Genomic DNA, 57,671 nt, shown 5'->3' on the forward strand with positions numbered 1-57,671 from the left:
ACGCCATCGCGGACGCGGCCGCCGGGCTCCCTGACCAGCTGGGCGACGCGTGGCGGGCCCTCGCCGCCGCGTGGGACGTCGCCACCCGGGCCGGTGCGCCCCTGGCCGGGTGCCTGCGCGACCTGGCCGCCGCGTTCCGGGAGCTCGGCCAGCTGCACCGCGACCTGACCGTGGCCCTCACCGGCCCGCGCGCCACGGCCCGGCTGGTGATGGTGCTGCCCCTGGTGGCGCTGCTGTTCGGCAGCCTGATGGGCTTCGACACGCTGCGCACCCTGTTCCACACCGGCCCAGGGTTGGCCTGTCTCGCCGCGGGGTGCCTCCTGATGGTCGGCGCCGCCCGCTGGAACCGGCACCTGGTTGCCGCCGCCGGCCGCCAAGGGCCCGCGCCGGGACTGGAGCTCGACCTCACCGCCATCGGTATGGCCGGTGGCGGGTCGCTCGACCGGGCCCGCGCCAGCGCGCGGCGCAGCGCCGAACGGTTCGGCCTGCGCGCGATCGGTGCGACCGACTCCGCCGATGTGGTCATCGAGCGAGTGCTCGACCTCTCGGCCCGAGCCGGGGTGCCGGCCGGTGAGCTGTTGCGCAGCGAGGCCGCGCAGGCCCGGCGGGATGCCCGCACTGCGGGCCACCAACGCGCCGAAACCCTTGCCGTGACCCTGATGATCCCGCTAGGGGTGTGTGTGCTGCCCGCGTTCATGCTTGTCGGTGTCGCCCCACTGCTGCTCAGCGTGCTCGCCGCCACCCTCGGCAGCGTCGAGTGACGGCGCTCGGGTGCTCCCGCCCTGGTGAACTCGGGCGCTCCTCCACAGGCTGCCGTTTCGAACTTTTATGTACCGATCGGCTGCCGTCGTTGATGCGCCGGGTGTCGCCGCGACAGGCTGGCTGCACTCGCGCCGCTTGCACCGCGTCTTGTACGCGAAAGGAGATCCATCATGACCACCCTCAGCAGCCCGCCCGCCCCGCCGACAGAGCATCACCCGCAAGCCGAGGAGAGCACCGGAAGCGCGGCGGCCGCCGACCGTGCCGCCGCTCCGCTACGGCACGATCCCAGCGCGGGAACCGGAATACCCAACGCACTCGTGCGCACCCGCGCGGTGCGGTCCAACAGCATTCGCGCCCTCCTGCGGTTGCGTGACGATCGCGGGGCGGCCACCGCCGAGTACATCGTGGCTACCATGGCGGCCGTCGGGTTTGCCGGCTTGCTCATCGTCATCCTGCGCGGTGACGAGGTGCGCGGCATCCTCACCGAACTGGTGCGCAGTGCGCTCACGGTGGGGTGACCGAGCCGCGGCACGGCTGGCATACCGACTCCACCGGGACCGGGGCAGCGTCACGGCCGAGTTCGCGGCCGTGCTGCCCGCCGTGCTGGTAGTGCTGGCCTGCTGCCTGGGTGCCGTGCAGGTGGTCGGGCAGCAGGTACGCATGACGGATGCCGCCGCCGACGTGGCCCGGCTGCTGGCCCGGGGCGACGACGCGGGTCCGGCATCCGGGCTGCTGGCCGCGGTGGCGCCCGGCACCGCGCTCACCGAGGAACGCCAGGGGGAGTTCGTCTGCGCCCGGCTCAGCGCGCCGAGCGCCTTCGCGCCGTTCGCCGCCGCGGGCCTCACTCTCGCCGCCCGGTCCTGCGCTCTCGCCAGCGCCACTGCGAGTGACGACCCGTGACGCGCGCACCCATCCGCCGGCCTACCTCTGCTCGCGAGCGGGGATCCGGTTCGGTGCTCGCGGTCGCGCTGCTCGGCGCCCTCGTCACGATGACCGCCGTGCTCGTGCCGCTGCTGGCCCTGCTGCCGGTCAGTCAGTCCGTGCAGGGTGCGGCGGATGCGGCGGCGCTCGCCGCGGCCGACGTCGCCTCCGGCCTCATGCCGGGCGTGCCCTGTGTCACGGCGGCGCGGGCGGCGGAGCTGAACGGCGCCCGCCTGGTCACCTGCTCGGTGGACGGCCTGATCGCCACCGTGGCGGTGTCCCGCACGGTGGGCGCATTCCCGATCGGTTCCCGGGCGCGGGCCGGCCCGGCGCCCTAGCGATGGTCAGGCCAGTGTTCGAGCTCGCCGCCAGAAGTGCAGCATCCCCGATCGCCGGGCTAAGTGGTCGCCGGGGGAGTGTCGAAGAGCGCCTCGAGGTAGCGGTAGTCCACGGCGGAGGGCTTGTCGGGATGCTCGGTGGAATCGAACTCGAGACCGGCGGCGCGTGCATAGAGGTACCGCTTGCCGGCTGCGTCGGCGGGTATCTCGATCCGCGGCCGGGGATCCCCGGATTCGAGGAACTCGGTGGTGACGGTTTTTCCTTCGAGGGGGCCGTCCGTCAGTTTCGCGGTGTACGTGCCCTGCGCTGCAGTAACCATGTCTCTATTGTGCGGCTGTGCTCCGCGGAGGCAACCCCTAATCCGCAAACCGAGGCTCACCGGTCGCGTGTCGGGCGATGCCGCCGCGAATTCCGCGAACACATGTGCACACTCGTTTCAGCCTTGCCCTGCGCCGTGAGCGAGCTACCGTGGAGTCAATTCGGGGCACTCCCGCGCCGTCACCGTCGGCGCGCACTCGATTCCTGTGTGTATGGTGTGGCTTGGTCGTTTCACAGACCGTTACCTATAAAGAGGAGTCTGGTGCCAGGCACTAAGAAGCTGGTCATTGTCGAGTCGCCGACCAAGATGAAGTCGATCGCCGCCTATCTGGGCGACGGATACGAGGTTTTGTCGTCGGTCGGGCACATCCGAGACCTGATCGAGCCCAAGAATCTGCCGCCGGAACTCAAGAAGGGCCCGCTCGGCAAGTTCTCCGTCGACGTCGATAACGGCTTCGAACCGTATTACGTGGTCTCCGACGCGAAGAAGAAAACCGTCAGCGACCTCAAGCGGGCGCTGAAGAACGCCGACGAACTCCTCCTCGCAACTGATGAGGACCGCGAAGGCGAGGCCATCGCGTGGCACCTCCTGCAGGTCCTGCAGCCCAAGGTTCCGGTCAAGCGGATGGTGTTCCACGAGATCACCAAGGACGCCATCATCGCGGCCACCCAGAACACCCGCGACCTCGACACCGCCCTCGTCGACGCGCAGGAGACCCGGCGCATCCTGGACCGCATCTACGGCTACGAGATCTCTCCCGTGCTCTGGCGCAAGGTGGGCCCCGGCCTGTCCGCCGGCCGCGTGCAGTCCGCCGCCACCCGCCTCGTCGTCGACCGCGAACGTGAACGCCTCGCGTTCGTGTCCGCCGGCTACTGGGACCTCATCGCCCAGCTCGTTCCCGGCGCCTCCGCCGAGAACGGCTTCCAGGCCAAGCTCGTGCGCCTCGGCGGCGAACGCATCGCCACCGGCAGCGACTTCGACGACACCGGCAAGCTCAAGCCCAAGGTCGTCGCGGCCACCCTCGACGAGGCATCCGCCCTCGCCCTGGCCGACGCCCTCAAGGTGCCCGGCGTGCCGATCACCGTCACCAAGGTCGCCTCCAAGCCCTACCGCCGCAGCCCCGCCGCGCCGTTCACCACCTCGACCCTGCAGCAGGAGGCCGCGCGCAAGCTGCGCTTCACCGCCCGGCAGACCATGAGCGTGGCCCAGTCGCTGTACGAAAACGGGTACATCACCTATATGCGTACCGACTCGCCGTCGCTGTCGCAGCAGGCGATCACCGCCGCCCGCAAGCAGGCCGCGTCGCTGTACGGCGCCGAGACCGTGCCCGCGAACCCGCGCCTGTACAAGGGCAAGAGCAAGAACGCGCAGGAAGCCCACGAGGCCATCCGCCCGTCCGGCGACACCTTCCGCACCCCGTCCTCGCTGTCCAGCTCGCTGCGCGGCAACGACTTCAAGCTCTACGACCTGATCTGGAAGCGCACCGTCGCCAGCCAGATGGCGGATGCGACCGGTTCGACCGCGTCGGTGACCATCGCCGCGGGCCCCACCGGCCAGGCCGCGCACCCCGCCGCCTCCGAGGCACTCGCCGAATTCGCCGCCAGCGGCACCGTCATCACCTTCCGCGGTTTCATGCTCGCGTACGAGGAGTCCAGGGACGAGGAGCGGAACGCCTCCACCGACCCCACCGAGTCGAAGCTGCCGCCGCTGGAAGAGGGCCAGACGCTGACCCTCGTCGAGGTGGAGGCCAAGGGCCACGAAACCACCCCGGCCGCCCGGTACACCGAGGCCAGCCTGGTGAAGAAGCTCGAAGAGCTCGGCATCGGCCGCCCCTCCACGTACGCGTCGATCATCTCCACCATCACCGACCGTGGCTACGTCACCCCGCGCGGGCAGGCCCTGATCCCCAACTGGATCGCCTTCTCCGTGGTGCGGCTGCTCGAGGAGTTCTTCACCGACCTGGTGGAATACGACTTCACCGCCGAAATGGAAGACGACCTCGACCGCATCGCCGGCGGCACCGCCGACCGGGTGGACTGGCTGACCAGCTTCTACTTCGGTTCGGAGAAGCACCGCGGCCTGCGCCAGGTCGTCGACAACCTCGGCGAGATCGACGCCCGCTCGATCAACTCGATCCACATCGTCGATGACATCACCCTGCGCATCGGCAAGTACGGCCCCTACCTCGAGGTCGCCGACCCCACCGCCGACCCGGATGCCACCCCCCGCCGGGTGAACATCCCGCCGGACCTGGCACCCGACGAGCTCACCCCTGCCAAGGCCCGTGAACTCGTGGATGCCCCGGTCGTCACCGACCGCGTCATCGGCGTGAACCCGGACAACGGCAAGGAGATCGTCGCCAAGGACGGCCGCTTCGGCCCGTACGTGACCGAGCTCGAGCCGCCCGCGGACACCGACGGTCCCGGCGAGTCCATCGACCCGCTCACCGGCGAGGTCACCTCGCTGGCCGACGCCGGAGCCCCGGCCGCCGCACCCGCTGCCGCCGCCAAGCCCAAGCGCAAGACCCCGGCCAAGAAGGCCGCCGCCGCGGTGAAGCCGCGCACGGCGTCGCTGTTCAAATCCATGGACCTGGCCACCGTCGACCTCGACACCGCGCTGGCGCTGCTGAACCTGCCGCGCGTGGTGGGCCTGGACCCCGAGACGCAGACCGAGATCCTCGCCCAGAACGGCAAGTTCGGCCCGTACCTCAAGAAGGGCGTCGATACCCGGTCGCTCACCAGCGAAGACCAGATCTTCGAGATCGACCTGGCCGGCGCCATCGAGTTGTACGCGCAGCCCAAGTACGGCGCCCGCCGTGCCTCCAGCGCGCTCAAGGACTTCGAAGAGCCCGACCCGGAGAGCGGCAAGGCCATCAAGATCAAGGACGGCCGGTTCGGCGCCTACGTGACGGATGGCATCACCAACGCAACCATCCCCAAGGCCGAGAGTGTTGACGAGGTCGACTACGAGCGCGCCGTGCAGCTGCTCGCCGACAAGCGGGCCAAGGGCCCGGCGGTGAAGAAGTCGCCGGCGAAGAAGGCTCCTGCCAAGAAGCCGGCGGCGAAGAAGCCCGCCGCGAAGAAGGCCCCGGCCAAAAAAGCCGGCGCAGTGAAGGCCGGTGCGGTGACCAAGACCGCAGTCAAGCGGGCCCCGGCCAAGAAGACCGGCACGTCTGCGGCCACCCCCGGCGTGCGCGCCGAGCGCACCCCGGAGCAGAAGGCCGCCACCGCCGCGAAGGCCGCAGCCACCCGGGCGGCCAACGCGGCCGCGAAGGCAGCGCAGGCGGCCGCGCAGTCGTGACGGATGCCGTGACGGATGTTGTGAAGCCCGGCCTGTTCATCACCCTCGAGGGTGGCGACGGGTCGGGCAAGAGCACCCAGGCGCAGTTGCTCGGCGAGTGGCTGCAGGCCCAGGGTCGCACCGTGGTGCGCACCCGCGAGCCCGGCGGCACCGAGGTGGGCGTCGCCATCCGCGAGATCGTGCTGCACCACCGCGGTGAGGTCTCGCCCCGTGCGGAAGCCCTGCTGTACGCCGCCGACCGGGCCCAGCACATCGGCACCCTGGTGCGCCCGGCGCTGGCCCGCGGTGAAATCGTCATCCAGGACCGCTACCTCGACTCCTCCGTCGCCTACCAGGGCGCCGGCCGGGTGCTCGGCGGCACCGAGGTGCGCGACCTCTCGCTCTGGGCGGTCGAGGGCCTGCTGCCGCACCTCACCCTGCTGCTCGACCTCGACGAGACCGCCGCCCGCGGCCGCCTCGACGCCGCCGACAAGGTCTTCGACCGGCTCGAGGCCGAGAAGGGCGAGTTCCACGCCCGGGTGCGCGCCGCGTTCCTCGACCTCGCCGCGGCCGAGCCCGACCGTTTCCTGGTGCTGGATGCGTCGCTGCCGGTCGACGAGCTTGCCGCGCTCATCCGCGCCCGCGTCGCCGCCCTGCTCTAGGGCGTCCCGCACACATACCCGCCCCGACTTGCCGCAAAACCCCCTTTCGCCCGCCAGGAAGGGGCATCTTGCGGCAAGTCGGGAGATTCAGCATCCGTGACTTGCGTGAAAAGTCCCTTGTGGCGGCGGCCAGGGGGCGTTTTGCGGCAAGTGGGCGGATGTGCGGTGCCGCGAGATGCCCGTTGACGCCCGTTGGAAGGCATCCACGGGGCCTCAACTGGCAACTCGATGCGGAGCACCTGTGTGCGATGCACCGTTGGTGCTGCTTCACGGGCATCCAGTGGGCGTCAACTGGCAACTCGGCGGGGGAGGCACCCGCACCCGGCTGTCACCGGCTCCGGGTAGCCTTGACGAATGGCAGTGTGGGACGACCTGACGGGTCAAGCAGATGCGATCGCCATCTTCCGTGCCGCCGCAGAGCGCCCGGGAGCGGTCGCCACACTCGAGCGCCCCGACGCCGACACCCATGCCGCCCAGTCGAGCGCTACCGCTACGGATGCCGCCACCGCGACGAGCGCCGCCGCCCGCAGCACCTCCTCCTCAATGACCCACGCGTGGCTGATCACCGGCCCGCCCGGCTCCGGCCGCTCCAACCTCGCCTTCGCCTTCGCGACAGCGCTGCTCAGCCCCGGCACGCCGCAGGGCGACGAGTCCACCCAGAGGCTTGTCGACGCGCGCACCCACCCCGACCTCACCGTGCTCAGCACCGAGGGCGTCATCATCAAGATGGATTCCGTCAAGGAAGCCGTGGCCCGCTCGCAGTACTCCCCGTCGGTGGGTCGCTACCGCGTGGTGGTCGTCGAAGACGCCGACCGCATGGTCGAGCGCACCTCCAACGTGCTGCTCAAGGCGCTGGAGGAGCCGCCGGAACGCACGGTGTGGATCCTCTGCGCCCCCAGCGAGGCCGACCTGCTGCCCACCATCCGCTCCCGGGTGCGCACCGTGCGTCTGCGGGTGCCGAGCATCGACGCGGTGGCCGAGCTGCTCATCCGTCGCACCGGCGTGGAGCCGGCCGTCGCCGAACGGGCCGCCCGTGAGGCGCAGAGCCACATCGGCATGGCCCTGCGGCTCGCCACCAACGCCGAGGCCCGCGCCCGCCGTGAGGAGACCCTCCGCGCCGCCCTCGGCCTCACGGGGGTGTCCACCGCGGTCAACGCCGCTGCCCGACTGCTCGCCATCGCCGGCGATGACGCCAAGGCGATCACCATCGAGCGGGATGCGGCCGAACGCGAGGGTGTGCTGCGCTCGCTCGGCGTGGAACCCGGCCAGTCGGTGCCGCCCGCGCTCCGCAGCCAGATCAAGAACCTCGAAGACGACCAGAAGCGCCGCGCCACCCGCAGCCTGCGCGACGGCATCGACCGCATCCTGGTGGACCTCACCTCGCTGTACCGCGACGTGATGATGATGCAGCTGGGCCGGGACAGCACCATCATCAATCTCGAGCTGCTGCCCGAACTGCGCCGCGCCGCCGGGGCGTGCCCGCCGGCGACCACCGTCGCGACGATGGATGCGATTGCCCTGGCCCGGCAGAGAATTGAAGCCAACGTGGCACCGGCGCTGGCCCTCGAGGCCATGCTGGTGTCGATGATCCGACGGTGACGGCAGTCGCCGCACATGCACAGGATTCACCAGAGAAGAGGAACCCAGTGACCCAGCGCACTCGCGTATTCACGACCATGGCGGCCGCGGTGGCAGTGACGCTCGGCCTGACCGGCTGCGTGACGTGGTTCATGCCCCAGCCCGCACCGTCGACCTCCACGCCCACCGGCGAAAAGGTCGATGCGCCGCTGGATCCGTTCTACAGCCAGGTGCTGCAGTGGTCCGACTGCGACAACGGCATGCAGTGCAGCACGGTGTCGGCTCCGCTGGACTGGGAGGACCCGGCCGCCGGCTCGGTCGACCTCGCCCTGGTGCGCCAACCCGCCACCGGCGACCGGCTCGGGTCGCTGCTGCTCAACCCCGGCGGGCCCGGCGGTTCCGGCTATGAATTCGTCAAGGCATCCGTCGACTACGCGACCGATGCGGCCCTGCAGGAACGCTACGACATCGTCGGGTTCGACCCGCGCGGGGTCGGCAAGTCCTCGGCCGTGGCCTGTTACGAACCGGCGCAGATGGACGAATACCTCTACGGGATCGCCGACGCCGAGCGCGGCAGCGACGCGTGGGTGCAGGAACTGGAGGCCAGCGCCACCGACTTCGCCGCATCCTGCAGCGATGAGACCGGGGCCCTGCTCGGCCAGGTCGACACCCGCAGCGCCGCCCGCGACCTCGACCTGATGCGCTCGGTGCTCGGCGACGCCCAGCTCAACTACCTGGGCTTCTCCTACGGCACCTTCCTCGGTGCCACCTACGCCGAGCTGTACCCCGACAAGGTCGGCCGGCTCGTGCTCGACGGCGCCCTCGACCCGTCCACCAGCAACTTCGAGGTGACCAGCACCCAGGCGCTGGGCTTCGAGAACGCCCTGCGCGCCTACCTCACCGACTGCCTGGCGGGCTCGGCCTGCCCGTTCGACGGCACCGTCGACGACGCCATGGCCACCATCTCAGCGCTGCTGGCGTCGGTGGATGCCAGCCCGATCACCGCCACCGATGGCCGCCAGCTCGGCGCGAACGCGTTGCTCACCGCGATCATCTACCCGCTCTACCAGGCGACGGCGTGGACCAACCTCAGCGACATGTTCGAGGGCGTGCTGCAGGGCAGCGCCGACGGGGCCATGCAGTTCGCCGACGGCTACAACGGCCGCAACCCCGACGGCAGCTACCGCGACAACTCCACCGAGGCCTTCACGGCCATCAACTGCCTGGACTACGCCTACAACGACGACCTCACCTCCATGCGCGCCGAGGCCGCCCAGATCGAGCAGATCGCCCCCACCATCGGCAAGTACATGGCCTACGGCGACATCTCCTGCTCCAGCTGGCCGCACGCCTTCGCCGGGGAGCGCCAGGCCATCCACGCCACCGGCGCGGCCCCGATCCTCGTCGTGGGCACCACGAACGACCCGGCCACCCCCTACGTGTGGGCGCAGAACCTGGCCGAGCAGCTCGACAGCGGGCAGCTCGTCACCTACGAGGGTGAGGGTCACACCGCGTACAACAAGTCCAACGACTGCGTCAACGACACCGTCGACAGTTACCTGATCGACGGCATCGTGCCCGCGGCCGACCCGATGTGTTGACAGATGGGCGCAGCTGACGAACCGGGCCTGCGGGAACGGAAACGCCTGGCCACCCGCCGGGAGATCCAGCGTGCCGTGCTCACCCTCTGCGCCCAGCGGAGCATCGACAAGGTGACCGTCGAGGAGATCAGCCGGGTCGCCGCCATCTCGCCGCGCACGTTTTTCAACTACTTCGCCTCCAAGGATTCCGCCCTGGTCGGCGACGAGCTGGAGTTGGCCTGCGACGAGGACATCGAGCGGTTCGTCGCCGGCGGACCCTCCGACGTGATGACCGACCTGGCCGGGCTGATCAGCCGGAGCCTGCAGAACACCGACGGCGACCGGGAGATCCACGAGCTGCGCCGCGCGGTGATGAAAGAGAACAGCTACCTCTTCACGATGCGGATGGCCACGCTGCGCAACTTCGAAGCCGGCCTGCAGCACATCGTCGAGCGCCGGCTCACCGCCGACGCCCCGCACCTCGCCGAGGACCCGCGGGCCCTCGCCCAGCGGGCGCTGCTGGTGACCCTGATCGCCATGGCTGCCACCCGGCATGCCTGGCGGTGCTGGGCCGAAGCGGATGACTGCACCCCGTTGTCGGCCTGGGTCGCCAAGTCCTTCCGTGAGCTGTACACCGTGACCTCCCCGATCGACTAAGCTTGGATGCTGTGTCGCCGCGCGTCTTTCTTCGGGAAGTATTCGGTCTCACGCCGCCTTAGCTCAGTTGGTAGAGCGATTCACTCGTAATGAATAGGTCATCAGTTCGATTCTGATAGGCGGCCCTCTCTTTCTCCGCAGCTCCCTCCCATCCGTTGGTCGCGCTTGTCGAGACCCCGCGACCCGGTCTGCGGAACGTCGGCGCACCCGCGACCGCTCACGGCGCCTCCTGTGGCGCGTCGCGCCCGCTATAGCGGGCGCGAGAGGCGGCAGGAGGTGCGGTGACGAGGGCGAGTGCTGGGCCGGCGCCAATCCCGCAGGCTCTCAACGCCCATGCTGCAATCTGGGTCAGATTGCACGGTCCAGTTCGGGGCCCAAGACCGGGCAGAGCGCGAGCCGGATGCTGCAATCGTGCCGGAGTGTTCGCCTAGGGGGTCGTTGTCGCGACCTGCACCACGCGCATCCAGACGATGGCGACCGGCACCGACCACCACGGTTCAACAGCGATAGGGTCGAGGCGTGCCGAACTGGACCGAACACGTGATCTGGTGGCACGTGTATCCGCTGGGCTTTGTCGGTGCCGACACCACCGGGCAAGACCGCTCGCCCACGCACCGGTTGCGGCAGATCGAGTCCTGGCTGGACTACCTGCTCGATCTCGGCGCGAACGGCCTGGCCCTCGGCCCTGTCTTCGCCTCCCGCAGCCACGGCTACGACACCACCGACTACTTCGAGGTCGACCCGCGGCTCGGCGACACCGCAGACCTCGACCACCTCATCGCCGAGTGCCAGCGGCGCGGCATCCGGGTGATGCTCGACGGTGTGTTCAACCACGTCGGCCGGGATTTCACGCCGCTGGTCACAGCCCTGGCCGACCCGGCCGCGCCCGAGAACGCCCTGTTCCGCCGCACATCGGCCGGTGAGCTAGTGGCCTTCGAGGGGCACGACGCCCTGGTGACGCTCAACCACGACAACCCGGCCGTGACCGAGCTCGTCACCGACGTGATGGCGCACTGGCTCGACCGGGGGATCGACGCCTGGCGCCTCGATGCCGCATACGCGATGCCCGCCGCGTTCTGGGCCGGCGTGCTGCCGCGGGTGCGCGAGCGGCACCCCGAGCTGTACGTGATGGGCGAAGTGCTGCACGGCGATTACGCCGGCTTCGTCGCCGCATCCGGGGTGGACACCGTCACCCAGTACGAACTCTGGCAGGCGATCTGGCACGCGCTGAACGAGCGCAACTTCTTCGAACTGGACTGGGCGCTCACCCGGCACACCGCGTTCCTCGGCGCATTTGTGCCGTACACCTTCATCGGCAACCACGACGTGACTCGGCTGGCCAGTCAGATCCAGGACGAACGCCACCACCCGCACGCCTTGGTGCTGCTGCTCACCCTCGGCGGCACCCCGGCGATCTACTACGGCGACGAGCGTGGGCTGCGCGCCGTGAAGGAGCAGCGCGCCGGCGGCGATGACGCCATCCGCCCCGCCTACCCCGCGAGCCCCGCCGACCTGCCGTCCGCCGATCAGGATCCCGTCGCCGCGGACACCTTCGTGCTGCACCAGACGCTGATCGGGCTCCGGCGCCGGCACCCCTGGCTGCACACGGCCACGAGCCGGCCGCTCACCCTGACCAACACGGGGTACGTGATCGAGGTGACCGACGGCACCCAGCGTCTGGTGGTGGCGCTCAACCTCGGTGACGAGACCCTTGCGGTCGCCACGGATGCGGCCGAGCGGCTGGCCGGCGCGGCGGATGCCAGCCCGGCCGGCCACACGGTGCCGCCGCACGGTTGGGCGATCTTCGGTTGATCACATTCACCGGCCCGCACCCGCTCGGGCCGACTCTGACCGACTCGGTCTGCGCGGTCGCGGCACACTTTAGTTCTGGTGGCGCGCCCTATTCCCCGTGGCACAGCTTCTAACCCGGGCCGCGAGGAACAACCCGGGCCGCGAGGAGCAACCCGGGCCGCGAGGAACGACCCGGGCCGCGAGGAACAACCCGCGCCACGAGCATCCGTGGGCCGGGCGGCCTCGGCACCCCCACCCGCGTGGTTGACTTTGGTCATGGCTGACACAGGGCGCGAACGGGTCGAAACGGATGCGCGGGCGCGCGGACTCGACATCGACATCGTCGAGCGCCCCGCCGCCGACAGCCTTGAGAGCGCTGCCCGGCTGCTGGGGCTGGAGCCGGCCGGCATCGTCAAGTCGCTCGTGGTGAAGCGCCACGACGGGGATTACATCTTCGTGCTGGTGCCCGGCGACCGGCAGATCAGCTGGGCCAAACTGCGCGCCCTGGTGGGCGTGAACAAGCTGTCGCTGCCGCATGAAGACCTCGCCCTGGCCGCGACCGGGTATTCGCGCGGCACCATCACCCCGCTGGGCAGCAGCACCGCCTGGCCCGTGTTCGCCGACGAGCGGATGCGCGGCGCCCGGGTGGCGATGGGCGCAGGGGAGCACGGCTACTCCGCGTTCGTCGACGCCGACGCGCTCATCGCCGCCTACGGGGCCACGGTGGCCGACATCACCGACGAGATCAAGCCCCGCACCTAGGGCCGCCCCTCTCGCGAACTGTCAGAAAAGCCCCGAAAAATCGCCTCGGCTGGTGCTTTTCTCACGGTTCGTGGGCTTGCGGCGGGCTCCTAAGCTGGGTGCATGGCAGAACAGCGCACCCCGACGAGTCCGCCCGCCGCAGGGCGCCGTCGGCGCCTGGTGCTGCTGGCCGCACTTCTGGTGCTCGTGATCGGTGGCATCGCCGCGGTGGTGGCAGCCGTGGTCGGCGCGGGCGCCGCATCCACCGCGTCACTGGTGCCCACCTTGCCCCGGGCGACGCCGGCGCCCACCGCATCCGCCCCGCCCACCGCGTCAGCTGCACCCACGGACTCGCCGACGTCACCGACCGACCCCGCCGTCGCCGTGTTCCTCGGCGATTCGTACACCCAGGGCTGGGGCGCCTCGAATCCGACCATGAAGTGGACGACCGTCGTGGCCTACGCCGCCGGTTGGACCGAGGTCAACGAGGGCCAGGGCGGCACCGGGTACGTCACCATGGCAGGGGTCGCCAGCTGCGGCCAGGACGACTGCCCCGCCTACCCGGACCGGGTGGCCGACATCGTCGCCGCCGCCCCCGACGTCGTCGTGATCGCCGGTGGCCAGAACGACCGGTGGGCGCTCGCCACGGACCCGGAGTTGGTGCAGGCCGCCGTCGACAAGACGTTCAGCCTTCTCCGGGAGGGCCTGCCGAACGCCCGGCTCATCGCGGTGGGGCCGTCGACCGCCGAGCCGGCCACGGCCATGATCACCGATCTGGATGGCTGGGTGCGCGCCGCCGCCGAGTACGTGAGTCTGCTCGACCCCGTGGTCATCCAGAGCGACATGGTGGTCTCCGACGGGGTGCACGTCAATGACGCCGGCCACCGGGCGATCGCGGACCGGGTGCTGGACACGGTTCTGACCCGCGCCGACTGACGGCGCCAGCTAGCGCGGCAGACGCCGGTCCTTGACCAGAAGCACCACGAAGACGTAGACGCCCACCAGCTGCCAGAGCGCTCGGAAGAGCAGGTCGGTCGGGGAATTGCGCGCCGCGAACTCGGGCCGGACGGCCGGCTGCGGTAGCTGGATCGGTAGCGGGGTGTCGAGGCGGGGCTCGGCCCGCCGTGGCGGGGTAAGCATGCGAGGCACGTCCCGCTGCTGCGGGGTCGTGCGCCGGGCCAGAAGCAGATTCTCGCTCACAGGCGTCAGCGTATGCGGCCGCGATGACCGCTCGGCAAACGTCAGGTGACGGGTTACTCCTCGGTCTTGCCGGGCCGCACCGCGGCGGTGTCGGCCACGTCGATGCGCTTCACACCATCGGCCTGTTCGTCCACGGTCACCCGCGGCGCCGCATCCGCCTCGCTGGCCTTGGGCGCGGTGGTGAGCTGGTCGTGGCGTTTTTCGTCGAAGGTCATTTCACTCATGACCGGCACAATAACATGCCGTTCTGGTGTGCGGCCGAGTGGGTTCGCTAGGCTCGCAGCATGACTGATGCACTCCGCTGGGGAATCCTGGCCACGGGCGGAATCGCCCACCAATTCGCCGGGGACCTCGTGAAGAACGGCTTCACCGTGCAGGCCGTCGGCTCCCGCAGCCAGGCATCAGCGGATGCCTTCGCTGCCGAATTCGGCATCCCCACCGCGCACCCCAGCTACGAGGCGCTCGTGGCCGACCCCGAGGTCGACATCATCTACGTGTCGACCCCGCACCCGTTCCACGCGGCCAACGCCACCCTGGCGCTGGAGGCCGGCAAGCACGTCCTGATCGAGAAGCCGATCACCCTCAACGCTGCCGACGCGCGCGCCGTGGTGGCCCTGGCCGAGAGCAAGAACCTGCTCGTGCTCGAGGCCATGTGGACCCGCTTCCTGCCGCACATGGTGCGCATCCGCGAGATTCTCGCCGCCGGCAGCCTCGGCGACGTGCGCTCCCTGATCGCCGACCACACCCAGGACCTGCCCGACGACCCCGCCCACCGCATCAACTCGTTGGCACTGGGCGGCGGCGCGCTGCTCGACCTCGGCATCTACCCGGTATCGTTCGCGTCGGCGCTGTTCGGCCCGCCCGAGACCATCCTCGCCTCGGCCACCTTCAAGGCCACCGGGGTGGATGCCCAGATCGCCACGATCTTCCACTACCCGGGCGGCCAGATCGCGTCGCTGCTCTCCGCGAGCGACACCAAGGGGCCCAACACCGCCAGCATCCTCGGCACCGAGGGTCGCATCGACATCGACGAGGTCTGGTACTCGGCCACTTCGTTCCGCGTGTACAACAGCGCCAACGAGGTCGTCGAGGCGTACGAGACGCCCGCCATCACCGGCCGGGGCATGCACTTCCAGGCCGCCGAGGCCGAACGGCTTGTGGCGGCGGGCCTGATCGCCAGCGACCTGTTGACCACGAGTGAATCCGTACAGATCATGGAGACCCTCGACGCGATCCGCTCCCAGATCGGCCTGGTCTACCTCGGCGACTAAGGCTGGGGCGCGCAACCGATCTGTCCTGTGCTGTCGCGGCACACCTTCTTCCTCGTGGCACGTCTTGTTCTCGGCGGCACACCTTAGAACCCGTGCCGCCGGGAATAGCCCGTGCCGCGAGCACTAACGCGTGCCGCGAGCACCAACCTGCGCCGCGGGGCCTCAACCAGCCAGCGCGGATTCGCCAGCCTGAACCCGGCGCTCTTGCCGGGCTCCCACCCCGGCTCGGTAACCTTCGTTGGTGGATACTCCCGAACCGTCCGTGCCTGAGCAGACCACGCGCACACCCCTGCGCCTGATCGTCGCCGCGGCCGTGGCCCTCGTGCTGCTCGGCGGGGGCGCCGTGTGGGCGGGCACGGCCAGCGGCAACGCCAAGCCGGTCGCCGTGGCCGCACCCGACGCATCCGCCGCGCCCACGCCCACGCCCAGCCCCACCCCCGCCCAGACCAGGCCCGCCCCGACCCTCGCCACCGTCACCGCCCCGCTGCGCACCTGCTCGGTGGCCGGCCTTGCCGAGGACGAGCGGCTGGGCGAGTTCCAGGCCCAGGTGGTCAACGCCGAGACCGGCGAGATCCTCTTCGACCGGGGCGGCAGCACCGCATCCCGTGCGGCCAGCGTGCTCAAGGTGCTCACCTCCGCTGCCGCGCTGAGCGTGCTCGGCCCGGACTACCGCGCCACCACCACCGTGGTCGCCGGCAGCGAACCCGGCCAGGTGGTGCTCGTCGGCGGCGGCGACCTCACCCTCTCGAGCACCCCCAGCGGCGACGAGTCCTTCTACGCCGGCGCCGCGCACCTCGACGATCTCGCCGAACAGACCCGGGCGGCGATGGGCGGCACCGCGATCACCTCCGTGCTGCTGGACTCCAGCTACTTCGGCGACCCGGCCTGGGAGCCCAGCTGGGACCGCAAGGAACAGACCCAGGGGTACATGCCCGAGATCACGGCCCTGCAGGTGGACGGCGACCGGGACAACCCGTACAACAGCACCTCCGCCCGCAGCGACGACCCGGTGGCGCGGGCCGGCGCCGCGTTCGCCGACGAGCTCGGCGGCGACCCCGCACTCAGCGTCGGCACCGCCCCGGCCGGGGCCAGCCAGCTCGCCGCCGTGCAGTCCCAACCGGTGTCCAGCCTGATCCAGCAGTCCCTGATCGTCTCCGACAACGCGCTCGCCGAGATGCTCGCCCGCCTGGTGGCCGTGGAGAGCGGCACCGGCAACACCTTCGGCACCATCCAGCCCGCCGTGCTCGCGGGACTGGCCGAGTACGGCATCGACACCACCGGCATCCGCATCAGTGACGGCTCCGGGCTCAGTGACAACAACGCTGTGCCACCCGGCTACCTCACCAAGCTGTTGCAGAAGATCAACGCCCGCGAGGGCAGCCTCGGCGTGATCTTCGACGGTCTGCCCGTCGTCGGCGGCAGCTCAGGCTCGCTCTCCTACAGCGACCGGTTCAGCGGCGACAACGCGGATGCCGATGGCGCCGTGTTCGCCAAGACCGGCTGGATCGACACCGGCTACACCCTCGCCGGCATCATCAAGGCCGGCGACGGCAGCACCCTCACCTTCGCCGTATACGCGCTGGGTGATGTGGGTGATAATGCGAAGCAGGCGATCGATACCATCACGACAGGGTTTTTCCGCTGCGGAAACAACCTCTCGAATACCTAACTGACCTTCAACCGACAGGAGTGCATCCGTGACCCGCGCACTGATCATCATCGACGTTCAGAACGACTTCACCGAGGGCGGCGCCCTCGCGGTTGACGGCGGGGCCGCCGTGGCCGGGGCGATCAGCGCCCTGCTGGCGGCGCATCCGAACACCTACGGGCACATCTTCGCCTCCCGCGACTGGCACGACGCCGAGGGCGGCAACAACGGCCACTTCGCGGTGGATGCCGAACCCGACTTCGTGGACACCTGGCCGGCGCACTGTGTCGCCGACACCACCGGCGCGGAGTACCACGCGGCGCTGACGCTGCCGGAGTCGACCGTGCACATCCTCAAGGGGCAGGGTCAGCCGGGCTATTCGATCTTCGAGGGCGTCGACGGGTCGGGCGAGAAGTTCGGCGAGCTGCTCATCGCCGCCGGCGTGACACATGTGGACCTGGTCGGCCTGGCCACCGACTTCTGCGTGCGCGCCTCGGGACTCGATGCCCTCGAGCACGGCCAGCAGGTGCGGGTGTTCACCGACCTCATCGCCGGAGTGGCGCCGGAGTCCAGCGAACAGGCCCTGGCCGAACTCGCGCACGCCGGTGCGGTGCTGGCCACCTCGGAGGTCGTCGAGCAGGCCTGACACGCGCGACCGCATCCGCATCCGCCGGCGCCGTGCCGGACCGTGCCCCTTCCCGAGCGTCGAAGGGGCACTTTGCTGCAACTGGATGCGAGGCCCACTGCTTGAGAAATTTTCTCGGCAGGGTGCATCCGAATGAGGGGGTCCTCCGGAAGTAACGGGTAACGGGAAACCGACAGGTTCCCGCTCTCGTTCCACTGACTGGAGGAAACCATGCGCAAGACCATCACCGTCGGCATCGCAGCCGGCGCCCTTGTCGCCCTGGCGGGGATCGCCCCGGCGAACGCCGCAACCGACGTCGCCCAGCTCTCCGTGCTGCACGGGGTACCCGGCCTCACCGTCGACGTGTACGTGAACGACGCCCTCACCCTGGATAACTTCGAACCCGGCGACATCGCCGGCCCGCTCGAGCTGCCCGCGGGCACCTACACCGTGGCGATCACGGCATCGGATGCCGCGGACGCGAGTTCGCCGGCCATCGGTCCGGTCGACCTGCCGTTGGAGGCGGGCAAGAACTACACCGCCGCCGCGCACCTCGACGCGGCCGGGGCGCCCACCGCGACCCTGTTCACCAACGACATCAGCACCGTCGGCGCCGGCGAAGGCCGACTCACGGTGCGTCACGTCGCCGCGGCCCCCGCCGTGGACGTGCTCGCCGGCGGCACCGCGGTGATCACCAACCTGAGCAACCCCGATGAGTCCATGCTGACCCTGCCGGCCGGCACGGTGTCGGCCTCCGTGGCCGCGACCGGAACCACCGACCCGGTGATCGGCCCGGCCGACGTGAACGTGGCCGAGGGCACCAACACCATCGTGTACGCCTGGGGCAGCCTGACCGACAGCAACCTGGCCCTCGCGGTGCAGACCATCGACGGGCTGCACTCCAACCCCGACGGCGTCCCCGCCGGCAGCGCGGGCCTGGTGGCAACTAACCAGCCCGGGAACAGCTCCGGCCTGTGGTTCGGCGGAGCGGCCATCGCCCTGGTGCTGATGATCAGCGCGGCGGCGGTCTACGGCACCCGGCGCGCCGAGGCGCGGCAGTAACGGGCCGTTGACAAGGAAGGTGCGGGTCATGGTGGTGAGCCTGTTCGGGTGGCCCACTGTGACCCGCGCCGTGGTCGGTCCGGTCCTGGCGGGTGGGCTGATGGTGGGCCTGCTCAGCGGATGCGCGGCCCCGGCCTCCGGGACCGGCGGCACTGATCCTGCCGCCGGTGGATTCGCCGTAACGGGCGATGTCGATGGGGTCGGCGGTGCGGGACGCCCGGCGACCGGTGGGTTCACCGGTCTGGGCGGTCCCGCCTCCGCCGGGCTCCCGGGAGGACTGCCCTGGGCCGGCCGCGCCGGGCCGGAACCGTCAGTCTCGGCTCCGGCCCGGGTGCCGTCGCCGGCTCCGATTCCGCCGCCGGCGGTACCGGATGTGCCGCGCCGGTCCGCGGACCTTGCCGGGTTGGCCGGCCCGGTCAGCGCCCCGGTACGGGTGCGGGTGCCCGCGTTGGGCATCGACATGCCGATCGAGGCCGTTGGCCTGGCCGAGGACGCGGCCATGGCCCTGCCGGCGAACCCCGCCGTCGCCGCCTGGTACCGGTACGGCGCCGGCCCCGCCAGCCCGGCCGGCGCCACCGTCGTCGCCGCTCACGTGGATTCCCTCGTCTACGACATCGGCCCGTTCGCCCTGCTGGCCGACGCCCCGGCGGGCACCGAGATCGTGCTGGAGACCGCCGACGGCGGCGCGCACCGGTACACGGTGGCATCCGTCGACAGCGTGGAAAAGCCGGCGGTACCGTGGGCGAGCGTGTTCGACAGGTCCGGTCAGCCGCGGCTCACCCTGGTGACCTGCGGCGGCGAGTTCGACTACGACGCCCGACGGTACCTGTCCAACGTGATCGTGACGGCGGTGCCGGCGCCATGAACGTGAGTCGGACCCTGCCGCCCGAACGGGGTGTGCGTACAGAGGCCGGGGGTGGTTATGCTGGTCGCACTCGCGGGCCGGTTCGATCGGGTCGTGAGTGCTGAGATGGACACCCGCACCACACGGTACCGATCCCGGAGGCAGCACGTTGACGTGAGCACCCCCTTTGCGAACAGCACCGACGATGATCGTGACCAGGCCCACCTGATCGCGGGGTTTCGCGCGGGCGACGAACACGCCCTCGCCGAGGCCTACGCGCGCTGGTCGTCGCTGGTGTACACCCTGGCGGTGCGCTCGCTCGGCGACACCGGTGAGGCCGAAGACGTGACGCAGAAGGTGTTCATCGCCGCGTGGCGCGGCCGGCACGGGTTCGACGAAGGCCGGGCGGCGTTGCCCGCCTGGATCGTAGGCATCGCCCGGCATGCCATCGCCGACGCGCACGACGCCCGCGCCCGGCGGCGGCGCCTCGAACAGTCCCTTGTTGACGAGGCCGACCTGTACACGGTGGATGAGTCCGCCGACGTGGCCGAGCGGCTGCTGATCGGCGAGGAGCTCAACCGCCTCGAACCGGTGCCGCAACGCGTGATGCGACTCGCGTTCTACGAGGACCTCACCCACGTGCAGATCGCCGATAGCCTCGGATTGCCGCTCGGCACCGTGAAAAGTCATATCCGCCGCAGCCTTACCCGCTTGCGCACTCGATTGGAGGCGAACGATGACGCATCTTGACCGCGACACGCTCGCCCTCGTCGCGCTCGCCGAGCTCGACCTCACTCCCGCCGAACGCGAGCACCTGGCCGCCTGCCCGGGCTGCGTCGGCGAGCTGGATGCGCTGCGCCGCACCGTGTTGATCGGCCGCAGCGCCGGCAGCGTCGAGCTGGTCGAACCCGCGGATGCCGTCTGGGGCCGCATCCACTCGGCCCTCGGCTTCTCCGACGCGGTGGCTGCGCCGCCGCGGCTGGCGGAGGTCGACCTCGCGGCGACCGGTCTGGCCGGCGACGACCTGGCCGGCGGCGACCTGACAAAGCACACGACCCCTGGTGTCGGACCTGCCGCGGGCGCCGCGAGCGGGACCGAGCGCCCAGGCGCCGAACCGGCAGGAGAGCCGGCGCCCGTTGTTCAGCTGGACCAGCACCGGCGCCGTCGCGTCTGGCTGCCCGTGGCCGCGGCGGCCTGCGCGGTCGGCATCGTCGGCGGCATCGTGGGCGGGGTCTGGTGGCAGTCGACCCGCGAACCGGCCGCGGAGACCGTACTCGCCCAGGCACAACTGGACGCGCTGCCCGGCTGGACGGCCAGCGGTAGTGCCTCGGTGGAGGAGTCCGCTGACGGGCGCCGCGAGGTCGTGGTGGACCTGGCCGACGACGCCGGCAACGAGGGGCTGCGCGAGGTGTGGCTGCTCACCGCCGACGCCACCGGGCTGGTCAGTGTGGGGCTGCTCGACGGCGCGACCGGCCGGTTCAGCCTCCCGGCGGACCTCGACCTGGCCGAGTTCCCGGTGGTGGACGTCTCGGCCGAACCCGCCGACGGCAACCCGGCCCATTCGGGCGATTCGATAGTGCGCGGCACCCTGACCGGCCTGTAGCCCGCACCGCGACTGATGTCGCGCCACCCGGGCGGGGGATTGTGACCCGCACGCCGGGGGATCAGGATGGCGATATGGCGTCCCTTCCCGCATCCGTTCGACCCGCCGTGCCCGGCACCGACCTGTCCCGACCACGTCGCCTGTGGTGGCTGGCGCTGCTGGTCGTGGGCTGGTTCAACCTGTTGTCGGCGCTGGGCGGCGGGCTCGGCCTGATCGTGGGCAACGGGATGGGGATGCCGATGAGCTGGCTCGTCGGCACCCCGTTCGACTCCTACGTGATCCCCGGGTTCATCCTGCTGGTGGTCATCGGCGGCACGCAGGCGCTCGCCGTGCTGGGGCAGCACGGGCGGCAGCCCTGGTACACCGGCGCGGCCGGGGTCGCCGGCTTCGGCATGATCATCTGGATCTACGTGGAGGTCGCACTGCTGCCGGTGTATTCATTCCTGCACACGCTCTATTTCGTGTCGGGTACGTTGCAGCTGATCGCCCTCCTGCTGTGCCTGGGCATCCTGCCTGCCGACCGTCGCGTCGTCGCCGAGCCCCTGGAGTGACGCACCCGCCGTCGTGATCAGACGGCGGCTGTTCCGTTCCGCCACACCGAACGGATGGAGAGCGTGTCGGCGATGTTCGTCGTCGGGTCCCCGTCGACGAGCAACAGGTCGGCCCGCAGACCCTCGGCAATCCGGCCGCGGTCGCTGAGCCCGAAGCGTCGGGCGGGGGTCGATGTCGCCGCGGTGAGGGCTTGGGCGGGGGTCAGCCCGGCCTGCACGAGGAGCTGGAGTTCGTGGTGCACGCTGGCTCCGTGGGCGAGTCCGCCCAGGAACGGCACGGCAACGGATGCGTCGGTTCCCACGATCAGGTCGACACCGGCCTCGTGCAGGGCCTTCACCGACGCGAGCACGTCACCGAGCCGGCCCTGCGGGTAGCGGTCGAAGCTGGCCTGGATGGTGGTGAGCCATTCGGGGCTCAGTTTCGAGTGCACCCGGGGGTCCGCAGCGAATTCTGCCCCGTTGATGCCCATCATGGATGCGTTCAGGACCACACAGGCGACCACGAAAGCACCCGATTCGGCGATGGCATCGATGATCTCCGGGGTATGCGGGCGGTCCATGAACAGGTGCGCCAGCCCGTCAATGCCGGCGTCGATGGCCATCCGGGTGGCGTCGACGGTGAGCGCATGCGCAACGGTGAGCGCGCCCAGGCGATGTGCTTCCGCGACACCGGCGTCGAGGGTGGCCTGATCCAGCATGGGCAATCCGGGGTGGCCCTCGACGCTGCCGTCGTCGACCATGAACTTGATGTAGTCCGACCCGCCGGCCAGCAGCTGGGGGATGAACGCGACGGCCTCGGCCGGCGTCGTGGAGAACGGCATCACGAAGGCCGGGGCTCCGTCGGCCGGCTCCGGGTCGTCGTCGTCGGTGGGGCGGTCGCCCTTGGGGAAGAGCTCGCTGGGGTGGCCACCGGGGGGAGTGATCCCGAAGCCGGCCGAGCGCACATCCGCCAGCGTGTCGTCGGCGGAGATGTGCGCGCGATTGAACCTGGTCGACGTGCCCTGCATCTCAAGCTCGGTGGTCACGCCGAAGGCCAGAGCGAGCCTGAGCGAGTCCGGCGAGGTGTGCACGTGAGCGTCGATCAGGCCGGGGAGCAGGGTCGCGCCCGTCGCATCGACGATCTGTGCCCCGGCCGGGACGGGCCCGCCGACGCCGACGATTGTGGACCCGTCGATGATGACGGTCTGATTCTCGGTGGTGTTCTCACCGTCGAAAACACGTGCATGGATGATGGCGGTGACGGACACGAGGTCTCCTTTGATGTTCTGCGGCAGCTCAAATGGATGCGCACTCACAAGTATGTGCATATCAGCATGGATATGCAAACACGCATGTAAGACTAGACTCGGGGTGTGGATCCGAACAAAACCCCAGACGCTCTCCTCGATGACGTCGGTGCCGCGTTCTCGCGCCTGCGCCGCCGCACGAATCAAGCGCTGACCGACCACGGTATGACCAAGCGTGACCTCACCCGCAACCTCATCATCAACGTGGTCGACGAAGCAGACGGGGAGATGACTGTCGGTGCCGTCGCCGACCAGCTGAACGTGGATCCGTCGGTCGCGAGCCGCATGGTCACCGACTGCATTGATTCCGGCTACCTCCAGCGCGCCGCATCCGCTGCCGACGGGCGCCGGACCGTGCTGAGACTGGCGCCGGCAGGTGTCGAGCTCCGCGATCGTTTCAGCCGCCTGCAACGCGAGACCTTCGAACAGATCACCTCGGCCTGGACCGACGCCGATCGTCTCGAGCTCGCGCGGCTCCTGACCCGGTACGCCGACGACAGCGGTCGGCACGCCTGACAATCGCCGTCGATTCGGGGTCCGGCCGGGGCACCCGAGTAGATTGAGGTCGACGACTTCACAGGAGGCATTTGTGGCGCACGTAACCGAAGCAGAACTACTCCAGCACGTCCCCAACGAGCTGTTCATCAACGGGCAGTGGGTGCCCGCCGCCGACGGGAACACCCTTTCCGTGCACGATCCGTCCACGGGCAAGGTGATCAAGACCATCGCCGACGCCGGCGTCGCCGACGGTCTGGCCGCCCTCGACGCCGCCGTCGAAGCCCAGGAGGCCTGGGCCGCCACCCCGCCGCGGGTGCGCGGCGAGGTGCTGCGCCGCAGCTTCGAACTGCTGCAGGAACGCAAGCACGAGTTCGCGCTGCTGATGACCTTGGAGATGGGCAAGCCCCTCGCCGAGGCCTACGGAGAGGTCGGCTACGGCGGCGAGTTCCTGCGCTGGTTCAGCGAGGAGGCCGTGCGCATCACCGGCCGCTACGGCACCAACCCCGAGGGCACCGGGCGCATGATCGTGTCGCAGCACCCGGTCGGACCGAGTTTCCTGATCACCCCGTGGAACTTCCCGCTGGCGATGGCGACCCGCAAGATCGCGCCAGCGCTCGCGGCCGGCTGCACCGTCGTGATCAAGCCCGCCGAGCTCACCCCGCTCACCACGCTGTACCTGGTCAAGCTGTTCGAGGAGGTGGGCCTGCCCGCCGGCGTGGTGAACGTGCTCACCACCTCTACGTCGGCGGCCGTGTCCGCGCCCATCATCGCCGACCCCAGATTGCGGAAGCTCAGCTTCACCGGCTCCACCGGCGTCGGCCAGAAGCTCATCCAGCAGTCCGCGAAGAACGTGCTGCGCACCTCGATGGAGCTCGGCGGCAATGCCCCGTTCCTGGTCTTCGAGGACGCCGACATGGACCGCGCCGTCAAGGGCGCCCTGGCCGCGAAGTTCCGCAACGTGGGCCAGGCCTGCACCGCCGCCAACCGGTTCATCGTGCAGGCATCCGTCGCCGACGAGTTCGCCCGCCGGGTCACCGAGGCCGTCACCGACTTCACCGTGGGCCGCGGCACCGAGACCGGCGTCAAGATCGGCCCGCTGATCAACGCGGATGCCGTGGCCAAGGCCGACACCCTCGTGCAGGACGCCCTCGGCCGCGGCGCGACCCTACTCACCGGCGGTCGCGCCCTGGACCGGGCCGGCACCTTCTATGAGCCCACCGTGATCAGCGGGGTGAAGCCGGGCAGCGCCATCCTGCGCGAAGAGATCTTCGGGCCGGTGCTCTCGATCGTGCCCTTCGACGACGAAGACGATGCCGTGCGCATCGCCAACGACACCGAATTCGGGCTGGTCAGCTACGTGTACACCCAGGATCTCGCCCGCGGGCAGCGCATGATCGAACGGTTGCAGACAGGCATGATGGGGCTGAACATGGGCGTGGTCTCCAACGCGGCCGCCCCGTTCGGCGGGGTCAAGCAGTCCGGCCTCGGCCGGGAGGGCGGTTCAGAGGGCATCCACGAGTACCTCTCCACCAAATACACTCTCACCCCCGACCCCTTCGCCGACTACGACTAGACAAGATCTCGCGAAAGCGGTCACACGGTCACCTCAGCGGGCTGACGCAACCAGGTGACCGCTTTCGCGCACGGTTTTGGGCGGGGTGGGCGTCGGTAGGCTTTTGGGGTGCCGATAATCGAGATTCATGAGCTGAGCGACCCACGGTTGGCCGACTACACCCAGTCCACGGATGTGGCGCTCAAGAAGGCGCGCGGCACCGAGCACGGCCTGTACATCGCCGAGTCCGCGCTGGTGCTCGAGCGGGCGCTGCGGGCGGGGCACCGGCCGCGGTCGGTGCTCACCCTGGCGAACACCCTCGACGAGGCCCGGGCTCTCGTCGGCGACGACGTGCCGGTGTTCGTGGGCGCGGGGGAGCTGCTCACGGAGCTCACCGGTTACGTGCTGCACCGTGGCCTGATCGCCGCGATGCACCGGCCCGCGCTGCCGGACCCGGCGGCGCTGCTGTCGGATGCCCGGCGCATCCTGATTCTGGAGAACGTCACCGACCCCACCAACGTCGGCGCCATCTTCCGCTCCGCCGGCGCGATCGGCGCCGACGCGATCCTGGTCACCCCGCGCTGCTCCGACCCGTTCTACCGTCGGGCCATCCGGGTGTCGATGGGCACCGTGCTGCAGGTGCCGTGGACCCGGGTGGGTGACTGGCCCAGCACCCGGCGGCTGCTCACCGAGCACGGCTTCCACGTCGCCGCCCTGGCGCTCACCCCGGATGCGGTGAGCCTGCGCGACTTCCACGGCGACCAGCACGCCCGGCTGGCGTTGCTGCTCGGCGCGGAGGGGGAGGGGCTCACCGACGAGGCGCTCGCCGCGGCGGACGCCGTGGTGCAGATCCCGATGAAACACGGCATCGACTCCCTTAACGTGGCGGCGGCCAGCGCCGTCGCGATGTGGGCACTTTCCAGCTGACTCTCGCCGACTTCTGAGCCTCACGTCATCTGTTGTTTACACAGGGGCGCTCTCTGCAACGTGTTCGAAACAGAGCTTTGCCGAGGGTGTAACACAGCCCTGTCAGGGTATGTCTTACCCGACGCGAGCCGCTGCGTCCGTGCAGAGAGGTTTTTCCAATGGATCAAGGCAATACAGCTTTCTTGCTGATTTCCGCAGCGTTCGTCCTGCTCATGACCCCAGGACTCGCGTTCTTCTACGGGGGGCTGGTCAAGGCCAAGAGCGTCATCAGCATGATGATGATGAGCTTCGGCGCCCTCGGGCTGATCGGCGTGCTCTGGGTCATCTACGGCTACGCGATCGCGTTCCCGGCATCCGAAGGCACCGTCGCGCCGTGGGCGATCGACTGGTCCAACATCGGCCTGACCGCCGCGCTGGAAAACCCTGAGGGCGCGATGTACCCGCCGCTGGCCTTCGTCGCGTTCCAGGCCACCTTCGCCATCATCACGGTCGCGCTGATCTCCGGCGCCATCGCCGACCGCGCCAAGTTCGGCTCCTGGATGATCTTCGCCGCGATCTGGGCGACGGTCGTCTACTTCCCGGTCGCCAGCTGGGTCTTCAACTTCGGCCTGGCCGAGGACGGCAGCTTCTCCTACGGCGGCTGGATCACCCACGGCCTGCAGTCGGTCTTCGGCCTCGGCGCGATCGACTTCGCCGGTGGTACCGCGGTGCACATCAACGCCGGTGCCGCAGCCCTCGCCCTCGCCCTGGTGCTCGGCAAGCGGGTCGGCTTCCAGAAGGGCGTGCACGTTCCGCACAACCCGCCCTTCGTGCTCCTCGGCGCCGGTCTGCTCTGGTTCGGGTGGTTCGGTTTCAACGCCGGTTCCGAGCTGGCCGCCGACGGAACCGCGGCCCTCGCGTTCGTCAACACCATCGCTGCACCCTCTGCCGCCCTGCTCGCCTGGCTCGTGGTCGAAAAGATCCGCGACGGCAAGCCCACGTCGGTCGGTGCCGCATCCGGCGCCGTCGCCGGACTCGTCGCAATCACCCCGGCCTGTGCCTCGCTGCAGCCGATCTGGGCCATTGTGCTCGGTGTCCTCGCCGGTGCGGTTTGCGCCATCGCTGTGGACCTCAAGTTCAAGCTGGGCTTCGATGACTCGCTCGACGTCGTGGGCATCCACCTCGTCGGCGGCCTGATCGGCACGCTCTACCTCGGCTTCTTCGCCAACGGCACCGGCCTGTTCCTGGGCGGCGACGGCACCCAGCTGCTCGTCCAGGCCATCGCGGCCTTCTCCGTTCTCGCCTACTCGTTCGTCCTCGCCTTCGGCATCGCCTTCGCGATCGAGAAGACGATCGGCTTCCGCGTGAAGAACGAAGACGAGATCGCCGGCATCGACTCCGTGATGCACGGTGAAGAGGGCTACGTCCTCGTCGACAGCAAGGCCTGAGTAGCCGGTCCTTCGTAACACCGAGATGTGCTGGATGGTTGAAATGCGAACCATCCAGCACATCTTTGTGTCGGCACCCGGCGGGCCGCCCCGGCCCGACCGCGACGACCGATGAGCATCCCGGCAGAAGAGGATGACGGCGTGGAGGCGGACCAGTCTCCGCCCCGCGTCATCCGGTTCGCCGACCTGCCCCGCCAGCCCCTGGACCAGGGGAGGGGCAGCGCCCGCGAGATCTGGGCCGATGTTGACCACGACCTGACGCTGCGCTGGCAGCTCCGCGTGGTCGAGATTAAAGACTCCACCGGCCTGCTGGTCGGACCCGTTGGCACCCACCACTATGTGGTCGGCCTCGCCGGCCCGCAGGTTGCGGTGCGCAATAGCGAATCGAACCGGGTCCTGCGCCGCGCGCACGTCATGCCGGTGCGCTCCGCCACGGTGTGTTTCGAACGGCCCAAACTCAGGCCGCCAGGGGCGAGTTCCCTCGTCGTCCTGACCTTCGCCGGCGCCGCCGAACCGCCGGAGTTCAGCATCCGCACGCTAACGCCCCAGGCCGAACTGCCTGCCGGGGCACAGCTGCTGCTCGCGTTGCGCGGCACCGTGCGGGTGAACGGGGCCGAGGCCGCGCCCGGGTCGGCGCTGCTGCTGGATGCGACCCGGAGCCATCGTCCGCAGGGCGCGTCTGCGCACGTGCTCACCGTGCATCGGCCGGGATCTCACCAGGACCCATAGGCTGGAGCCATGAGCAATGATGCTGTCATCGTCGATGTTGTCCGCACCCCGTCCGGCCGGGGTAAGCCCGGCGGTGCGCTCTCCGGGGTGCACCCGGCCGACCTGCTCGCCGGGGTGCTGAAGGACCTGGTCAACCGCAATAACCTCGACCCGGCCCTGGTCGACGACGTGATCGGCGGATGCCTCACCCAGGTGGGTGAGCAGAGCACCAACATCACCCGCACCGCGCTGCTCAGCGCCGGGTTTCCCGAATCGGTGCCCGGCACCACCATCGACCGGCAGTGCGGCTCCAGCCAGCAGGCCGCCACCTTCGCCGCGCAGGGTGTGCTCGCCGGCAGCTATGACATCGTCATTGCCTGCGGGGTCGAATCGATGAGCCGCATCCCGCTGGGTTCCGCGGGCGGACCCACCCCGGCCGGCGGCTCCGACGCGGCCGGCCGTTCCGAAGGCTGGGGCTCGCCCGCATCCGCGATCATCAGCCAGGACCCGCACGGCCGCCTGATGCACGCCCGCTACCCGCAGGGCCTGGTCGGCCAGGGCGTCTCCGCCGAGCTGATCAGCGCCAAATGGGGTCTCACCCGCACCGAACTCGATGCGTACGCCGCCCGCTCACACCGGCTCGCTGCCGAGGCCGCCGCGCGTGGTGACTTCGATGCGACGCTGCTGCCGGTCACCCTGCCCGACGGCCGCCAGGTCGTCGGCGACGAGACCATCCGGCGCCGCAGTACCGTCGAGACCCTCGCCGAGCTGCCGCTGGCATTCCGCACCGACGAGCTCGCCGCCCGGTTCCCCGAGGTGGACTGGCAGATCACCGCCGGCAACTCCTCGCCCCTCACCGACGGCGCCTCCGCCGCCCTGATCATGAGCGCCAGCCGCGCCGCCGCGCTGGGCCTCACCCCCCGGGCCCGGTTCCACAGCTTCGCGGTCACCGGCAGTGACCCGCTGCTGATGCTCACCGGCGTGATCCCCGCCACCCGGCGCATCCTGGCCCGCACCGGCCTCGGCATCGACGACCTCGACGCCTACGAGGTCAACGAAGCCTTCGCCTGCGTGCCGCTGGTCTGGCAGCGCGAACTGCGCGCCGACCTCAAGAAGCTCAACGCCAGCGGCGGCGCGATCGCCCTCGGTCACGCTTTGGGGTCCTCGGGCACCCGGCTGCTGGGCACCCTGCTCGGCACCCTCGAGTCCGGCGGCGGTCGCTACGGCCTGCAGACCATGTGCGAGGGCGGCGGCATGGCCAACGCCACCATCATCGAACGACTCTGATGCGCATAAACGGATGCTCCGCACTCGTCACCGGCGCCGCCTCCGGCCTCGGACTGGCCACCGCGCGGGCCCTGCACGAGGCCGGCGCGCACGTTGTGCTGTTCGACCTCGCGAGTTCGGCGGGCTCAGAGCGGGCGGCCGAGCTGACTGCGGCGCCAGGTTCTGCATCGCGGTCGCCGATATTCCTGCCGGGGGATGTCACCGTGGAGACCGATGTGCAGGCCGCGGTCGAGGCCGCCGGCGCCGTGGCCCCACTGCGGATCGTGGTCAACTGTGCAGGCATCGCGCCCGCGGCGCGCACCGTCGGCCGGCAGGGCCCGATGGCCTTGGCCGACTTCGAACGGGTGCTGCGGGTGAACCTCCTCGGCACCTTCAACGTGGTGCGCCTGGCTGCCGCGGCCATGCAGGCCACCGAGCCGGTGGACGCTGTGGGAGCAACCGCGGCGGGCGGCACCCCGGAGCGGGGCGTCATCGTGAATACGGCATCCGTCGCCGCGTTCGACGGCCAGATCGGTCAGGCGGCCTATGCCGCATCGAAGGGCGGGGTCGCGGCGATGACCTTGCCGTTGGCTCGGGAGTTCGCGCGCTCGCTCATCCGGGTCGTGACCATCGCGCCCGGACTGTTCGACACCCCGTTGCTGCAGGGCCTGCCCGCCGAAGCCCGGGCGTCGCTCGGCGCCCAGGTACCGCATCCGGCCCGGCTCGGCGACCCCGCCGAGTACGCCGCCCTGGTGCGCCACATCGTGGAGAACCCGATGCTCAACGGCGAGACCATCCGCCTGGACGGCGGCATCCGGATGGCGCCGCAGTAGCCGCACCGGTTCTCGTGGCACGCCGTTGTCCCGGCGGCACGACGCGAGTGCGGTGGCACGTGGTATTCCCGGTGGCAGGTGTTCTCCCACCTGCCGCGACCCCCAACACGTGCCGCGGGATCGACCACGTGCCGCGACCCCGAACACGTGCCGCGAGCAGCACCGCCGCGACCACTACACTCGTCAGAAAAACCCCCTCAGGGAAGGTGCCGGCGTTGACCTCATTCGAGACCGAGCTGCGCCGGGTCGTACAACCGCGCGCCCGAGTCATCATCGACAACGACTTCTCCGGCGATCCCGACGGCCTGGTGCAGCTGGCCCACCACGTCCTGTCGCCCTCCGTGGAGATCCGCGCGATCATCGGGTCGCACCTCAGGCCCGGCGACCCGTTCGACCCGTCCGAGCAGACCGCCGACAACGCCGCAGAGGCCGCCCACACCGTGCTCGAGCTGCTCGGCCGCGCCGGCACGATCCCCGTGCTGGCCGGGTCCAACCTGGGTATGACCGACCCGCTCTCGCCGGTTCGCTCCGCGGCGACGGATGCGATCATCGCCGAGGCCATGCGCACCGACACCGACCTGCCGCTGTTCGTGGCCTGCGGGGCCGGGCTCACCGAGATCGCCAGCGCGTACCTGCTCGAGCCGCGCATCGCGACCCGGCTCACCCTGGTCTGGATCGGCGGGCCAGAGCACGACGGCCTGGCCGTGCCGCCGCCCGGAACGCACGGCCCGGAATACAACCTGGCCATCGACATCTCCGCCGCCCGGGTGATCTTCGACTCGTTCATGCCGATCTGGCAGGTGCCCCGGGATGCGTACCGGCAGGCGCTGTTCTCCTGGGCCGAACTGCTCACGGATGTGCGACCGCACGGCGCCATCGGAGCGCACCTCTACGACGCCCTCGCGGGGGTTGCCGCGATAGTCGGCGCCGACGGCCCGCCGCTCGGCGAAACGTATATCCTGGGCGACAGCCCGCTCGTGCTGCTGACTGCGCTGCAGTCCTCGTTCGCGGCGGACCCCTCGTCGAGTGCGTACGTCACCCGCACGGTGCCGCGCATCCGCGCCGACGGGTCGTACGACTTCATCCCGCGGCAGGGTCCCCGGCCGATGCGGGTGTACACCCGGCTCGACCTGCGGCTGTTGTTCTCCGACTTCACCGCCAAGCTCGCCGCGCATGCCGCCGGCTGACGGACCCGCGCCGCCGCCAACTGTTCCGGTGCGGAAACAGTTGCCCGCAAAGCGGGTCGATTTCGTTCCGTCTTTTCGGTAGCCACGGGCTGGGCGGCGCGGGTTAAAGTATCGGAATGACACTGCAAAACGCCAGCACCGACCCGCGTGAAGGCGCAACCCAGCCGGCACTCAAGCGCAACATCTCCGGCAAGATGTTGTACCTGTTCATCCTGGGCGATGTGCTGGGGGCGGGCATCTACGCGCTGGTGGGCCAGATCTCCGGCGAGGTCGGCGGCGTCACCTGGGTGCCGATGCTCGTCGCCCTGGGCCTCGCCCTGCTCACCGCGGCGTCTTATGCCGAGCTCGTCACGAAGTACCCCCAGGCGGGAGGCTCCGCGGTGTTCGCGGAACGGGCCTACAAGAAGCCGCTGATCGCGTTCCTCGTCGGCTTCTGCATGCTCGCGGCCGGCGTGGTCAGCGCCGCCGGACTCGCTCTCGCGTTCGCGGGAGACTACCTCGGCACATTCATCGACATTCCGCCGGTGCTCGGCGCGGTGCTCTTCCTCGCCGCCGCCGGGTTGCTCAACGCCAGGGGCATCAAGGAATCGGTGCGGGCGAACCTGGTGATGACAGTCATCGAGACCACCGGCCTGGTGCTCGTCGTTGTCGCGGTCGCCGTGATGTTCTCCGGCGGCGGGGGAGACCTCAGCCGGGCGGTCACCTTCGAATCCACCGCGAACCCGGTGATTGCGGTCTTCGGTGCCGCGCTCCTGGCGTACTACTCGTTTGTGGGGTTTGAGACCAGCGCCAACGTGATCGAAGAGGTCAAGAACCCGTCCCGGGTGTACCCGAAGGCATTGTTCGGCGCGTTGGCGACGGCCGGCATCCTGTACCTGCTGGTGGGCACGGCGGCATCGGTGGCCGTGCCGGCCGCCGACCTGAAGGAATCCACCGGTCCGCTGCTCACCGTCATCCAGGCAACGGGCGTGGGCATCCCGGCCTGGCTGTTCAGCCTGATCGCGTTGGTGGCGGTTGCGAATGGTGCGCTGCTCACCATGATCATGTCCAGCCGACTGGCCTACGGGATGGGTGCGCAGGGCCTACTGCCGTCGGTGTTCGCCAAGGTGCTGCCGGGCCGGGGCACACCGTGGGTGGCGATCGTGATCACCACGGCCCTCGCGATGGTGCTCACCGCCACCGGGAGTATCGCGACGCTGGCAGAGACCGTGGTGTTGCTGTTGCTGCTGGTGTTCCTCAGCACGAACATCGCCGTTCTTGTCCTCCGCCGGGAGAAGGTCGAACACGAGCACTTCCGGGCCTGGAGCGTGCTGCCGATTCTGGGCGCGCTTTCCTGCCTCGTTCTGCTCACGCAGCAGAGCGGTGAAGTCTGGCTGCGCAGCGGCATCATCGTCGCGGTCGGCTGCCTGCTCTACGCCGCAACGAAGCTCGGCCGCCGCGCCCGGTCCTGACCCCGCGGGTCGCGAGCGTGTCGGGTTGCCGCCCGTACGGCAGCAACTGGGAGGATCAGAGCCATGGATTCCCTGACGATTACCGGCCCGCACGGTGCGATCCCGATTCGTGTCTATCGCGCCGCCGCCGGGTCGGAACCGAGCCCGGCACTGGTCTGGGCGCACGGGGGTGGCTTCGCGTGGGGCGACCTGGAGATGCCCGAGGCGCATTGGGTGTCCCAACAGCTCGCGGCGCGCGGCATCACCGTGATCAGCGTCGGATATCGGCTGGCACCGGTGTCGGCGGCCCTGACCGACAGCGAACCGGCCCGCGACGGGGTGCTCTTCCCGGTGGCGTCCGTGGAGGTCGCCACCGCCTTCTGCTGGGCCGCCGATCAGGCGACCGCGTACGGCATCGACGCCGACCGGCTGTCGTTGGGCGGGGCGAGTGCGGGAGGCGCCCTCGCCGCGGGGGTGGCGCTGCGGCTGCGGGACGCCGGCGGCGCACAGCCGGCGTCGCTGCTGCTGGCCTACCCGCTCGTGCACAGCGTCCTACCGGAACCCAGCACCGAACTCGCGCAGAAGATCGCGGTGCTGCCCGCTGACACACGGTTCGAGCCCGACGATGTGCGGGCGATGAACCTCAACTACGTGGGCGACCCCGCCGGGCTCGACAACCCCTACGCGTTCCCCGGCGTCGATGTCACGGTCTGCCAAGAGCCGGGAACCCGGCACGGCCACCTGAACGAGCCGGAGAACCCGGGCGCCCAAGCCAGCCTCCGGCGCATGGCCGCCTGGCTCGACGGCTCCAACAGGGGGTGAGTCAGCTGAGCGCCTTGGCGGGGATGACGACTTCCTTGAGGATCAGCAGAATGCCGGCCGCGACGGGGATGGCGACGAGCGCCCCGGGCAGGCCGGCGAGCGTGCCGCCGGCGAGGGCGGCGATGAGCACGATGGAGCCGGGAACATTGACCGCCTTGCTCATGACCCTCGGGGTGAGAATGTACGCCTCGATCTGCATATAGATGAGCATGGCGATCAGCACTACAAGCGCCGCGGTCGGCGAGACGAACAGCGTGAGGATCGTCATGAACGCCGTCGTCAACACCGTGCCGATCAGGGGGATCAGGGTGATGAAAAACGCGGAGACCGAGATGACCAGCGCGAACGGGTTGCCGACCAGGGTCAACAGGATGAGGCTGAAGGTGGCGTTGAGGAACGCCAGCACCACCATGCCGCTGAGGTACCGGCCGATGTTCTGCATGATTCGCTCGGCCAGCCCCACCACCCGTTCGCGGTGCGACGCGGAGACCAGGGTGTAAATCGCCGCTTTGGAGGAGTCCAGCGTGGCTGTGAAGTAGATGGTCAGGATGAAGATGAACGTTGCCGTCGAGATCGCACTGATCACGGCGACGCCGACTTGCAGGAGACCGCCGCCGATCCCCGTCCAGGTGGCCGGGTTCGTGAGGAAGTCGACCACGCCGGAGTAGATATTCGTCAGCAGTCCGCCGCTGCCCGACGACGCCTGCTGGAACCAGTCTTCGGCGCGCAAATCGGCCAGCATCGCCGGCAGCCCGTTCACGAAGGCGACGGCCTGGCCGATGACGAGCGGCAGGACCAGCGAGAGCAGGCCGACGATGACCAGCACAAAAAGCAGGTTCACGGTGAGGATCGCACCGCCGCGCTTCATGCCGCGACGTTCGAACCACCGCACCAACGGATCCAGGCCGAGGGTGATGAACGCGGCAGCAAACACCGAGAAGACCACGGTCCCGATGCCGGCGACGGCGGCGGCGATCACCAGCGCCGCCAGCACGCCGAGAGTGGCGACAAAGGCCCATCGAAATGGATGGTCGGCGAAGGCGTTCGCACCGGTTCCGAGGCGTTCGCGGAGCCGGTTCTTCCGTTGCAGTGTGGTCACGGCGTCAACCTACTCCCGTGCCCGGGCACCGGTCGGCGTTCAGCCGCCGGCGAGATCGAGACGCATGAAGGTGCTGTGCGGGTCGAGAACGTAGTCCGCGAACGGGACGCACTCGGTGAAGCCGTGCCGGTCGTAGAGCCGCCTGGCCGGCGCGAAAAAGTCCTGGCTGCCGGTCTCGAGGTAGAGCCGCTCGTATCGGCGGTGCCGGGCCGCGTTCACGATCTCGCCGAGGAGGGCCGCGGCGATGCCCCGTCCGCGCGCGGCCGGCGCGGTGCGCATCGACTTGATCTCACCCTCGGTGGGGGTCAGCTGTTTCAGGGCCCCGCAGCCGAGCAGGACGCCGTCCTCCCGGGCCGTCCAGAACGAGACCTCCGGCGCCGACAGTGCCGAGTGGTCCATGGCGTGCACGCTCTCGGCCGGTGAGGTGGCGAGCATGTCGGCCAGGTGCTCGTCCAGCAACAGCAGCACGTCCGTCCGGGTCGGGGTCTCACGCGCGATCTGAATCATGGCCAATAACCTACCGGCCCCCGCGAGGGGTGAACGGCGTGGCCGTGAGGCCGGTCACAACGGCCACCTCGCGGCTGGCAAGCCAGGCATCCAGTTCGGCTACCGGCACGGGCGGGGAAATGAAGAAGCCCTGCGCGACGTCGCACCCGTGGCCGGCGAGGTCTGCGTAGGCGACGCTGCTCTCGACACCTTCGGCCACCATCCGCAGGCCGAGGCTGTGCGCCAGATCGATGGTCGAGGCCACGAGCGCGGCCGCGCGCGGATCGTCGGCCATCGGCATCACGAAGGACTTGTCCAGCTTCAGCTCGTCGATGGGCAGATCACGGAGATACGCCAGGGAGCTGTAGCCGGTGCCGAAATCGTCCACGGCGATCCGCACCCCGAGGTCACGCAGCCGGGTGAGGATGGTGTGTGCCCGTTCCCGGTCTCCCATCAGGAAGTCTTCGGTGATCTCGAGCACCAGAACTGAGGGAACCAGCCCGCGCGCGGCGACCATGTCAGCGATCCGATCGGGCAGTTCAACGTCGACGAGTGAGCTTGCCGAGAGATTGACCGCCACAGACAGCGTGCGCCCTTGCTCCTGCCAGCGAGCGGTCTGATCCAGGGCCTTCTCGAACACGATCTGCGTCATAGCCGGCATCAGCCCGGCCTCCTCGACGAGTGCGAGGAAGGCATCCGGGTAGAGCAGCCCGCGCACCGGGTGATCCCAGCGCACGAGGGCCTCAACGCCCCGGACGGTGCCGACAGCAAGATCGACCTTGGGCTGGTAGTGGAGCAGCAGCTGGTCTTCGAGCAGCGCCGTGCGCAGCTCCGCCAGGGTGCGTAACCGCTCGTCGCCCTGGCCGTCGTCGTCGCGGTAGACGTGGTGCCCGCCCCGCGTGGACTTCGCCCGGTACATGGCCATGTCGGCCTTGCGCAGCAGCAGGGTGAGGTCCTGGCCCTGCTCGGGGTGGAGGGCAATTCCGATGCTGGCGTGGGCCTGCAGGGTGATGCCGGCCAGGGTGAACGGTTCGGCCAGTGCCGTGCGCAGCTTCACGGCGACGCTCTCGGCCGCGGCGACATCGCATCCGTCGAGGTGGATGGCGAATTCGTCCCCACCCAGTCGGGCCAGCAGATCGGCCTCGCGCAGCTGCGCCGACAGTCGCCCGGCCACCACCCTGAGCAGACCGTCGCCAACGTCGTGTCCGAGGCTGTCGTTGACCTCCTTGAATTTGTCGAGATCAAGCAGCAGGAGCGCACTGCGGCGTTGCCGATCGGCGGCCAGCCGAGCGGGCACCTCGGCGTACAGTGCGCGCCGGTTGGGCAGGCCGGTGAGCTCGTCCGTCATGGCTTGGCGGTGCATGTCCGCGAGCCGGATCCGCTGCCTGAACACCAGGGGAACCGCGGCCAGCACCAGGGTCAGGCTGGCGAGCGCCACCGCGAGCGGCGGGACCTCCACCTCGCTTGCCAGGATCAGGACACCCAGCCCGGTGGCCGTGGCCAACGCCGGCACGGCCTGTGCGGGAATCGACAACGCCGGGACGGGTCGCGTCCTGTCGGCGCGGGCGGATACGTCGATCCAGCACGCGATAAAGGCGAGGCCGATGGCCCAGCCCATGTCGAGTGGGGTGCCCACGACGTACAGGTCGGTGAGTTCCAGCAGGGCGTAGGTGACGTCGGTGGCGGCAAACGTCATCAGGCCCAACACGAGCAGGATCCATCGGGGACCCGCGTTCCGCCCCTGGGAGGCCCCGACCCCGACGAAGACGGCCACGAGCAGCAGATCGGCCAGGGGATACGACACCGCGACCGCAGTGGCCAGCGAGGCCGGTCTGTCTGCGACGGGGCCCAGGATGGGATTCAGCAGCACGGCCAGCACGGCTGCCGCGGCGACGCTGCCCAGGGCGCCGTCCAGCGCAACGGACCAGGCCATGTCCCGCGCTTTCCGGCGCACCAACACCACCAGCGCAGCCATCATCAGGGGGCAGAAGGCCAGGAACCCGATGTCGGCGAGCGACGGGTACGGCAGCGTCACGCCGAAGCCTGCCGAGAGCACAAAATAGATGTTCCCGACCGCCCAGGAGGTCACCGCTGCCGCAGCGAGCACCAGCTCCAGCTGGCCGAACCGGGTGCGGTGGAGGGCCCGCACGCAGACGAAGATGGGAACCACCATTGCGAGCAGCCCCAGCCACCCGTCGACGAGCGGGCTGAACTCGGTGTCACGTCGGAGCAGGATGGCGACGAAGAACGTCGCCAGCAGGAGCGCCATGATCCAGATCGGCCACGAGGCGAACCGCCCACCTGACCGTGTCTGTTCACCCTGCGCCGCAGATGTAGTCGCCGCCATCGCCGCCCCCAGACTTCGTCTACTCACGTTAGCCGTCACATGGTGCTTCCCGGCACACTCTCGCCAAACCCGACGACGACGGGGCACCGGGGCGTGCCGGGCGCTATTGGTCGGCGTGCTCCTCGAGGAACCTGTACACCTCGGTGTCGTCGACGCCGGGGAAGGTGCCGCTGGGCAGCGGCGAGAGCACGTGCGCGTGCAGCCGGGCGCTCGGCCAGGCCTGGCCGTCCCAGCGGGCGGCGACCGCGCCCGACGGGCGTCGGCAACAGGACTCGTCGGGGCAGCGGGACACCGCCCGCTGCGTGGTCTCCCGGCCGCGGAACCACTTGGCCTGCGCGAACGGGGCGCCGACGCTGATCGAGAACTCGCCATCCGAGGTGCTGCCGGTCTGGGTGGCGCACCAGAAGGTGCCCGCCGGGGTGTCGGTGTACTGGTAGAACTCGGTGGTGCGGTTGGTGTGCGTGAACGCGCTGCGGGCGCTCCACTGCTTGCAGACCAGCTGGCCCTCGATCGACCCGGTCACGTCCGCGGGCAACGGCAGGCCGTCGTTCTCGTAGCCCTTCTGCAGCGCGCCGTCGCCGGTGACCCGCAGGAAGTGCACGGTCATGTCCAGGTGGGTGGTGGCCAGGTTGGTCAGCCGCAGCGCCGCGGCCTCGTGGGTGACTCCGAACGCGTCGCGCAGGTCTTCCACCGAGAGCACCCGCTCCCGCTTGGCATTCTGCAGGAACGTGCGAGTGGCCTCCAACGGCATCAGGCAGCAGGCGGCGAAGTAGTTGATCTCCAACCGCTGCCAGAGAAATTCGGCGTAGCTGGCCGGGCGCTCGTGACCGAGCAGCCGGTGCCCCATCGCCTGCAGCGCCATCGACCGCAGCCCGTGCCCGCCCGGGATCGACGCCGGCGGCAGGTAGATGCGGTGGTTGGCCAGGTCGGTCACCGACCGGGTGGAGTGCGGCAGGTCGTTCACGTAAATCAGGGTGAAGCCCAGCTGCTCGGCCATCACGCTGACCTCGCGGTGGGTGAGCGCGCCGGAGACGTGCCCGGAGGCGCGCACCCGCTCCTCGGCGAGTTTTTCGATGTCGGGCATGTAGTTGCCGCGTTCACGCATCCGTTCGCGCAGTTCGGTGTTGGCCCGGCGGGCCTCCTCCGGGGTGGCGATGGCCTCACTGGCCCGACGGGCGAGTTCGCGGTGCAGGCCCACGAGAGACTCGATCGCCGGCAGCGGCATGCCCTTGGTCACCTTCACCTGGGGCAGGCCGAGCGCACCGTAGAGCGGGTTCTTCTGCGCCCGGGCCAGCTCGATCTCCAGGGCCGCCCGGGTGTTGGGCGCCTCACCGCTGAGCAGATCGGCCAGCGGCACCCCGAGGGCCTGCGCTAACTGCTGCAGGACGGACAGCTTGGGCTCGCGCCGGCCGTTCTCGATCAGGGAGAGCTGACTGGCCGCCAGACCTACCTGCTCACCGAGCTGGTCCAGGGTGAGGGCGCGCTCGCTCCGAAAGTGACGGATGCGATGACCCAGGGTGACGAGGTCGGAGGCCGGCGTTGGCATTCCTTAAGCATACGTAAAGAACCGTGATTCTTAACGACTGTTTTCCGGTTCCTGACCCCGATTCGGTCGCATTCTTAATGCACAGGACGAAATTAGCGCTCCTGCCCCACTCTTCCCGCCCCGTCCGCATCCTGAGGAAGGCCAGACCATGACCGTCACCCACCCCGTACGCAGCGACATCCGCGCCCACACCGCACACGCGACCCAGACCTCGGCCGCCACCGTCTCCGGTGTACCCACGGGCACCACCGACCCCGCCCTGCGGGCCTGGGTCGACGAGATTGCCCGCCTCACCCGGCCCGACGCGATCGTCTGGTGCACCGGCACCGCGCAGGAGGCCGACGGTCTGTCCAAACAGCTCGTCGACGAGGGCAAGCTCATCCGGCTCAACCCGGAGTGGCGGCCGAACAGCTTCCTCGCCCGCACCAGCCCGACCGACGTGGCCCGGGTGGAGGACCGCACCTTCATCTGCTCCACCGACCCCGATGACGCCGGCCCCACCAACAACTGGGCGGAACCGAAGGCGATGCGCGCCGAACTGAACGGCGTCTTCGCGGGCAGCATGCGCGGCCGCACGATGTACGTCGTGCCGTTCTCGATGGGACCGCTCGGCGGCCCCATCTCGCAACTCGGTGTGGAGATCACCGACTCGCCCTACGTGGTGCTGCACATGGGCATCATGACGCGGATGGGCGCCGCCGTGCTGCGCCTGATCGAGGCGGGCACCCCGTGGGTGCACACCGTGCACAGCGTAGGCTTCCCGCTCGTCGACGGTGCCGGCGTCCGCCGGGCCGACGTCACCTGGCCCAGCAACGACACCAAGTACATCGTGCAGTTCCCCGAGGACCGCGAGGTCTGGTCGTTCGGCTCCGGCTACGGCGGCAACGCCCTGCTGTCGAAGAAGTCGTTCGCGCTGCGGATCGCGTCGGTGATGGCCCGTGACGAGGGCTGGCTGGCCGAGCACATGCTGCTGATCAAGGTCACCTCACCCGAGGGCGGCACCTACCATGTGGCCGCCGCGTTCCCCTCGGCCTGCGGCAAGACCAACCTGTCGATGCTCAAGCCCACCGTTCCGGGCTGGACCGTGGAGACCATCGGCGACGACATCGCGTGGCTGCGCCCCGGCGACGACGGCCGGCTCTGGGCGATCAACCCCGAGGCCGGGTTCTTCGGCGTGGCCCCCGGCACCGGTGAGACCACCAACCCCACCGCCGTGCAGACGGTGTGGGGCAACACCATCTTCACCAACGTCGCCCTCCGTGACGACGGCGACGTGTGGTGGGAGGGCCTGACCGACACACCGCCCGCGCACCTCACCGACTGGGAGGGCAACTCCTGGACGCCCGCCAGCGGCCGGCCGGCCGCGCACCCCAACTCCCGATTCACCGTGCCGGCGGCGCAGTGCCCGTCGATCGCCGACAGCTGGGAATCCAGTGGGGGAGTGCCCATCGACGCGATCCTGTTCGGCGGCCGCCGCGCCACCAACGTGCCGCTGGTCGCGGAGGCCCGCAGCTGGAAGCACGGCGTGTTCATGGGCGCCACCATCTCCTCGGAGAAGACCGCCGCCGCCGAAGGCACCGTGGGGGAGCTGCGCCGAGACCCCTTCGCAATGCTGCCGTTCTGCGGCTACAACATGGCCGACTACTGGGCGCACTGGCTGCGGGTCGGCCGCGGACTGGGCGTCAAGGCGCCCGCGATCTTCCAGGTCAACTGGTTCCGCAAGGGCGAGGACGGCAGCTTCCTCTGGCCCGGCTTCGGCGAGAACTCCCGGGTGCTCGAGTGGATCATCCGCCGGGTCGAGGGCAGCGTCGACGCCGTCGATACCCCGATCGGGCGGATGCCGGAGCCCGGCGCCATCAACGTCGACGGCCTCGACGTGACACCGGATGCCCTCGAGCAGCTGTTCCGCATCGACCCGGCCTCCTGGCTGGCCGAGTGCGACCTCACCGAGGAGTTCTTCGGCCGATTCGGCGGTCGGGTGCCGGCCGCGCTGCAGTCCGAGCTCGCCAGTCTGCGCTACCACCTCGCCACGTAGCGGCATCCGCAAATAAGGAGATAGTGAGCTTTTTAGGACGGAATAGGCCGCGGGAGTCCTTCTAAAGTCACTATTTCCTTATTTGCGGCCGTGGCGCCCAGCTGGCGCAACACCGGGGCCGTGCTCTCATCGGCGGCCCGCGTGACGGAATAGGATTCAGTCATCCCGAGGTAAGCGATGAGGTGAATCCGTGTTTTCAGATGGCGATCTGCGGCCGCGGCGCGGCACAAATCTGCCCCGGATGGGCGACTTCAACTCCGCCGTCGTGCTCGACGCGATCCGCCGCTCGGTCAACGGCCTCAGTCGGGTGGAGCTCGGGCACTCCACCGGCCTGTCCGCACAGACCGTCTCAAACATCTGTCGTCGGCTGCTGGACCAGGACATGGTGCTAGAAGCCGGCAAGGCCAGCAGCGGTCCCGGCAAGCCGCGCACGATCCTGAAGCTGAACCCCGGCGGCGTGTATGCCGTAGGGGTGCATCTCGACCCCGCGGTCATGACCTTCGCCATCCTCGACCTCACCGGAGCTGTCGTGCACCGCTCGCGCGAGGCCACGCCCGCGGCCAGCGACCCTGAACACGTCGTCCGTCACATCGCGGAGGAGATCGAGCGCCTGATCCGCGAGGCCGGAGTGGACCGGGCGAGGATCGCCGGGCTTGGCGTCGCGACGCCGGGGCCGATCGATCCCGAACGGGGAACTGTCGTCGATCCGCCGCACCTGCTCGGCTGGCACCTGGTGCCGCTTCGCGATGCCCTCGCCCAGGCGACCGGCTTCGAGGTGATCGTCGACAAGGACGTAACCGCCGCCGCCGTGGCCGAGATGTGGGCGGGTGGGCCCAGCGGGGTCGGCAGCTTCGTGTTCTTCTACCTCGGCACCGGCATCGGGGCGGGTGTGGTGCTGCGGGACGAGGTCGTTCGCGGTAGCTCGCACAATTCCGGAGAAATCGGCCACATCGTTGTCGATCCGGACGGTCCGCCGTGCGGCTGTGGGCTTCGGGGCTGTGTCGCGGTCACCTGCACCCCGCAGAGCCTGGTGCGGGCCGCCGTGCGGCTCGGCGTGCTGACCGCCTCGAAGCCGAACGCGGATGCCCATGAGATCGATGGGCGGTTCTCGGCCCTGTGCGAGCTTGCCGAGGGCGGGTCGGATGCGGCGTTGGGCGTCCTGGAGCAGTCCGCCGGCCGGGTTGCCAAGGCGGTGTCCGTGCTCACGAACCTGCTCGACGTCGACCGGGTGGTGTTCGGCGGTCCGTACTGGACGCGGCTGAGCGGGGTGTACCTGCGCCGGCTACCCGGCCTGTTGGACGAGCTGACGGTCGCCAGGAGCATCCACCGAATCGAGGTGGCCGGCACGGGCGTCGGCGAGGACGTCGGCGCGGTCGGCGCCGCGTGCCTGGTGCTAGACCACGCGCTCGCTCCGCGCGCAGCCCGATTGATCCTCGGTTAGTCACAGCTCGGTAAAAGTGCCGTCAGGCTCTTGTGCGAATTTATCCATTCGATTTAGTATTTCCGTATGCCACCTGCCGGTATCTGGGCCGGTCAGCGTTTGGGGGGCACGAGCTGGAGCAAAGGAGCACCATGCATCGCAACGCAAAACTCGCCCTGTCCGTGTTGGCGGCAACCTCGATGGTTGCGCTGGCGGGCTGCACGGCTGCCGGTGGCAACGCCGACGGCGACAGCCAATCACTGAAGATCGTGTACCAGAAGACCGATTCCTTTACGGCTCTGGACGAGCTGTTCACGAAAATAAAGCCTGAGTTCGAAGCCGCCAACCCCGGGGTCACCGTCGAGCTCGAGCCGATCCAGGCCAACGACGACGACTACTCCACCAAGCTCGCGCTCTCGCAGAAGTCCACCGAGACCGCACCTGACGTGTTCTACGAGGACACCTTCCGGCTGCGCTCCGACATCGACGCGGGCTACCTGCTCAACATCGACGACCAGCTCGCCGACTGGGACGAGTGGGCGCAATTCAACGAGGGAGCGAAGGCCGCTGGGATGGGTGACGACGGCAGCGTCTATGCGGTGCCGCTTGGCACCGACACCCGGGGCATTTGGTACAGCAAGCCGGTCTTCGCCGCCGCCGGCATCGAGTTGCCGTGGCAGCCGGAAACCTGGGACGACATCCTGACGGCCGCCCGCGCTATCCAGGAGACCCAGCCCGACGTGGTGCCGTTCAACATGTACGCCGGCAAGGGCACCGGCGAGGGCACCGTGATGCAGAGCTTCTACGAGTTGCTCTACGGCACCGGAGACACCCTCTATAACGAGGACGACCAGAAATGGGTGGTCGAATCCCAGGGGTTCAAGGACTCCCTCGAGTTCCTAGAGACGCTCTACGCGGAGAAGCTCGCCCTTGATCCGTCCGAGGCGCTGGACCCGAACGTGTGGAAGAAGGTCTTCGGCGAGTTGTTCCCGCAGGGCAAGCTCGGCGGCACCGTCGAAGGTTCCTACACCCCGTCGTTCTGGCAGACCGGTGGCTCGTACGAGTGGCCGGCGTACACCGAGGACATGGCCGTCGCGACGTTCCCCACCCAGAACGGTGAGGAACCCGGGGGTGTGAGCATGTCGGGTGGCTGGACCCTCGCGGTGGGGGCGAAGACCGCGAACGCCGATCTCGCGTTCGATTTCCTCGCCCTGGCCGTCAGTCAGGAGAACGCCCTCTGGTACGCGATCAACAATTCCCAGATCGCCGTGCGCACGGATGTCGCAAGCGAACCGACCTACCTCGCCGCGAACCCGTTCGTGGCCGACGTGACCGAGCTGGTGGATGTGACCCACTACCGCCCCGCGACGAGCGACTACTCCAAGATCTCCGCTGAAGTGCAGGCGGCCACCGAGGCCGTCATCACCGGGCAGATGAGCGTGGATGAGGCCGCCGCCGCGTACGACACCGCCGTGGAGGGCATCGTGGGCGCCGACAAGGTCACCACGAAGTAGTCCATGACCGCCAACACCGTTTCCCGCCCTCCTCGTGAGACCGTGACCGGGTCGGGACCCTCGGGTTCCGGCCCGCGCCGGCGGCCCCGGGGCCGCACCCTGACCCGGGTGCTGCCCCTGGCGCCGGCCGTTGTGCTCCTCGCGATTTTCTTGATCGGGCCGGTCATCTGGTCGTTCTACGGCTCCTTCACCGACGCGGCCCTCACCGGCTCGAGCGCGCAGGACCCGCAGTGGGTGGGCCTGGACAACTACCTCACCCTGTTCACAGACCCGGTTTTTCCGCTGTCGCTGTGGCTGACCTTTGTGTTCGTGGTCGCCTCCGCCATCGTCGGCCAGAACTTCCTCGGGCTGGGCATCGCCCTGCTGACGAACCGGGCCAGCAAGGTGGTCAGCGCCGTGGTCGGCACGGCCGTCGTCGCGGCCTGGGTGCTGCCCGAGATCGTCGCCGCCTTCGTCGCCTACGCCTACTTCAGCGAGGACGGCACCCTGAACCAGGTGCTCGCCGCGGCGGGGATGACCGGACCGAACTGGCTGTACAGCTTTCCCATGCTCTCGATCATCCTGGCCAACGCCTGGCGGGGCACCGCGTTCTCGATGATGGTCTACCGGGCGGCGTTGAACGATGTGCCGGTAGAGGTGACGGAGGCCGCCATGATCGACGGCGCCGACGGCATCAAGCGCCTCACCTGGATCACCATCCCGATGATCAAGAACAGCATCGCCACCAACCTGATGCTGATCACCCTACAGACGCTGTCGGTGTTCACCCTGATCTGGGTGATGACCGCGGGCGGACCCGGAAACGAAAGCACCACCCTGCCGATCATGGCCTTCCAGGAGGCATTCAAGTTCGGTGACATCGGCTACGGCACCGCCATCGCGACGGTCATGCTGCTCATCGGTGCCGCTTTCTCGCTTGTCTACATTCGGGCGCTCCGCCCAGAAAAGGTCTGAGCCGATGACCGTCAGCACCCTCGCCACCTCGGTGGCCTCGCCGCGCAAGGCCACCGCCGCGATCCTGGCCAATGCCGTTCTCATCGTCATCGCGCTGTGCTTCCTGCTGCCGCTGGCCTGGCTGGTCCTGGCCTCCCTCGACGTGAAGGCCACCTACCAGACCCAGATTCCCGAGCAACTGTCCCTGGACAACTTTGCCGCGGTGTTCAACCCCGAGCTGACGTTCCTGCCGCTCTGGAACAGCCTGCTGCTCTCCGGCGGCGCCGCCGTCGTCACTGTGCTGGCGTCGGTGCTGGCTGCCTACCCGCTCTCCAGGTACACCATGCGCTTCAACAAGCCGTTCATGTACGGGGTCCTGTTCGGCACCTGCCTGCCCATCACCGCAATCATGGTTCCGGTGTACAGCCTGTTCGTTCGCCTGAATCTGCTGGACTCGATTCCTGCCACGATCTTCTTCATGGCGGCGACCTCGCTGCCGATGGCCATTTGGATGACCAAGAACTTCATGGACTCGGTTCCGGTCAGCCTGGAGGAAGCCGCCTGGGTCGACGGGGCGTCCGCGATGAACGCCCTCCGGCGCATCGTTGTGCCCCTCATGCGCCCCGGACTGAGCGTGGTGTTCATCTTCGTGTTCATCCAGGCCTGGGGCAATTTCTTCGTGCCGTTCGTGTTGCTGCTCTCGCCGAGCAAGCAGCCGGCCGCCGTGAGCATCTACAGCTTCTTCGGCCAGTACGGTGCCATCGCGTACGGTCAGCTCGCCGCGTTCTCCGTGCTGTATTCAGTCCCGGTGATTCTGCTCTACGTCCTCGTTTCCCGCGGCATGGGCGGGTCATTCACCATGTCAGGCGCGATCAAGGGTTAGGAACGGTACCAGTCATGCATGATGACAGCACGCTCGTGGAGTTGCGGATCAGCCGGTTCGTCCGGGAACGGCTCCGTCCAGCCCTCAACCGGGCCGCGGTGCCCCTCACCATCGAATCCTGGGATGCTCCGGGTGAGCCCGTACCCTTCATGGACGCCATCCGCCAGGACTACAGCCCGTTCGGTACCGGCCAAACCTGGGGGCGGCCGTGGGGAACGACCTGGTTGCACGTCACCGGCAGTGTTCCGGCCCAGTGGCCGGTCGACGACTCCCTACGGGTCGAACTCCTGGTCGATCTCGGCTTCAGCAAGGCGACGCCGGGGTTCCAGGCCGAAGGCCTGGTCTGGTCCCCGGACGGTGTCATCCTCAAGGCGGTCGAGCCCCGCAACCGCTCCGTCCCTCTGACGGTGGGACCCGGTGGGCGCATCGACCTCTACATCGAGGCGGCCGCCAACCCGGATGTCACCTCCGGCTTCACCTTCGTCGCCACCGATAAAGGCGACCCCGCCACGGCCGGAGCCAACCCGATCTACCGGCTCCGGCAGGTGGACGTGGTGCTCAAGGACCAGACCGTGTGGGAGCTCCTGCAGGATTTCTGGACCCTGACCGGTCTCATGCGTGAGCTTCCCACGGGTCTCGCCCGGCGGGCGGAGATTCTACGGGCGCTGGAACGCAGCATCGACGTCGTGGACCCTGACGACGTCGCGGGCACGGCGTCCCGTGGACGCGCCGCGCTCGCCGAAGTGCTCGCCCGACCGGCGAACGCGAGCGCCCACCATCTGCACGCCGTGGGCCACGCCCACATCGACAGCGCCTGGCTCTGGCCGGTGCGGGAGACCGTGCGCAAGGTGGCACGCACCTTCTCCAATGTGCTGGCCCTGATCGAGGCGAACCCGGACTTCACCTTCGCCGCGTCATCCGCCCAGCAGTATGCCTGGCTCAAGGAGCACTACCCGGAGCTGTTCGCCAGGGTCAAGGCGCAGGTCGCGGCCGGCACGTTTGTGCCGGTGGGTGGGATGTGGGTGGAGTCGGACACCAACATGCCCGGTGGTGAGGCGCTGGCTCGCCAATTCGTCGCCGGGAAGCGTTTTTTCATGGAGGAATTCGGCGTCGAGCCGCTGGAGGTGTGGCTGCCCGACTCGTTCGGCTACTCGGCGGCGTTGCCGCAGATCGTGGCGGCGGCCGGGTCCCGGTGGTTCCTGACCCAGAAGACCTCCTGGAACGAGACCAACCTGATGCCGCACCACACCTTCCGCTGGGAAGGCATCGATGGCACCCGGATTTTCACCCACTTCCCTCCCGTCGACACGTATAACGCGGAGTTGTCGGGGGAGGAGCTGGCGCGAGCGGAGCACCAATATGCCGAGAAGGGGTCGGCCAACACGTCGCTCGTGCCATTCGGATGGGGGGACGGCGGCGGCGGACCGACCACGGAGATGATCGCCGCCGCCCGCCGAACCGAGTCGCTGGAAGGCTCGCCGACGGTGGAGCTGTCCAGCCCGCGACGCTTTTTCGAGGCGGCCGAGGCCGAGTACCCCGAGCCGCCGGTCTGGCTCGGCGAGTTGTACCTCGAGTTCCACCGGGGCACCTACACGTCCCAGGCGCGCACCAAACGCGGCAACCGCCGCAGCGAGCACCTGCTGCGCGAGGCCGAACTGTGGGCGGCCACGGCATCCGTGCGCTCGGGGGTCGCGTACCCCTACGACCTGCTCGAGCAGACCTGGCACACCGTGCTGCTGCAACAGTTCCACGACATCTTGCCCGGCTCCTCCATCGCCTGGGTGCACCAGGAAGCCGAACGCAACTACGCCGCCGTCGCCGACACCCTGACCGACCTGATCGAGACCACTGTGCGGCAGCTGTGCTCCACCGGCGACAGCACCGTGCTGCTGAACGCGGGCCCGTACGCCCTTGACGGCGTGGCGGGCCTGGCCGGCGCGGATGCCGCCCACCCCGATCCGGCGGCGCCGGCGGCTGACGTCACCCTGACCCGCACGGCGGCCGGCCTCGTGCTCGACAACGGACTCGTGGCCGTCACCATCGACGCCGATGGGCTCTTCAGCTCGGTGTGGGACGTGATCGCGCACCGCGAGCTGGTGCCGGCGGGTTCCCGGGGCAACCTGCTGCAGCTGCACCGGGACACCCCCACCCAGTGGGACGCCTGGGACATCGACGAACACTACAAACGCAACACCGTGGACCTGACCACGGCGGAGTCCGTCGAGGTGATCCTGGACACGCCCGACCGGGCCCGCGTGCGGGTGACCCGTGCCTTCGGGACCTCCCGCGTGGTCGAGGACATCACCCTGTCGGCGGGGTCGCCGGCGGTGGACCTGCACTTCGACCTGGACTGGCACGAACGGCAGAAGCTGCTCAAGCTGGCCTTCCCGCTCGACGTGAACGCCGACCGGGCCGCCTCGGAGATCCAGTTCGGCCACGTCTTCCGGGCCACGCACACCAACACCTCCTGGGATGCCGCCCGGTTCGAGACGGTGGCGCATCGGTGGGTGCACGTGGGCGAGCCCGGCTACGGGGTGGCCGTGGGCAACGACTCCACCTACGGACATGACATCAGCCGGTCTCCGGACGGCGCCGGCCGGTCCGCGACCACGGTGCGGCTGTCGCTGCTGCGCGCGGCGGTGTTCCCCGACCCCGCCGCCGATCAGGGCCGGCATGAGCTGCGGGTCTCCCTGCGGGTGGGCTCCGGCATCCCCGAAGCCGTGGCCGAGGGGTACCGGCTGAACCTGCCGCTGCGCACCGTGACCGGGGTGGCCGACGCTGTCGTCGAGCCCCTGCTCCGGGTCGACAACCCGGCTGTGGTGATCGAGGCGGTCAAGCTCGCCGAAGACCGGAGCGGGGATGTGATCGTGCGGCTGTACGAGGCGCACGGCAATCGGTCGACGGCGCGGCTCATCCGGCATTTCGAGGCGACGGATGTGGTGGAGACCGACCTGCTCGAGCGCCCGCTGGCCGAGCCCCGCGTCGAGCTCGCCGCCGGGGCGCCGCTCCCGGTGGAGTCGCACGCCCTCACCCTCACCCTGCGCCCGTTCGAGATCGTCACGCTGCGCTTCATCCGCCGCCAGTAACTCGCGAAAGCGGCCACGTGGTCGTGTCGCGGGTGCGGAGGCAGCCACGTGCCCGCTCTCGCGGGGAGAGCGGACCTCGCGGAAGACCTCGCGAGTGCTGTTAGACCAGCAGCTGGTGCTTGGCCAGGTCGCGGTACAGCGGGGTGGAGAGCACCAGCTCGGAGTGGGTGCCGGTGCCGACGACCTCGCCGTGGTCCAGGACCACGATCTGGTCAGAGTCGACCACGGTGGAGAGCCGGTGCGCGATCACGATCAGGGTGCGGTCCACCGCCACGGCGTCGATGGCCTCGCGCATCAGCTGTTCGTTCATGCCGTCCAGGCTCGAGGTGGACTCGTCCAGCAGCAGGATCGGCGGGGCGGCGAGCAGCGCCCGGGCGATGGCGAGGCGCTGGCGTTCGCCGCCGGAGAGTTTGACGCCGTCTTCGCCGACCGCGGCACCGAGGCCGGCCGGGTCGCGGTCGAGCACCTCGCCGAGGTTCACGGCGTGCAGCACGGCCACGCACTGCTCGTCGGTGGCGTCCGGCGTGGCGAGGGTGAGGTTGTCGCGCAGCGAGCCGGCCAGCACGGGGGCGTCCTGCTCCACGTATCCGATCTGACCGCGCAGGTCGGTGCGGTCCAGGCTGCGGATGTCGAGGCCGCCGAGCCGCACCACGCCGGAGTCGGCGTCGTAGAACCGCTCGATCAGCGCGAGGATGGTGCTCTTGCCGGCACCGGACGGGCCCACCAGGGCGGTGCGCAGACCGCGGGGGGCGCTGAACGAGACGCCGCGCAGCACCGGTGCCGGGGTGGCAGGGCCGACAGCAGGGGCCATCGTATCGGTACCGGCGAACTCGGTGGAGGCGTCGGGGGTGCTGCCGTCCTCGGCGGCGAGGACCGCCTGGGCGACCGGGCCGGGGCGCACGGCAGCCAGCTGCTCGCCGGTGGCGGCATCCGTCGTGGCGAGCACGGTGGGGGCGTAGTGGAAGCGCACGTCCTCGAACGAGATCGCCGGCGCCTCCGGGTTGACCTTGGCGTTCGCGGCGCCCACCACGATGGCCAGCGGCGCGATGTCGCGGTCGAACTGGTCTTCGCTGGGCAGGTCGATGATCTCCTGGATGCGGCCGAGGGCGCCGAGCGCCGAGTTGACCGAGGTGATCGCGCCGAAGAACTGGCCCAGCGGCATGATCATCATGAACAGGAACAGGATGAACGACACCAGGTCGGCGATGGTGATGCTGCCGTCCGCCACCCGGAAGCCCCCGACGCCGAGCACCACGAGCAGCGACACCTGCAGCGCGATGCCGGCGATCGGCACGACCAGGGCCGAGACCTTGGCGACCTTGATGCCCATCTGCCAGGCACCCTCGGCGTCCTTTTCGACCACCGCGATCTCGCGGGCGGTGGCGTTGGCGGCGCGCACGGTGCGTACGGCGCTGATGGCCCGCTCAACGCTGGCGGCCAGGTCGCCGACCTTGGTCTGGGCGGCCAGGCTGGCGGTGCGGATGCGCCGGGACAACAGCACCACGGTAACCACTGACACGGCGATCACGAGCACCGTCAGGCCCAGCAGCACCGGGTCGATGATGAGCATCGCGATGATGGCGCCGATGAACGTGAGCGAGCCGCCGATGGCCTCCACGGCGCCCTGGGTGAGCACGGCGCGGAGCAGGGTGGTGTCCGAGCTGACCCTGGAGACCAGGTCGCCGGTGCGGCGGGCGTCGAACTGGCTGATCGGCAGGTTCAGCATTCGCCCGATCAGGCGGCGGCGGCTGGAGAGCACCACGCCCTCGCCGGTGCGCTGCAGCAGGTAGTGCTGGTAGCCGCTGATCAGCGCGGAGACCACGACGAGCGCGACGAGCCCCGTGACAATGTTGTCCAGCGGGTCGCCGGCCTCGACGAGGGTGATCACCTGGCTCACCAGCAGCGGCTGGGCCAGGCTCGCGGCGGCGCCGAGCACGCTGAGCACTACGACAACACTGAGCACGGCCCGGTGTTCGGACAGGTAGGGCAGCAACTGGCTGAAGGATGCCCGCGGCCCTTCGGTCGGGGCGCCGCGGCGGCCCATCCGGGAACGTGTTCTGGGTGCGGGGGTGTCGGACGCGGGGGTGCTGGTGCCGGGGGGTGTCGTACTCACCAGTCGAGCTTAACCGGCGCCCGCGCGGATGCGGGCCTCGCCGGGTGCAGGCTAGCCACGGCCGTACTTCTTGTGCACGGCCTGCCGGGAGACCTCCAGGGCCAGGGCGATCAGCTGCCAGGGTGCATTGGCGTTGCGTGCCCGCCGCACGGCCAGGGCCTCGGCGCGGTCGAGTTCGCCGCGCATCCGCTTGATTGCCCGCAGTGTCTCGATCGGGTCGCCTGAGCCGGCGTCGCCCACCAGTGTTCGTCCCGTGTCATCCAACATGTGTCAACCGTAATTGACAGATCCCATTCGTGTCAACTCAAATTGACATCCGATTGCGCGAAAGCGGCCGTGTGGCCACCTCAGCGAACTGAGACAGCCACACGACCGCTTTCGCGAGCTCTAGTGCGAGCGTGGGCCGAGCCGCGCGGGTCAGCGCTCGAGGTCGAGGTCGCGGGTCTCGCGGCTGAGGTAGAGCGCCACCAGGGTGATCAGGCCCATCACCGAGAGGTAGATGCCCACCCAGAACGGGCTGCCCTCGCCGAGGGTCCACAGCCACACGGCGATGAACGGGGCCACGGCCGCACCGAGGATCGAGCTCATGTTGTACGCGAACGCGGAGCCCGTGTAGCGCACGTGGGTGGGGAACAGCTCGGGCAGCAGCGCGCCCATCGGGCCGAACGTCATGCCCATCAGGGTGAAGCCGAGGATCAGGAAGATCATCACGCCGAGGAACCCGGCGCCCAGCAGCGGTACGAACAGGAACCCGAACACGACGATTCCCGCGGTCACCCAGAGCAGCGTGCGGCGGCGGCCGAACCTGTCCGCCCACGGCCCGGAGGCGAGGGTGAAGATGCCGAAGAACACGACGCCGCCGATCATCATCAGCACGAACGTGGTGTAGCTGTAGCCGAGGCCCGCCACCGGCGCATCCGTGGCGGCACGGCCGTAGCTGAGGCTGAACGTGGTCATCAGGTAGAACAGCACGTAGGTGGCCAGCATGATGAAGGTGCCCAGGATGAGTTCACGCCAGTTGGACTTGAACACCGCGGCGAGCGGCAGCTTGGCGACCTTCTTGGTGGTGACGATCTTGGTGAAAGCGTCGCTCTCCACCAGGCGCAGGCGCACCCAGAGGCCCACGATCACCATGACGGCGCTGAACAGGAACGGCACCCGCCATGCCCACTCGAGGAACGCATCCGACGGCCGGGTCGGGTCGTCGGAGGGCAGCAGCAGCGCGATGAGCAGGAACAGGCCGTTCGCGATGATGAAGCCGAGCGGGGCACCGACCTGCGGGAAGGTGCCGTACCAGGCGCGCTTGCCCTTGGGGGCGTTCTCGGTGGCCACCAGGGCCGCGCCGCTCCACTCGCCGCCGAGGGCGAAGCCCTGGGCGAGGCGCAGGATCACCAGCATCGCCGGGGCGAGCCAGCCGACCATGGCGTAGGTGGGCAGCAGCCCGATCAGGAACGTGGCGATCCCCATCGTGAGCAGCGCTCCGACCAGGGTGGCCTTGCGGCCCTTCTTGTCGCCGAAGTGGCCGAAGAACAGGGCGCCGAGCGGCCGGGCCACCATGGCGGCGCCGAACACCGCGAAGGAGGCGAGCAGGGCGGCGGTCTCGTTGCCGGACGGGAAGAACAGGTGCGGGAAGACCAGCACCGCGGCGGTGGCGTAGACGTAGAAGTCGTAGAACTCGATGGTGGTGCCGATGAGGCTGGCCAGGATGACGCGGCTGCGAGGATTCGTGGGCGCGGGGGCGACGGACGTGGCCGCCGCGGTGGATGCTGACATGAGTGTGGGCGCTCCGAATGAAGGAAATGGCGTGGCTGAGTCTGGGCGCGAGACGGCGGTCAGTCGTCTGGGGCGGACGGGGTGACGCTCAGAAAGACGGCGGCCGCTTGTGGCGGCCTGGTTCACCCTACATTCGGGTGGTCGTGCTGGGCGAATCCGTTTCGGTCGTGGTGCCCGACCGGAGCGGCGAGACGCGGGGGAGGGCCACGGTGACGTGGGTGCCGGTGTGGCCGTCCGACTGCAGGTCGATGGTGCCGCCGAGCCTGTCGACGAGTCCCTTGGTGAGGGGGAGCCCGAGCCCGGTGCCCGCCAGCAACTCGGCGCTCGCCGATCTGAAGAACCTGTCGAAGACCCGCTCGATGTCCTGCGGCGGGATGCCCACTCCGTTGTCGCTGACGGTGAGCAACATGCCGTCGGTGTCGGTCGTGCAGCCGACCCAGACCTGCCCGTGCGGGGGAGTGAACTTGACGGCGTTCGAGACCAGGTTCGTGAGCACCCGACGCAGGTCGGACGCCGAACTGCGCACATCGAACGGTCCGGCGCCGAACTCGGCGGTCAGGCTCACCCCGGCGGCGTGCGCCTGCGGGGCCTGCTCCTCGACACATTCGGCCACCAGCGCCGCCAGGTCAACGGCCTCGTCCTGCCCGGTGTCGGTGTGGGTGCTCATTTTGGAGAGGTCCAACAGGTCCTCTACCAGCTGCGCCAACCGGTGCGAGTTGCGCACGATCACCCGGGTGAACCGGGCCTGATCGGCGTCGAGAGTGGTGTCCTCGAGCTCCTCGGCAAAGCCCAGGATGCTCGTGATCGGGGTGCGCAGCTCGTGGCTGACCGACGAGACGAAGTCATCCTTCTGCCGGTTGAGCTCGCGCAGGGCCTGCACCACCTCCCGTTCCCGGCTGAGGACGTCGTCGCGCTGGGCCAGCTCGGCGGCCAGCAACAGCATCGAACTCGCGAAGGTGACCAGGAAGATTTGCACGTACGGTCCGCTCGTGCCGGTGGCGCCGCTCTGCGCGGCGCTGAAGTAGCCGATCCCGAGCGAGGTGAGCCCCGACGCGACCAATGCCGTGCCGCAGACTTCCCAGGCCACGATCCGGATCCCGAACCTGAAGGCCGCCCAGGTGAGCAGCGGCAGGATGAGGAAGGAGATCGGCAGTGACCGGCCCGGCCCGTACACCACTCCGAGCACCAGCATCATGGCGCCCACCTGGATGAGCAGCTCCAGGCGACGCTCCGCCCGCGCCTGGCTACGGCGCACCAGGGCAAGAGGGACGAGCACAAAAACGGCGAAGGCGTGCGACGGGATGGCGGTAAGCAGCACCGGGCCGAACGAGGCGCCCTCGAACAGCGTCACCGTGCTCGCGGCGACGAGCCCGATGGCGACGGCGCCACACAGAACGGCGATGGTGAACCGCAGCACGTCCCGCACGGTGTCCAGGCGGGCCGGTTCGTCCCGGCGAGCGACGATGGCGCTGAACACCCAGGCCTCGAGGGCGTTGGCGAGACCGAAGCCGAGGGCCACCGGCAGGGGACGGCCGCCGCCGAGGTTCGCGGCCACGGTGACCACGGCCACCAGTATCGCCACCACGGCGCGTTCCCGGCCCCTGGCCACACACATCGCGAGCACGGCGGCGGCCGCGGCGGGCCACCACTGGGCGACACCGGTCGGCGAGGGCGGCGCCGCGAGGGAGGCCCGGCCGAGGCCGTAGGCCACCAACAGAAGCATGAGGATGGCCGCGTAACGCCAGCGGCGCGGCGCGGCCCACAGCGACACGACAAGATTGTTCACTCGCGTGGTGCCTTCCCCGTGAAGCCGACCGCGGCGCGATTGGATATTGTCAACATAGTGTGTCGTGTGCCCAGTGCGGGTGACACGCGCTGAAGATAGACCGCCGAACCAGGGGACACGCCGTATGTCACGCATTTTGATCGTCGAGGACGACGAAGACGTCAGGGCCCTGATCGGCCACAAACTGCGCCGGGCCGGGCACGAGGTGTCCGAGGCGGGCGACGGTGAGGAGGGCCTCGCGGCAGCCCGCGCCGGCTCGCCCGACCTGATCGTTCTGGACTGGATGATGCCCAAGCTCACGGGCATCGAGGTGTGCGCGCAGGTGCGGGCCGACACCGCGCTGACCCAGCCGCGCATCCTGTTGCTCACCGCCAAGTCGCAGGACAGCGACATCGCGCTGGCCCTGGCGACGGGCGCGGATGGCTACCTGATCAAGCCGTTCCGCGCCAACGACCTGCTCGAACGGGTCACCGCGCTCCTCGAATCCCGCTAGGGCCTAACGCTCGCGGAGGGCCTTGAGCACCAGGGCCGTGGCCAGCGCCGCGGTGGCGGCTTCCTCGCCCTTGTCCTCCTTCGAGCCGGGCAGTCCGGCCCGGTCCAGGCCCTGCTGCTCGTCGTCGAGGGTGAGCACGCCGAAGCCCACCGGCTTGCCGGTGTCCAGCGCCACACGGGTGAGGCCGTCCGTTGCCGCCGCCGACACGTATTCGAAGTGCGGGGTGCCGCCGCGGATGATGACCCCCAGTGCCACCACAGCGTCGGCGCCGTTCTCCAGCGCCACCTTGCTCGCCACGGGCAGCTCGAAACTGCCGGGTACCCGCACGAGCGAGAACGTCGCCCCGGATGCCTCGAGCACCCGGGTGGCCCCGGCGATGAGACCGTCGGTGATCACGTCGTGCCAGCGGCCGGCGACGATCACCACCTCCAGCCCGGTGCCGTCGACGTCGATGGCGGGGGATCCTGCTCCACTCATAGTGCGAGTCCTTTCACGATCTGGTGTGCTGAGATTTCGTGGCCCATCCGGTCACGCTTGGCGGCGAGGTAATCCTCGTTGTGGCTGCCCACGCCCACGACCAGCGGCACCCGTTCGGTGACCGTGACGCCGTAGGCCTGCAGCTGGCGCACCTTCTCCGGGTTGTTGGTGAGCAGCCGCACCGAGCCCAGGCCCAGTTCGTCGAGGATGGCGGTGGCCGCGCCGTAGTCGCGGGAATCGGCCGGCAGGCCCAGCGCGAGGTTCGCGTCGAGGGTGTCCAGGCCGTCCTCCTGCAGCTTGTATGCGCGGAGCTTGTTGATCAGGCCGATGCCGCGACCCTCCTGGCCGCGGAGGTACACCACCACACCGCCCTCGCGTTCGATGGTGTCCAGCGCGGCCTGCAGCTGCGGCCCGCACTCGCATTTGAGCGAGCCGAAGGCCTCGCCGGTGAGGCATTCGGAGTGCACCCGCACGAGGGCGCCGTCCCGCGGGCTGCCGGAGACGATGGCGACATGGTCGGCCCCGGTCATCCGGTCGCGGTACGCGCGAATCTGGAATGAGCCGTGTTCGGTGGGCACCGTGGTCTCCACCTCGAAGTCCACCCGCGGCGATTCGCGGATCGGGCTGACCGAGGCGAGGTCGTCGTCGCAGTGGAACTCCTGCAGGTGCGCGATGAGGTCGGCGATGGTGATCACCGGCACGCCCTCCCGCTCCCCGAGGAGGAGTAGCCCGGGCAGGCGCATCATCTCGCCGTCGTCTGCGACGATCTCGGCGATCCCGGCGACGGGGGTGAGACCGGCCAGCTTCATCAGGTCGACCGCGGCCTCGGTGTGGCCGTCGCGTTCCCGCACTCCGCCGTCCATGGCCCGCAACGGCAGGATGTGGCCGGGCCGGTTCAGGCTGGCCGGCGTCGAGCTGGGTTCGGCGAGCACCCGCAGGGTGTGCGCCCGGTCGGCCGCGCTGATGCCGGTGCTCAACCGGTCGGCAGCGTCGACGGTGACGGTGTAGTTGGTGCCGCGCGGGTCCTCGTTGTTGAGCACCATGACGGGCAGGTCGAGGGTGTCGGCGATGTCGTTGGTCATCGGCGCGCAGATGAAGCCGCTCGAGTGCCGCACGGTCCAGGCGATCCACTCCTGGGTGGCGAGTTGGGCGGAGATGATCACGTCGCCCTCGTTCTCGCGGCCCTCGTCGTCGGCGACGATGACGGGCTTGCCGAGCCGGAGTGCCGCCAGTGCGGTGGGGATATCGGCGAGGCTCATGGGGTGCTCCTTAGAACTGCGGATGGTGCGGATGTTTCGGTCGAGGGGGCTGCGGCGCTCGCCGCGAGGGCAAGCATCCGTTGCACGTGCCGGGCGAGGATGTCGGTCTCCAGATTGACCCTGTCGCCCACCGTCAGGCCGCCCAGGGTGGTGGCGGCGAGGGTCTCGGGGATCAGCGACACCTCGAACCACTGGTCGGGCTGGGCGGCCTCGGAGATGCTGCTCACCGTGAGGGAGACCCCGTCGATGGCGATGGAGCCCTTGTCCACCACCAGCGGCGCCAACGCCGGATCGAGGCTGAACCGCACGACCCGCCAGGCATCGCCGGGCACGACGGCCAGCACCGTGCCGGTGCCGTCGATGTGGCCCTGCACGATGTGGCCGCCGAGCCGGCCGCCCACCAGAGCGGCGCGTTCGAGGTTCACCGGGGTGCCCGCGGTGACGCCGGCGAGGGTGGACATCGACAGGGTCTGCGCCATCACGTCGGCGGTGAAGGTCGAATCGGTCTGCTCCACCACGGTGAGGCAGACACCGCTCACCGAGATGGAGTCGCCGTGTCCGGCGCCGTCGACCGCGAGCGGGCCGCGGATGGTGAGGCGGGCGGCATCCTTCGTTCGCTCGATGCGCTCGACGGTGCCGAGCTCCTCAATGATTCCGGTGAACATAGTGGTCCTTCAGCTCGTCTGTGTGTCGGGGCGTGTGTCGGGGCGTGTGCCGGGGTGTGCCGCGGCGGCCCGGGTGGTCTCGTCGGTGGGGCTGGTCTCGGCGGTAGTGGCATCGGTGTCGGCCGGCCGGGCGACCAGCAGCAGGTCCTCGCCGAGGTGCTGCAGCTCTCCGATCCGCAGCCGGCGCTGGGCGTCGATGCCGGTGACGCCGATGTCGCCCAGGGCCAGCCTGTCGCCGCCGAGCAGGGTGGGCGCCAGGTAGACGAGGTACTCGTCGACCAGGCCGGCCCGTACGAAGGCGCTGGCCAGGGTGGGGCCGCCCTCCACGAAGACCCGGCGGATGCCGCGCTCATGCAGCTCAGCCAGCAGCGCGGCGACGTCGTGCCC

53 protein-coding genes and 1 tRNA gene (1 of these 54 running past the window's edge) are annotated in these 57,671 nt (G+C 69.4%); 38 read left to right on the forward strand and 16 right to left on the reverse strand.

Features of this window, described 5'->3' with window-relative positions; genetic code table 11:
- The 4 genes from C3B61_RS19610 to C3B61_RS01525 all read left to right on the forward strand — a co-directional run.
- On the forward strand, positions 1-761 hold a 761-nt coding region (locus tag C3B61_RS19610; RefSeq protein ID WP_103459284.1), incomplete at its 5' end, for a pilus assembly protein TadB.
- 318 nt (positions 762-1,079) lie between these two features.
- Positions 1,080-1,280, forward strand: coding sequence for a DUF4244 domain-containing protein (locus C3B61_RS20200; RefSeq protein WP_103459323.1), 201 nt, complete (start codon positions 1,080-1,082; stop codon positions 1,278-1,280).
- Positions 1,261-1,662, forward strand: coding sequence for a TadE family type IV pilus minor pilin (locus C3B61_RS01520; protein WP_103459285.1), 402 nt, complete (start codon positions 1,261-1,263; stop codon positions 1,660-1,662). Before C3B61_RS20200 ends, C3B61_RS01520 begins: the two co-directional genes overlap by 20 nt.
- Complete coding sequence (locus tag C3B61_RS01525) at positions 1,659-2,021, forward strand: Rv3654c family TadE-like protein (protein WP_244285803.1); 363 nt, start codon at positions 1,659-1,661, stop codon at positions 2,019-2,021. The genes C3B61_RS01520 and C3B61_RS01525 overlap by 4 nt, the downstream gene beginning before the upstream one ends.
- 59 nt (positions 2,022-2,080) lie before the next feature.
- Here the strand turns inward: C3B61_RS01525 and C3B61_RS01530 are convergent, their stop codons facing one another.
- On the reverse strand, positions 2,081-2,341 hold the full coding sequence (locus C3B61_RS01530) for a hypothetical protein (protein ID WP_103432653.1): 261 nt from the start codon (positions 2,339-2,341) through the stop codon (positions 2,081-2,083).
- A 261-nt stretch (positions 2,342-2,602) separates the two neighbouring features.
- Here C3B61_RS01530 and topA point away from each other — a divergent pair, with 261 nt between their 5' ends.
- The 9 genes from topA to C3B61_RS01575 all read left to right on the forward strand — a co-directional run bounded on the left by topA (position 2,603) and on the right by C3B61_RS01575 (position 13,565).
- Positions 2,603-5,641, forward strand: a complete 3,039-nt coding sequence (gene topA / locus C3B61_RS01535; protein WP_103459286.1) for a type I DNA topoisomerase — start codon at positions 2,603-2,605, stop codon at positions 5,639-5,641.
- A gap of 20 nt (positions 5,642-5,661) precedes the next feature.
- Positions 5,662-6,282 carry a dTMP kinase gene (gene tmk / locus C3B61_RS01540; protein ID WP_088455188.1) on the forward strand — a complete coding sequence of 207 codons (621 nt, stop codon included), beginning with the start codon at positions 5,662-5,664 and terminating at the stop codon, positions 6,280-6,282.
- A 354-nt stretch (positions 6,283-6,636) separates the two neighbouring features.
- Entirely contained in the window at positions 6,637-7,881 is a 1,245-nt protein-coding gene (locus C3B61_RS01545; protein WP_103459287.1) for a DNA polymerase III subunit delta', read from the forward strand.
- A gap of 47 nt (positions 7,882-7,928) precedes the next feature.
- Positions 7,929-9,461: an alpha/beta hydrolase gene (locus C3B61_RS01550; RefSeq protein ID WP_341866757.1), complete on the forward strand. Its 1,533-nt coding sequence runs from the start codon at positions 7,929-7,931 to the stop codon at positions 9,459-9,461.
- Positions 9,462-9,464: 3 nt separating this feature from the next.
- Entirely contained in the window at positions 9,465-10,097 is a 633-nt protein-coding gene (locus C3B61_RS01555) for a TetR/AcrR family transcriptional regulator (RefSeq protein ID WP_103459288.1), read from the forward strand.
- 52 nt (positions 10,098-10,149) lie between these two features.
- Positions 10,150-10,222: transfer RNA gene (locus C3B61_RS01560), tRNA-Thr, on the forward strand.
- Positions 10,223-10,616: 394 nt separating this feature from the next.
- The gene (locus C3B61_RS01565) at positions 10,617-11,909 is read left to right on the forward strand and encodes an alpha-amylase family glycosyl hydrolase (protein WP_103459289.1); all 1,293 of its coding nucleotides are present in this window, start codon (positions 10,617-10,619) and stop codon (positions 11,907-11,909) included.
- Positions 11,910-12,164: 255 nt separating this feature from the next.
- Complete coding sequence (locus tag C3B61_RS01570; protein WP_103459290.1) at positions 12,165-12,650, forward strand: aminoacyl-tRNA deacylase; 486 nt, start codon at positions 12,165-12,167, stop codon at positions 12,648-12,650.
- 102 nt (positions 12,651-12,752) lie between these two features.
- Entirely contained in the window at positions 12,753-13,565 is an 813-nt protein-coding gene (locus tag C3B61_RS01575; protein WP_133160206.1) for an SGNH/GDSL hydrolase family protein, read from the forward strand.
- A 9-nt stretch (positions 13,566-13,574) separates the two neighbouring features.
- Here the strand turns inward: C3B61_RS01575 and C3B61_RS01580 are convergent, their stop codons facing one another.
- Together C3B61_RS01580 and C3B61_RS01585 are read right to left on the reverse strand one after the other, a co-directional pair.
- Positions 13,575-13,829: a hypothetical protein gene (locus C3B61_RS01580; protein ID WP_103459292.1), complete on the reverse strand. Its 255-nt coding sequence runs from the start codon at positions 13,827-13,829 to the stop codon at positions 13,575-13,577.
- A gap of 53 nt (positions 13,830-13,882) precedes the next feature.
- Positions 13,883-14,053 (reverse strand): multidrug transporter, encoded by a 171-nt coding sequence (locus C3B61_RS01585; RefSeq protein ID WP_088455197.1) that lies wholly within the window; start codon positions 14,051-14,053, stop codon positions 13,883-13,885.
- Positions 14,054-14,113: 60 nt separating this feature from the next.
- On the opposite strand from C3B61_RS01585, the gene C3B61_RS01590 reads away from it, so the two are divergent.
- The 8 genes from C3B61_RS01590 to C3B61_RS01625 all read left to right on the forward strand — a co-directional run bounded on the left by C3B61_RS01590 (position 14,114) and on the right by C3B61_RS01625 (position 21,433).
- Positions 14,114-15,100 (forward strand): Gfo/Idh/MocA family protein, encoded by a 987-nt coding sequence (locus tag C3B61_RS01590; protein ID WP_103459293.1) that lies wholly within the window; start codon positions 14,114-14,116, stop codon positions 15,098-15,100.
- Positions 15,101-15,341: 241 nt separating this feature from the next.
- Complete coding sequence (locus tag C3B61_RS01595) at positions 15,342-16,769, forward strand: D-alanyl-D-alanine carboxypeptidase/D-alanyl-D-alanine-endopeptidase (RefSeq protein WP_244285804.1); 1,428 nt, start codon at positions 15,342-15,344, stop codon at positions 16,767-16,769.
- 28 nt (positions 16,770-16,797) lie between these two features.
- A complete protein-coding gene (locus C3B61_RS01600; RefSeq protein WP_103430386.1) occupies positions 16,798-17,394 on the forward strand; it encodes an isochorismatase family protein in 597 nt (198 codons plus the stop codon).
- A 210-nt stretch (positions 17,395-17,604) separates the two neighbouring features.
- Positions 17,605-18,435, forward strand: coding sequence for a DUF4397 domain-containing protein (locus C3B61_RS01605; protein WP_103459295.1), 831 nt, complete (start codon positions 17,605-17,607; stop codon positions 18,433-18,435).
- A gap of 28 nt (positions 18,436-18,463) precedes the next feature.
- Complete coding sequence (locus C3B61_RS01610; RefSeq protein WP_103459296.1) at positions 18,464-19,300, forward strand: class F sortase; 837 nt, start codon at positions 18,464-18,466, stop codon at positions 19,298-19,300.
- A 153-nt stretch (positions 19,301-19,453) separates the two neighbouring features.
- Positions 19,454-20,029, forward strand: coding sequence for an RNA polymerase sigma factor (locus C3B61_RS01615; protein WP_244285805.1), 576 nt, complete (start codon positions 19,454-19,456; stop codon positions 20,027-20,029).
- On the forward strand, positions 20,016-20,882 hold the full coding sequence (locus tag C3B61_RS01620; RefSeq protein ID WP_103459297.1) for an anti-sigma factor domain-containing protein: 867 nt from the start codon (positions 20,016-20,018) through the stop codon (positions 20,880-20,882). The genes C3B61_RS01615 and C3B61_RS01620 overlap by 14 nt, the downstream gene beginning before the upstream one ends.
- 74 nt (positions 20,883-20,956) lie before the next feature.
- Entirely contained in the window at positions 20,957-21,433 is a 477-nt protein-coding gene (locus tag C3B61_RS01625) for a hypothetical protein (RefSeq protein ID WP_103459298.1), read from the forward strand.
- Positions 21,434-21,450: 17 nt separating this feature from the next.
- Here C3B61_RS01625 and C3B61_RS01630 read toward each other — a convergent pair whose 3' ends face one another.
- Positions 21,451-22,680 (reverse strand): metal-dependent hydrolase family protein, encoded by a 1,230-nt coding sequence (locus C3B61_RS01630; protein ID WP_103459299.1) that lies wholly within the window; start codon positions 22,678-22,680, stop codon positions 21,451-21,453.
- Between the two features lie 105 nt (positions 22,681-22,785).
- Here C3B61_RS01630 and C3B61_RS01635 point away from each other — a divergent pair, with 105 nt between their 5' ends.
- The 10 genes from C3B61_RS01635 (at position 22,786) to C3B61_RS01680 (ending at position 33,369) form a co-directional block, all read left to right on the forward strand.
- On the forward strand, positions 22,786-23,235 hold the full coding sequence (locus C3B61_RS01635) for a MarR family winged helix-turn-helix transcriptional regulator (protein WP_208858754.1): 450 nt from the start codon (positions 22,786-22,788) through the stop codon (positions 23,233-23,235).
- A 73-nt stretch (positions 23,236-23,308) separates the two neighbouring features.
- Positions 23,309-24,790, forward strand: coding sequence for an NAD-dependent succinate-semialdehyde dehydrogenase (locus C3B61_RS01640; RefSeq protein ID WP_103459300.1), 1,482 nt, complete (start codon positions 23,309-23,311; stop codon positions 24,788-24,790).
- A gap of 108 nt (positions 24,791-24,898) precedes the next feature.
- On the forward strand, positions 24,899-25,696 hold the full coding sequence (locus C3B61_RS01645; protein ID WP_103459301.1) for a TrmH family RNA methyltransferase: 798 nt from the start codon (positions 24,899-24,901) through the stop codon (positions 25,694-25,696).
- A 158-nt stretch (positions 25,697-25,854) separates the two neighbouring features.
- On the forward strand, positions 25,855-27,123 hold the full coding sequence (locus tag C3B61_RS01650; protein WP_103459302.1) for an ammonium transporter: 1,269 nt from the start codon (positions 25,855-25,857) through the stop codon (positions 27,121-27,123).
- Positions 27,124-27,234: 111 nt separating this feature from the next.
- Positions 27,235-27,852 carry a hypothetical protein gene (locus C3B61_RS01655; protein WP_133159722.1) on the forward strand — a complete coding sequence of 206 codons (618 nt, stop codon included), beginning with the start codon at positions 27,235-27,237 and terminating at the stop codon, positions 27,850-27,852.
- Between the two features lie 9 nt (positions 27,853-27,861).
- Positions 27,862-29,118, forward strand: a complete 1,257-nt coding sequence (locus C3B61_RS01660) for a thiolase family protein (RefSeq protein ID WP_103459304.1) — start codon at positions 27,862-27,864, stop codon at positions 29,116-29,118.
- On the forward strand, positions 29,118-29,930 hold the full coding sequence (locus C3B61_RS01665) for an SDR family NAD(P)-dependent oxidoreductase (protein ID WP_103459305.1): 813 nt from the start codon (positions 29,118-29,120) through the stop codon (positions 29,928-29,930). The genes C3B61_RS01660 and C3B61_RS01665 overlap by 1 nt, the downstream gene beginning before the upstream one ends.
- A 215-nt stretch (positions 29,931-30,145) precedes the next feature.
- Complete coding sequence (locus C3B61_RS01670) at positions 30,146-31,117, forward strand: nucleoside hydrolase (protein ID WP_208858755.1); 972 nt, start codon at positions 30,146-30,148, stop codon at positions 31,115-31,117.
- A 116-nt stretch (positions 31,118-31,233) separates the two neighbouring features.
- Positions 31,234-32,568, forward strand: coding sequence for an APC family permease (locus C3B61_RS01675; protein ID WP_103459307.1), 1,335 nt, complete (start codon positions 31,234-31,236; stop codon positions 32,566-32,568).
- 63 nt (positions 32,569-32,631) lie between these two features.
- Positions 32,632-33,369, forward strand: a complete 738-nt coding sequence (locus tag C3B61_RS01680; protein ID WP_103459308.1) for an alpha/beta hydrolase — start codon at positions 32,632-32,634, stop codon at positions 33,367-33,369.
- Between the two features lies 1 nt (position 33,370).
- Here the strand turns inward: C3B61_RS01680 and C3B61_RS01685 are convergent, their stop codons facing one another.
- The 4 genes from C3B61_RS01685 to C3B61_RS01700 form a co-directional block, all read right to left on the reverse strand.
- Complete coding sequence (locus tag C3B61_RS01685; RefSeq protein ID WP_103459309.1) at positions 33,371-34,468, reverse strand: AI-2E family transporter; 1,098 nt, start codon at positions 34,466-34,468, stop codon at positions 33,371-33,373.
- Positions 34,469-34,507: 39 nt separating this feature from the next.
- Complete coding sequence (locus C3B61_RS01690; protein ID WP_103459310.1) at positions 34,508-34,975, reverse strand: GNAT family N-acetyltransferase; 468 nt, start codon at positions 34,973-34,975, stop codon at positions 34,508-34,510.
- 10 nt (positions 34,976-34,985) lie between these two features.
- Positions 34,986-37,223, reverse strand: a complete 2,238-nt coding sequence (locus C3B61_RS01695) for a putative bifunctional diguanylate cyclase/phosphodiesterase (RefSeq protein ID WP_165791109.1) — start codon at positions 37,221-37,223, stop codon at positions 34,986-34,988.
- Between the two features lie 181 nt (positions 37,224-37,404).
- Positions 37,405-38,847: a helix-turn-helix domain-containing protein gene (locus tag C3B61_RS01700; protein WP_103459312.1), complete on the reverse strand. Its 1,443-nt coding sequence runs from the start codon at positions 38,845-38,847 to the stop codon at positions 37,405-37,407.
- A 148-nt stretch (positions 38,848-38,995) separates the two neighbouring features.
- Here C3B61_RS01700 and C3B61_RS01705 point away from each other — a divergent pair, with 148 nt between their 5' ends.
- From C3B61_RS01705 to C3B61_RS01730, 6 genes are all read left to right on the forward strand, one after another.
- Complete coding sequence (locus tag C3B61_RS01705; protein WP_103459313.1) at positions 38,996-40,882, forward strand: phosphoenolpyruvate carboxykinase (GTP); 1,887 nt, start codon at positions 38,996-38,998, stop codon at positions 40,880-40,882.
- Positions 40,883-41,123: 241 nt separating this feature from the next.
- Positions 41,124-42,323, forward strand: coding sequence for an ROK family protein (locus C3B61_RS01710; protein WP_103459314.1), 1,200 nt, complete (start codon positions 41,124-41,126; stop codon positions 42,321-42,323).
- 131 nt (positions 42,324-42,454) lie between these two features.
- The gene (locus C3B61_RS01715) at positions 42,455-43,816 is read left to right on the forward strand and encodes an extracellular solute-binding protein (protein WP_103459315.1); all 1,362 of its coding nucleotides are present in this window, start codon (positions 42,455-42,457) and stop codon (positions 43,814-43,816) included.
- A gap of 3 nt (positions 43,817-43,819) precedes the next feature.
- Positions 43,820-44,770, forward strand: coding sequence for a carbohydrate ABC transporter permease (locus C3B61_RS01720; protein WP_103459316.1), 951 nt, complete (start codon positions 43,820-43,822; stop codon positions 44,768-44,770).
- Between the two features lie 4 nt (positions 44,771-44,774).
- A complete protein-coding gene (locus C3B61_RS01725; protein ID WP_103459317.1) occupies positions 44,775-45,632 on the forward strand; it encodes a carbohydrate ABC transporter permease in 858 nt (285 codons plus the stop codon).
- A gap of 14 nt (positions 45,633-45,646) precedes the next feature.
- Complete coding sequence (locus tag C3B61_RS01730; RefSeq protein WP_103459318.1) at positions 45,647-48,718, forward strand: alpha-mannosidase; 3,072 nt, start codon at positions 45,647-45,649, stop codon at positions 48,716-48,718.
- Between the two features lie 100 nt (positions 48,719-48,818).
- Here C3B61_RS01730 and C3B61_RS01735 read toward each other — a convergent pair whose 3' ends face one another.
- The 4 genes from C3B61_RS01735 to C3B61_RS01750 form a co-directional block, all read right to left on the reverse strand.
- Positions 48,819-50,762: an ABC transporter ATP-binding protein gene (locus tag C3B61_RS01735; RefSeq protein ID WP_103459319.1), complete on the reverse strand. Its 1,944-nt coding sequence runs from the start codon at positions 50,760-50,762 to the stop codon at positions 48,819-48,821.
- A gap of 120 nt (positions 50,763-50,882) precedes the next feature.
- Entirely contained in the window at positions 50,883-51,098 is a 216-nt protein-coding gene (locus C3B61_RS01740; protein WP_088455228.1) for a hypothetical protein, read from the reverse strand.
- 150 nt (positions 51,099-51,248) lie between these two features.
- Positions 51,249-52,604: an MFS transporter gene (locus C3B61_RS01745; RefSeq protein ID WP_088455229.1), complete on the reverse strand. Its 1,356-nt coding sequence runs from the start codon at positions 52,602-52,604 to the stop codon at positions 51,249-51,251.
- A gap of 127 nt (positions 52,605-52,731) precedes the next feature.
- Entirely contained in the window at positions 52,732-54,390 is a 1,659-nt protein-coding gene (locus C3B61_RS01750; RefSeq protein WP_165791110.1) for a sensor histidine kinase, read from the reverse strand.
- 124 nt (positions 54,391-54,514) lie between these two features.
- Here C3B61_RS01750 and C3B61_RS01755 point away from each other — a divergent pair, with 124 nt between their 5' ends.
- Positions 54,515-54,883 (forward strand): response regulator transcription factor, encoded by a 369-nt coding sequence (locus C3B61_RS01755; RefSeq protein ID WP_088455231.1) that lies wholly within the window; start codon positions 54,515-54,517, stop codon positions 54,881-54,883.
- Positions 54,884-54,886: 3 nt separating this feature from the next.
- On the opposite strand, the gene ribH is transcribed toward C3B61_RS01755, so the two are convergent.
- From ribH to C3B61_RS01775, 4 genes are all read right to left on the reverse strand, one after another.
- Positions 54,887-55,360: a 6,7-dimethyl-8-ribityllumazine synthase gene (ribH, locus tag C3B61_RS01760; protein WP_088455232.1), complete on the reverse strand. Its 474-nt coding sequence runs from the start codon at positions 55,358-55,360 to the stop codon at positions 54,887-54,889.
- Positions 55,357-56,619 (reverse strand): GTP cyclohydrolase II, encoded by a 1,263-nt coding sequence (ribA, locus tag C3B61_RS01765; RefSeq protein WP_103459321.1) that lies wholly within the window; start codon positions 56,617-56,619, stop codon positions 55,357-55,359. Before ribA ends, ribH begins: the two co-directional genes overlap by 4 nt.
- Entirely contained in the window at positions 56,616-57,284 is a 669-nt protein-coding gene (locus C3B61_RS01770; protein WP_103459322.1) for a riboflavin synthase, read from the reverse strand. The genes ribA and C3B61_RS01770 overlap by 4 nt, the downstream gene beginning before the upstream one ends.
- Positions 57,285-57,293: 9 nt before the next feature.
- Positions 57,294-57,671 carry part of the coding region annotated (locus C3B61_RS01775; protein ID WP_133160207.1) for a RibD family protein on the reverse strand (this coding region is incomplete at its 5' end). The annotated region continues 188 nt past the right edge of the window, so 378 of the 566 annotated nt are shown.

The sequence above is a fragment of the Cryobacterium zongtaii genome, assembly GCF_002909375.1.
In the GTDB taxonomy this organism is placed as follows: domain Bacteria; phylum Actinomycetota; class Actinomycetes; order Actinomycetales; family Microbacteriaceae; genus Cryobacterium; species Cryobacterium zongtaii.

Coding starts and splice junctions, on each gene's coding strand:
- C3B61_RS01735 (WP_103459319.1), bottom strand. CDS start 50,762: ATGGGCCGCCGCGGCGCCCCGACCGAAGGGCCGCGGGCATCCTTCAGC.
- C3B61_RS01715 (WP_103459315.1), top strand. CDS start 42,455: ATGCATCGCAACGCAAAACTCGCCCTGTCCGTGTTGGCGGCAACCTCG.
- C3B61_RS01695 (WP_165791109.1), bottom strand. CDS start 37,223: ATGGCGCTCCTGCTGGCGACGTTCTTCGTCGCCATCCTGCTCCGACGT.
- C3B61_RS01585 (WP_088455197.1), bottom strand. CDS start 14,053: ATGAGTGAAATGACCTTCGACGAAAAACGCCACGACCAGCTCACCACC.
- C3B61_RS01620 (WP_103459297.1), top strand. CDS start 20,016: ATGACGCATCTTGACCGCGACACGCTCGCCCTCGTCGCGCTCGCCGAG.
- C3B61_RS01590 (WP_103459293.1), top strand. CDS start 14,114: ATGACTGATGCACTCCGCTGGGGAATCCTGGCCACGGGCGGAATCGCC.
- C3B61_RS01690 (WP_103459310.1), bottom strand. CDS start 34,975: ATGATTCAGATCGCGCGTGAGACCCCGACCCGGACGGACGTGCTGCTG.
- C3B61_RS01660 (WP_103459304.1), top strand. CDS start 27,862: ATGAGCAATGATGCTGTCATCGTCGATGTTGTCCGCACCCCGTCCGGC.
- C3B61_RS01680 (WP_103459308.1), top strand. CDS start 32,632: ATGGATTCCCTGACGATTACCGGCCCGCACGGTGCGATCCCGATTCGT.
- C3B61_RS01545 (WP_103459287.1), top strand. CDS start 6,637: ATGGCAGTGTGGGACGACCTGACGGGTCAAGCAGATGCGATCGCCATC.
- C3B61_RS01625 (WP_103459298.1), top strand. CDS start 20,957: ATGGCGTCCCTTCCCGCATCCGTTCGACCCGCCGTGCCCGGCACCGAC.
- C3B61_RS01555 (WP_103459288.1), top strand. CDS start 9,465: ATGGGCGCAGCTGACGAACCGGGCCTGCGGGAACGGAAACGCCTGGCC.
- C3B61_RS01605 (WP_103459295.1), top strand. CDS start 17,605: ATGCGCAAGACCATCACCGTCGGCATCGCAGCCGGCGCCCTTGTCGCC.
- C3B61_RS01530 (WP_103432653.1), bottom strand. CDS start 2,341: ATGGTTACTGCAGCGCAGGGCACGTACACCGCGAAACTGACGGACGGC.
- C3B61_RS01720 (WP_103459316.1), top strand. CDS start 43,820: ATGACCGCCAACACCGTTTCCCGCCCTCCTCGTGAGACCGTGACCGGG.
- C3B61_RS01700 (WP_103459312.1), bottom strand. CDS start 38,847: ATGCCAACGCCGGCCTCCGACCTCGTCACCCTGGGTCATCGCATCCGT.
- C3B61_RS01725 (WP_103459317.1), top strand. CDS start 44,775: ATGACCGTCAGCACCCTCGCCACCTCGGTGGCCTCGCCGCGCAAGGCC.
- C3B61_RS01665 (WP_103459305.1), top strand. CDS start 29,118: ATGCGCATAAACGGATGCTCCGCACTCGTCACCGGCGCCGCCTCCGGC.
- C3B61_RS01650 (WP_103459302.1), top strand. CDS start 25,855: ATGGATCAAGGCAATACAGCTTTCTTGCTGATTTCCGCAGCGTTCGTC.
- C3B61_RS01770 (WP_103459322.1), bottom strand. CDS start 57,284: ATGTTCACCGGAATCATTGAGGAGCTCGGCACCGTCGAGCGCATCGAG.
- C3B61_RS01745 (WP_088455229.1), bottom strand. CDS start 52,604: ATGTCAGCATCCACCGCGGCGGCCACGTCCGTCGCCCCCGCGCCCACG.
- C3B61_RS01705 (WP_103459313.1), top strand. CDS start 38,996: ATGACCGTCACCCACCCCGTACGCAGCGACATCCGCGCCCACACCGCA.
- ribH (WP_088455232.1), bottom strand. CDS start 55,360: ATGAGTGGAGCAGGATCCCCCGCCATCGACGTCGACGGCACCGGGCTG.
- C3B61_RS01610 (WP_103459296.1), top strand. CDS start 18,464: ATGGTGGTGAGCCTGTTCGGGTGGCCCACTGTGACCCGCGCCGTGGTC.
- C3B61_RS01675 (WP_103459307.1), top strand. CDS start 31,234: ATGACACTGCAAAACGCCAGCACCGACCCGCGTGAAGGCGCAACCCAG.
- C3B61_RS01570 (WP_103459290.1), top strand. CDS start 12,165: ATGGCTGACACAGGGCGCGAACGGGTCGAAACGGATGCGCGGGCGCGC.
- C3B61_RS01575 (WP_133160206.1), top strand. CDS start 12,753: ATGGCAGAACAGCGCACCCCGACGAGTCCGCCCGCCGCAGGGCGCCGT.
- C3B61_RS01710 (WP_103459314.1), top strand. CDS start 41,124: ATGGGCGACTTCAACTCCGCCGTCGTGCTCGACGCGATCCGCCGCTCG.
- C3B61_RS01655 (WP_133159722.1), top strand. CDS start 27,235: ATGAGCATCCCGGCAGAAGAGGATGACGGCGTGGAGGCGGACCAGTCT.
- C3B61_RS01755 (WP_088455231.1), top strand. CDS start 54,515: ATGTCACGCATTTTGATCGTCGAGGACGACGAAGACGTCAGGGCCCTG.
- ribA (WP_103459321.1), bottom strand. CDS start 56,619: ATGAGCCTCGCCGATATCCCCACCGCACTGGCGGCACTCCGGCTCGGC.
- C3B61_RS01740 (WP_088455228.1), bottom strand. CDS start 51,098: ATGTTGGATGACACGGGACGAACACTGGTGGGCGACGCCGGCTCAGGC.
- C3B61_RS01730 (WP_103459318.1), top strand. CDS start 45,647: ATGCATGATGACAGCACGCTCGTGGAGTTGCGGATCAGCCGGTTCGTC.